The organism is Kiloniella spongiae (assembly GCF_001026905.1).
Lineage (GTDB): Bacteria > Pseudomonadota > Alphaproteobacteria > Kiloniellales > Kiloniellaceae > Kiloniella > Kiloniella spongiae.
Genome location: NZ_LAQL01000021.1, coordinates 1 through 49,645 on the forward strand (window position 1 = coordinate 1; position 49,645 = coordinate 49,645).

At 44.8% G+C, this 49,645-nt stretch carries 40 protein-coding genes; 17 read left to right on the forward strand and 23 right to left on the reverse strand.

The features are described from left to right. Positions 1 to 605, forward strand: a 605-nt coding sequence (locus WH96_RS21625; protein ID WP_156176872.1) for a calcium-binding protein, incomplete at its 5' end; no start/stop codon positions are given. Between the two features lie 5 nt (positions 606 to 610). On the opposite strand, the gene WH96_RS19720 is transcribed toward WH96_RS21625, so the two are convergent. Continuing rightward, positions 611 to 2,032 (reverse strand): amidase, encoded by a 1,422-nt coding sequence (locus tag WH96_RS19720; protein ID WP_047765966.1) that lies wholly within the window; start codon positions 2,030 to 2,032, stop codon positions 611 to 613. Positions 2,033 to 2,086: 54 nt separating this feature from the next. Next, positions 2,087 to 3,055 carry a hydrogen peroxide-inducible genes activator gene (locus WH96_RS19725; RefSeq protein WP_082130608.1) on the reverse strand — a complete coding sequence of 323 codons (969 nt, stop codon included), beginning with the start codon at positions 3,053 to 3,055 and terminating at the stop codon, positions 2,087 to 2,089. A gap of 202 nt (positions 3,056 to 3,257) precedes the next feature. Between WH96_RS19725 and WH96_RS19730 the strand changes: the two genes are divergently transcribed. Beyond that, positions 3,258 to 4,715, forward strand: a complete 1,458-nt coding sequence (locus WH96_RS19730) for a catalase (protein ID WP_047765967.1) — start codon at positions 3,258 to 3,260, stop codon at positions 4,713 to 4,715. 348 nt (positions 4,716 to 5,063) lie between these two features. Then, positions 5,064 to 6,665: a PAS domain-containing sensor histidine kinase gene (locus WH96_RS19735; RefSeq protein ID WP_053006161.1), complete on the forward strand. Its 1,602-nt coding sequence runs from the start codon at positions 5,064 to 5,066 to the stop codon at positions 6,663 to 6,665. Positions 6,666 to 6,743: 78 nt separating this feature from the next. Here the strand turns inward: WH96_RS19735 and WH96_RS19740 are convergent, their stop codons facing one another. The 3 genes from WH96_RS19740 to WH96_RS19750 all read right to left on the reverse strand — a co-directional run bounded on the left by WH96_RS19740 (position 6,744) and on the right by WH96_RS19750 (position 12,087). Further along, positions 6,744 to 7,337, reverse strand: a complete 594-nt coding sequence (locus tag WH96_RS19740; RefSeq protein ID WP_053006162.1) for a cytochrome P460 family protein — start codon at positions 7,335 to 7,337, stop codon at positions 6,744 to 6,746. Positions 7,338 to 7,576: 239 nt separating this feature from the next. Beyond that, positions 7,577 to 10,357, reverse strand: coding sequence for a formate dehydrogenase subunit alpha (gene fdhF, locus WH96_RS19745; protein ID WP_047765968.1), 2,781 nt, complete (start codon positions 10,355 to 10,357; stop codon positions 7,577 to 7,579). Continuing rightward, positions 10,357 to 12,087, reverse strand: a complete 1,731-nt coding sequence (locus WH96_RS19750) for an NADH-ubiquinone oxidoreductase-F iron-sulfur binding region domain-containing protein (protein ID WP_047765969.1) — start codon at positions 12,085 to 12,087, stop codon at positions 10,357 to 10,359. Before WH96_RS19750 ends, fdhF begins: the two co-directional genes overlap by 1 nt. 412 nt (positions 12,088 to 12,499) lie before the next feature. On the opposite strand from WH96_RS19750, the gene WH96_RS19755 reads away from it, so the two are divergent. Beyond that, positions 12,500 to 13,135: a histidine phosphotransferase family protein gene (locus WH96_RS19755; RefSeq protein ID WP_047765970.1), complete on the forward strand. Its 636-nt coding sequence runs from the start codon at positions 12,500 to 12,502 to the stop codon at positions 13,133 to 13,135. A 273-nt stretch (positions 13,136 to 13,408) separates the two neighbouring features. After that, positions 13,409 to 14,434, forward strand: a complete 1,026-nt coding sequence (locus WH96_RS19760) for a Fe(3+) ABC transporter substrate-binding protein (protein WP_047765971.1) — start codon at positions 13,409 to 13,411, stop codon at positions 14,432 to 14,434. A gap of 121 nt (positions 14,435 to 14,555) precedes the next feature. Here the strand turns inward: WH96_RS19760 and WH96_RS19765 are convergent, their stop codons facing one another. After that, positions 14,556 to 16,253, reverse strand: coding sequence for an ABC transporter permease (locus tag WH96_RS19765; protein ID WP_047765972.1), 1,698 nt, complete (start codon positions 16,251 to 16,253; stop codon positions 14,556 to 14,558). Positions 16,254 to 16,545: 292 nt separating this feature from the next. Here WH96_RS19765 and WH96_RS19770 point away from each other — a divergent pair, with 292 nt between their 5' ends. From WH96_RS19770 to WH96_RS19790, 5 genes are all read left to right on the forward strand, one after another. Continuing rightward, positions 16,546 to 19,296, forward strand: coding sequence for a hybrid sensor histidine kinase/response regulator (locus WH96_RS19770; RefSeq protein WP_047765973.1), 2,751 nt, complete (start codon positions 16,546 to 16,548; stop codon positions 19,294 to 19,296). A 26-nt stretch (positions 19,297 to 19,322) separates the two neighbouring features. Next, a complete protein-coding gene (locus WH96_RS19775) occupies positions 19,323 to 19,778 on the forward strand; it encodes a chemotaxis protein CheW (RefSeq protein WP_053006163.1) in 456 nt (151 codons plus the stop codon). Between the two features lie 65 nt (positions 19,779 to 19,843). Then, positions 19,844 to 20,209: a response regulator gene (locus WH96_RS19780; RefSeq protein ID WP_047765975.1), complete on the forward strand. Its 366-nt coding sequence runs from the start codon at positions 19,844 to 19,846 to the stop codon at positions 20,207 to 20,209. After that, entirely contained in the window at positions 20,209 to 21,393 is a 1,185-nt protein-coding gene (locus tag WH96_RS19785) for a protein-glutamate methylesterase/protein-glutamine glutaminase (RefSeq protein ID WP_082130610.1), read from the forward strand. Before WH96_RS19780 ends, WH96_RS19785 begins: the two co-directional genes overlap by 1 nt. Next, positions 21,390 to 22,232, forward strand: coding sequence for a CheR family methyltransferase (locus WH96_RS19790; protein ID WP_047765976.1), 843 nt, complete (start codon positions 21,390 to 21,392; stop codon positions 22,230 to 22,232). Before WH96_RS19785 ends, WH96_RS19790 begins: the two co-directional genes overlap by 4 nt. Before the next feature lie 100 nt (positions 22,233 to 22,332). On the opposite strand, the gene ctrA is transcribed toward WH96_RS19790, so the two are convergent. Further along, the gene (gene ctrA / locus WH96_RS19795) at positions 22,333 to 23,046 is read right to left on the reverse strand and encodes a response regulator transcription factor CtrA (protein WP_047765977.1); all 714 of its coding nucleotides are present in this window, start codon (positions 23,044 to 23,046) and stop codon (positions 22,333 to 22,335) included. Positions 23,047 to 23,378: 332 nt separating this feature from the next. Here ctrA and fliI point away from each other — a divergent pair, with 332 nt between their 5' ends. The 4 genes from fliI to WH96_RS19815 all read left to right on the forward strand — a co-directional run bounded on the left by fliI (position 23,379) and on the right by WH96_RS19815 (position 26,639). Further along, entirely contained in the window at positions 23,379 to 24,806 is a 1,428-nt protein-coding gene (gene fliI, locus WH96_RS19800; RefSeq protein WP_082130611.1) for a flagellar protein export ATPase FliI, read from the forward strand. Beyond that, on the forward strand, positions 24,803 to 25,234 hold the full coding sequence (locus WH96_RS19805; protein WP_047765978.1) for a hypothetical protein: 432 nt from the start codon (positions 24,803 to 24,805) through the stop codon (positions 25,232 to 25,234). Before fliI ends, WH96_RS19805 begins: the two co-directional genes overlap by 4 nt. Before the next feature lie 209 nt (positions 25,235 to 25,443). Further along, positions 25,444 to 25,929, forward strand: a complete 486-nt coding sequence (locus WH96_RS19810; protein WP_047765979.1) for a GNAT family N-acetyltransferase — start codon at positions 25,444 to 25,446, stop codon at positions 25,927 to 25,929. Beyond that, entirely contained in the window at positions 25,926 to 26,639 is a 714-nt protein-coding gene (locus WH96_RS19815) for a helix-turn-helix transcriptional regulator (RefSeq protein WP_047765980.1), read from the forward strand. Before WH96_RS19810 ends, WH96_RS19815 begins: the two co-directional genes overlap by 4 nt. Positions 26,640 to 26,663: 24 nt before the next feature. On the opposite strand, the gene WH96_RS19820 is transcribed toward WH96_RS19815, so the two are convergent. Then, on the reverse strand, positions 26,664 to 27,569 hold the full coding sequence (locus WH96_RS19820) for a LysR substrate-binding domain-containing protein (RefSeq protein WP_047765981.1): 906 nt from the start codon (positions 27,567 to 27,569) through the stop codon (positions 26,664 to 26,666). 180 nt (positions 27,570 to 27,749) lie between these two features. Between WH96_RS19820 and WH96_RS19825 the strand changes: the two genes are divergently transcribed. Continuing rightward, the gene (locus WH96_RS19825; RefSeq protein WP_047765982.1) at positions 27,750 to 29,312 is read left to right on the forward strand and encodes a trimethylamine methyltransferase family protein; all 1,563 of its coding nucleotides are present in this window, start codon (positions 27,750 to 27,752) and stop codon (positions 29,310 to 29,312) included. Between the two features lie 137 nt (positions 29,313 to 29,449). On the opposite strand, the gene WH96_RS19830 is transcribed toward WH96_RS19825, so the two are convergent. The 15 genes from WH96_RS19830 to WH96_RS19900 all read right to left on the reverse strand — a co-directional run bounded on the left by WH96_RS19830 (position 29,450) and on the right by WH96_RS19900 (position 46,404). Continuing rightward, a complete protein-coding gene (locus tag WH96_RS19830; RefSeq protein ID WP_047765983.1) occupies positions 29,450 to 30,913 on the reverse strand; it encodes a hypothetical protein in 1,464 nt (487 codons plus the stop codon). Continuing rightward, positions 30,906 to 31,703 carry a MinD/ParA family protein gene (locus tag WH96_RS19835; protein WP_047765984.1) on the reverse strand — a complete coding sequence of 266 codons (798 nt, stop codon included), beginning with the start codon at positions 31,701 to 31,703 and terminating at the stop codon, positions 30,906 to 30,908. Before WH96_RS19835 ends, WH96_RS19830 begins: the two co-directional genes overlap by 8 nt. Next, the gene (locus WH96_RS19840; protein WP_047765985.1) at positions 31,703 to 32,680 is read right to left on the reverse strand and encodes a flagellar biosynthesis protein FlhF; all 978 of its coding nucleotides are present in this window, start codon (positions 32,678 to 32,680) and stop codon (positions 31,703 to 31,705) included. Before WH96_RS19840 ends, WH96_RS19835 begins: the two co-directional genes overlap by 1 nt. A gap of 58 nt (positions 32,681 to 32,738) precedes the next feature. After that, positions 32,739 to 34,856, reverse strand: a complete 2,118-nt coding sequence (gene flhA, locus WH96_RS19845; protein ID WP_053006164.1) for a flagellar biosynthesis protein FlhA — start codon at positions 34,854 to 34,856, stop codon at positions 32,739 to 32,741. 30 nt (positions 34,857 to 34,886) lie between these two features. Then, on the reverse strand, positions 34,887 to 36,335 hold the full coding sequence (locus tag WH96_RS19850; protein ID WP_047765986.1) for a sigma-54-dependent transcriptional regulator: 1,449 nt from the start codon (positions 36,333 to 36,335) through the stop codon (positions 34,887 to 34,889). A 39-nt stretch (positions 36,336 to 36,374) separates the two neighbouring features. Then, the gene (locus tag WH96_RS19855) at positions 36,375 to 37,214 is read right to left on the reverse strand and encodes a motility protein A (protein ID WP_047765987.1); all 840 of its coding nucleotides are present in this window, start codon (positions 37,212 to 37,214) and stop codon (positions 36,375 to 36,377) included. A 24-nt stretch (positions 37,215 to 37,238) separates the two neighbouring features. Further along, positions 37,239 to 37,544: a flagellar motor switch protein FliN gene (fliN, locus tag WH96_RS19860; protein WP_047766004.1), complete on the reverse strand. Its 306-nt coding sequence runs from the start codon at positions 37,542 to 37,544 to the stop codon at positions 37,239 to 37,241. Between the two features lie 56 nt (positions 37,545 to 37,600). Next, the gene (locus tag WH96_RS19865) at positions 37,601 to 38,410 is read right to left on the reverse strand and encodes a FliH/SctL family protein (protein WP_156176873.1); all 810 of its coding nucleotides are present in this window, start codon (positions 38,408 to 38,410) and stop codon (positions 37,601 to 37,603) included. Between the two features lie 15 nt (positions 38,411 to 38,425). After that, on the reverse strand, positions 38,426 to 39,436 hold the full coding sequence (fliG, locus tag WH96_RS19870) for a flagellar motor switch protein FliG (RefSeq protein ID WP_047765989.1): 1,011 nt from the start codon (positions 39,434 to 39,436) through the stop codon (positions 38,426 to 38,428). Positions 39,437 to 39,480: 44 nt separating this feature from the next. Next, on the reverse strand, positions 39,481 to 41,235 hold the full coding sequence (gene fliF, locus WH96_RS19875) for a flagellar basal-body MS-ring/collar protein FliF (RefSeq protein WP_047765990.1): 1,755 nt from the start codon (positions 41,233 to 41,235) through the stop codon (positions 39,481 to 39,483). Between the two features lie 255 nt (positions 41,236 to 41,490). After that, complete coding sequence (sciP, locus tag WH96_RS19880) at positions 41,491 to 41,796, reverse strand: CtrA inhibitor SciP (protein ID WP_047765991.1); 306 nt, start codon at positions 41,794 to 41,796, stop codon at positions 41,491 to 41,493. A 204-nt stretch (positions 41,797 to 42,000) separates the two neighbouring features. Beyond that, positions 42,001 to 43,632 (reverse strand): flagellar hook protein FlgE, encoded by a 1,632-nt coding sequence (locus WH96_RS19885; protein WP_047765992.1) that lies wholly within the window; start codon positions 43,630 to 43,632, stop codon positions 42,001 to 42,003. A gap of 90 nt (positions 43,633 to 43,722) precedes the next feature. Further along, positions 43,723 to 44,433, reverse strand: coding sequence for a flagellar hook assembly protein FlgD (locus tag WH96_RS19890; protein WP_047765993.1), 711 nt, complete (start codon positions 44,431 to 44,433; stop codon positions 43,723 to 43,725). A gap of 20 nt (positions 44,434 to 44,453) precedes the next feature. After that, a complete protein-coding gene (locus tag WH96_RS19895) occupies positions 44,454 to 45,941 on the reverse strand; it encodes a flagellar hook-length control protein FliK (protein WP_047765994.1) in 1,488 nt (495 codons plus the stop codon). Positions 45,942 to 45,966: 25 nt separating this feature from the next. Then, positions 45,967 to 46,404: a flagellar protein FliS gene (locus tag WH96_RS19900; RefSeq protein ID WP_047765995.1), complete on the reverse strand. Its 438-nt coding sequence runs from the start codon at positions 46,402 to 46,404 to the stop codon at positions 45,967 to 45,969. Between the two features lie 767 nt (positions 46,405 to 47,171). On the opposite strand from WH96_RS19900, the gene WH96_RS19905 reads away from it, so the two are divergent. Further along, complete coding sequence (locus WH96_RS19905; RefSeq protein ID WP_047765996.1) at positions 47,172 to 48,038, forward strand: flagellin; 867 nt, start codon at positions 47,172 to 47,174, stop codon at positions 48,036 to 48,038. Positions 48,039 to 48,223: 185 nt separating this feature from the next. Next, the gene (locus tag WH96_RS19910; protein ID WP_156176874.1) at positions 48,224 to 49,327 is read left to right on the forward strand and encodes a DegT/DnrJ/EryC1/StrS family aminotransferase; all 1,104 of its coding nucleotides are present in this window, start codon (positions 48,224 to 48,226) and stop codon (positions 49,325 to 49,327) included. The last annotated feature ends 318 nt before the right edge of the window (positions 49,328 to 49,645 follow it).

The following is a 49,645-nucleotide window of genomic DNA, read 5'->3' on the forward strand; positions in this document are numbered from 1 at the left end:
ACCTGACGACAGGTGATTCCATCGAAGAGATCGATCTAGGGACAGGTATCAATGTTCTCTCTGGCACCTCTGGCAACAATACGATTGATCTTAGTAACACAACGCTGACCAACGTTGATCGTATCGACGGTGGTGCTGGGCACGACCGCATTACCGGTTCTGATGAAAACGATCTTATTATTGGTGGTTCCGGAAATGATGTTCTGGCAGGCGGAGATGGCGCAGATATATTAATCGGCGATAGTGGCAACGATGTTCTTCGTGGCGGTGCCGGCAATGATAAGTTTGTGTTCTCTATTTCTCAAGATAGTTCAGGGAACAGCGCTTCTGATGGTCGGGATACGATAATGGATTTCGAGGCCGGAGATACACTGGTTCTAGCTGATATTATTAGTGATTTGGGGAATCCAGCTAATCCATTGGCCGTTTTAGATAATCTTGGTGACATATCGGTTAATGATGGCGGTGCGGGCCGAAATGTTGATATTACTTTTGGTAACGGAGACAGCATCACCCTGAGAGGTTTGGGAACGGCTGGAAATACTCTGGATTCACTAAAAGATCTTGATGATCATGGTATTTCTATCGCATTTGATGTGGTGTAAACAGATTACTTCCTTGGGTTTATAGGCGTTTGTATTTTGGGGAGTATTTCTTCCAGTAAGTTTGCTGCTGAAAGCAAAGGTCCTTCACCTTGTGGTTTACCGACGAGTTGTAACCCGACAGGTAACCCGGTTTTTGTCAGGCCGCAAGGAATTGAAATTGCCGGTGACGCGGTTAGGGTGATCGTTGATACAATAGCCAGCCAGTCGATGTAGGTGTCCAGTTTTTGGCCAGCACACTCGCTCACATATCTTTGTTCTACGGGAAAAGGTGGGACAATGGTTGTAGGGCAAATCAGTAGATCAAATTCATTAAAAAAAGTTTGTATCGAGTAGTAAATTTCGCCTCTTTTACGTTCGGCCCACGCGATATCTTCTGCACTCAATGAGCGCCCGTATTCAATGTTCCAGATAATGTCTTCTTTTAGCTTGTCAGGGTGTTGATCTAAAAGAGGACCAAGACCAACAACAAAATCCAAACCGCGCAACCGCTTAAAGACCTCAGGGGCGTCAATAAGATTAGGTGTCACCTCTTCAACAATGACCTCTGCGGTTTCAAATTGTAGTGCCGCGTTTTTGCATATTTCTGCAATCTCTGGATCAACCGGACTAACGCCGAGGTCGGGACTATATGCGACTTTTATTGGTTTTGTTTTTTTGTTAGCGGTTGATAGGAAATTGGTTTCCGGACTTGGCTGAGCCAGTGGATTTATATTCTCAAAACCAACCATTGCATCCAATAATAAAGCGGTATCTGCTACATTTCGAGCCATTGGCCCCTGCATTGATAGAGTTTGGAACGGCGAAGTTCCTGGCCCATCTGATAATCGGTGCATCGAAGGACGTAAACCAACGACCCCGCAAAAACTTGCCGGATTACGAAGCGATCCACCCATATCAGAACCATGGGCGAGCCAAGCACATCCTGTGGCAAGGGCTGCGGCAGCTCCACCGGAAGACCCGGCTGCTGATTTAGATAAATCCCATGGGTTTCTTGTGATGCCGAGAACAGGATTGAACGTATGTGCTCCGGCGCCAAATTCCGGTGTATTCGATTTGGCATAAACAATGGCACCATTCGTTTCCATTGTTTCAACCAGAACATCAGACCAGTCCGGGATACGATCTGCAAAAATCGGGCTGCCAGACGTTGTTCGTACCCCCTTTACGGCGGTTAAATCTTTAACGGGTACAGGGATACCAGCCAATAGCCCGCGTTCTTCAATTGGTTTGGTCTCTAGATGTTTTGCAAAATCGCGTGCGCGCTCAAAGCAAAGTGTCGGTAGGGCGTTAACCGGACCGTCTACCGCTTGAATGCGATCTTCAAGAGCATCAAGCAGTTCCGTTGGTTTTATATCTTTTTGAACAAGGCGATCTCTGATTTCACAGGCGGTGGCATTGATGAGTTCATTTGTGCTGTTAGCAGACATTTTGGAGCTCGAAAATTAAAGACAAAGGAGAAAACCAGTTTGAGAAACTGTAGCTTATACTAATCCGTCTTCTCTGGTCGAGAGCATCTTAGATAGAAATGAATTGATTTGCTTTTGGGCTGTCTGAGCTAGTTGATCGGCGAGTAGTTTTAGATCCTTTTTTCTGACCGAGCTTTTTCGCCATGCCAAACCAAGCTTTCTGTGGCCAGAGTTTCCTTCCAGAGGCGTTAGAGTAACATTGGTCCCCGAGAGTAGTGATGATTGGCAGGAAAGTGCGGGTAAAAGTGTTACCCCCAATCCGTTTGCGACCATATGAACAAGCGTAAGAAGACTTGATGCCTGTAATGACTGCCCCGGTTTTAGTTTTGTCATATGGCAGACAGCCAAAGCATGATCGCGTAAACAGTGGCCTTCTTCGAGAAGGATGAGTTGACTTTGTAAGGCTTGGCTTTGTAGCAGATGATTACGTTGTGTTACATCCATGGTGGCAATTGGATGGTCAATTGGGTGTGCAAGAAGGAAGGGATCTTCGGCTAGTTCTACCCATTCCAGACCTGGTTCATTATAGGGGAAAGCCATCAAGGCAGCATCAATGGTACCTGCTCGTAATCGATCAATGAGGCGGGATGTTTCATCTTCAACCAGATAGAGCTTGAGATCTTTATATTCTTTTCTTAAGCGAGGAAGCGTTTGTGGCAAAAGGTAAGGTGCTATTGTTGGTATCGCACCCAGTTTAAGATCTCCGCTAAGTGTTTCTGTGCTGTGCCGCGCCATCGTTGCGATATCTTCGGCACCTCGTAAGAGTTCGATTGCACGGAGAACAATATCGTTACCAAGTTCCGTGAATAAAACTCGGCGTTTGGTGCGTTCAACAAGTTTGCAACCAAGTAGATTCTCTAGTTCTTGAATTCCGGCACTCAGCGTTGATTGTGTGACAAAACATGCATCTGCTGCCCGTCCAAAATGACCATGGCGTTCCAGCTCAACCAAATATTTTAACTGTTTTAAAGTAGGTATATGCATATTAATCGATTTTTCCAATTATTGTGATCATAATAACTTGTTGGATCGATTTAAATCAAGGGCGTATTGTTTATTCATCGGCCGGCGCAATTCAGACAACATAAGCAAAAATAATTTCAAACTTCACAACAGGCCGGATGAAGTCGATTTAATCAATTGCCAGCTTTATTTAAGGCTGGGTCAAGGAGAGAAGGTAAGCAGCATGAAGAATAAACTTACAACCGCATTCGGTGCTCCCGTTGTAGATAACCAGAATATCCAGACTGCAGGTCCACGTGGTCCTGCTCTATTACAAGATGTTTGGTTTTTGGAGAAAATGGCCCACTTTGACAGAGAGGTCATTCCAGAAAGACGTATGCATGCCAAGGGATCTGCTGCTTACGGTACATTCACAGTTACGCACGACATTACAAAATATACCAAGGCCAAGATTTTTTCCGGGATTGGCAAGAAAACTGACATGTTCCTTCGCTTTTCCACAGTTGCGGGTGAACGTGGTGCTGCTGATGCAGAGCGAGATATTCGCGGTGTTGCAATGAAGTTTTATACAGAAGAAGGAAATTGGGATCTTGTCGGAAATAACACTCCTGTATTTTTTCTTCGGGACCCTATGAAGTTCCCGGATCTCAACCATGCCGTAAAACGAGATCCAAAAACAAACATGCGCAGTGCTGATAATAACTGGGATTTCTGGACAAGCTTACCTGAAGCGCTTCATCAGGTGACAATTGTGATGAGTGACCGGGGCATCCCGGCGACTTATCGCCATATGGATGGTTTTGGTAGTCACACCTTTAGCTTTATCAGCGCGGATAACGAACGTTACTGGGTGAAATTCCACTTTAAAACCCAACAAGGCATTAAAAACCTTACAGATCAGGAAGCTTCTGAGTTGGTTGGTCAAGATCGCGAAAGCCATCAGAAAGACCTATTCGATTCAATTGAAAATGGCGATTTCCCGAAATGGACACTCTTTGTTCAGGTAATGCCTGAAAAAGAAGCCGGGTCTTATCATGTTAATCCATTTGATTTGACCAAGGTATGGCCAAAGGCAGATTATCCTCTGATCGAAGTTGGTGAATTTGAACTTAACCGCAATCCTGAAAATTATTTTGCTGAAGTTGAGCAATCTGCTTTTAACCCGGGGAATGTCGTTCCCGGTATCAGCTTCTCGCCAGACAAAATGCTTCAGGGACGCTTGTTCTCGTACGGTGATACTCAGCGTTATCGCCTAGGTGTTAATCACAGCCAGATCCCGGTTAACGCACCTCGTTGCCCGTTCCATTCTTATCATCGCGATGGTGCAATGCGTGTTGATGGTAATGGTGGTAGTCGGATTGGTTATGAACCTAATACGAAGGATGAATGGAACGAGCAGCCTGATTTTGCTGAACCACCTTTGTCAATCGAAGGGGCGGCAGATCACTGGAACCATAGAGAGGATGACGATTATTATTCTCAACCGCGTGCATTATTCCAATTAATGACGACTGAGCAGCAACAAACTCTGTTCGAAAACACAGCAAGGGCTGTTGGTGGTGCAAAATTGGAAATTCAGCATCGTCATATTCGGAATTGTTACAAGGCAGACCCTGCCTATGGTGCTGGTGTTGCCAAAGCATTAGGCTTGAATGTTGAAGAGATAGCTGCCGCAGAATAAGAAATTATTCAAAGGCAGTACGAAAGGGAAGGTCGCGCCGGGCCTTCCCTTTTTTGTATTTGAATAACTGGTTAGTTATGTCGAAGTGATTACAACGGTATTTAAGGTAACTGAATATAAAAAATAAAGTAACTTAGGCGTGTATATATTTTGCTTAAATTCATCTTATTGATGCTGATGTTTGGGTAAATATTCTTTTTTTGAAAATATTACAGAAATAATATGGTTAATGGTCAAAATTAAATTGATCTTTTATGTTCTATTTGCTTTCTGATGACAGAGACGGCGCTTTAGTATTGGTTTGAGAACATAGAAGCCCGGTAATTCAAGTTGAAATGGGCTGTGTGTATGACCAGCGAGCATTGTCGTAATGAGCATGCTCTTACTTCGGAAGCACGAAGTAATGTGAGCAATATATTACTCGAAAATAGCTTCGAGGCTGTTCTTGTCACCGATATGAAGGGGCAAATTCTATACACGAACCCAGCCGTTAACAGAAACTTCGGGTATAGTTTAGATGATCTTTATTCCCAGTCAATTTTTGACGTCTTTACAGTGAGTGAAGATGATCAGAACAAGCTTTTGAAAGTTTGTGATAAAGATACTTTGCCCGAGGTTGAGATTGTTCTTCCAGGACTTATTAAGTCGAGAGCCGGGGATGAAGTTGATGTTCAGCTGAGATCTTTTGTAACAGAAACGTCCACTCAGCGGCAGTTTACTTTTCTGGTGCGGGATATCAGTGCGCGGGTTTCGATAAGTCGGGAACTGGAATCTTCGCAACAGTTGATGGGAAGCATTGTTGCCGGGGTTGGCGATGCAATTATTGCAACCGATCAAACTGGCTACTTGACGCTCTTTAACAAAGGCGCAGAAGATACGTTTGGTTATCGTACCGATGATATTCTGGGCAAACATCTGGATACTTTAATACCTGAAGAACACCGTGGCGAACATCATACTTACATGAGGGATTTTGATGCCGGGGCTATTGATACGCGCGGCATGGGAACAAGAGGTGCTATTTCCGGTTTACGTGAAAATGGTGAAGTTTTTCCGGCAGAAGCAACGATCATGAAGATTGGCGAAGGAGAGCAACAAACCTTTGCCGCAGTTGTCCGGGATGTTTCCGAGCGTATTAAAGTTCAAAACCAGCTACGCGAAGCGAAAGAGATGGCTGAAATTGCAAGCCAGATGAAATCATCGTTTTTGGCGAATATGAGTCATGAACTCAGAACTCCGTTAAATGCAATTATAGGATTTTCGGAATTTATCACCGAAGAGCACCTAGGCCCAATTGCCCATCCAAAATATCGCGAATACATCGGGGATATACTGGATAGTGGAAGGCATCTTTTGACAATCGTGAATGATATTCTTGATTTGTCGCGTGTTGAAGCTGGTGAGATCCAGTTAAATGAGACAATGGTGTGTGTGCGCCAGTCAATTTTGTCTGCCTATCGTTTTGTAAAACGTCAGGCTAAAGTAAAAAATATTACCCTTGATGCAAACCTTAGCGAAGATTTGCCATATCTTTTTGCGGATGAACGTTTGGTGAAACAGGTTATTATCAATCTGGCAACCAATGCGGTGAAATTCACCCCAGATGGCGGAGCAATCAAGGCAGAGGTGCGCCGTGTTGATGGAAATAATGGTATTGCCATTGTTATATCTGACACCGGAATTGGCATCGCCAAAGATGATATAGACCGTGTTATCAAACCATTTGAACAGTGTGAAGCCAGCTATACAAAAACCATAGAAGGTACCGGGCTGGGGTTGTCCTTGGCCAGATCCCTTATGCATCTGCATGGTGGGGACCTATCTATTGAAAGTGAAGTTGGGCACGGAACGTCAGTGGTTCTAACTTTCCCTGTAGATCGGGTGGTTACAAAAGAAACGGCACTCACCGGATTACAGTCAAAGACTTCTGTTCGAAAGCTAACAGCTTAATATTTTCCGCAAACACACAAAAGAAAAAGGCTGAGTGCCCACCACTCAGCCTTGATAGTTGATGAGCTTTACAGACTACTAATTTATAACTCGGTAGTCTTCTTCAGGGAAAAACATGTAGTCTTGATCTTCACCGACTGCATTGTGGCAATCAGCACAGAACTTCACTTTCTTGGAGTTATGACCATTTGTTTCGCCAAAAATTTTTCCGCTTGGGGTCACAAGAGTATATTTCCAGTCACCGTTTTCAGGTGCAAACCCGGCATCCATTTTTTCCATCAAGAATAGAGGCCCTGGCTTTAATCCTTTTTTACCAACTTTGAAGCTGTCTTTAGCAACGATTGCACCTACTGGAAGTTTGCCCATTTCTTCATATTGACCATAAGCCTTGGCTAAATCATTCGCGTAGTTATGGACCAGTCTTCCTCCGTGGGTGCTCGATTTTCCCGGAGCTGTCGTATAGCGCGTCCAGTTGAAATACTCAGTTGCTACCGGGTGTTCGGACTTGGCGTAACCAGCTCTCATTTTTGGAGAAAGTGTTTCATAGTGTTCGTGAGCTTTTTCAGGGGTAATGTCTTCAGCGTTCACAGTTGCGGGTACCATAAATAGTGTTGGCACAAACAATGTTGAGAGGAGGAATCTTTTCACAGATGAGCTGAATGTAATCTTCATTTGGGTATCTCCAATTATCCTGACTGACATCGAATTACCGCCTTACCCGCGTTTCGATGAGTTTTTGTTCTCCTTTCTAGATAGCATTCGAGTGAAAAAAAGGGAGTAAAGCCTCTTCACGATCAAGTGAGATCAAGCGTTTAAGGGGAATGCACCCAGTAATAAAAAGGGCCGCATAGATGCGGCCCTTAAGATCGTGTTACTTAACAATGTATTGTGCTGTATTTTCTGTAACAGGACTATTCTGCAGCAACAGCAAGAGGTTCAATTTTTGCCGCGCTGTACTTGAATTCAGGAATTTTCCCGAATGGATCAAGCTGCGGGTTTGTCAACATGTTAGCCGCGGCTTCAGAGAAGCAGAATGGCATGAATATCATACCTTCGGGAACCTCGCGATCCTGACGAACTTTCAAGCTCACAGTGCCGCGTCTTGTCGAGACGGACACCCAGTCACCAGCATCCAGATCAAGTTTTTTCATGTCCAAACGGTTGATGAAAACAACAGCTTCCGGCTCTAGATTATCCAGAACTTCCGAACGACGAGTCATGGCACCTGTATGCCAATGCTCCAAAAGGCGTCCTGTTGTCAGAACAAGCGGAAATTCTTTGTCCGGCAGCTCTGCTGGATCGATGAGAGCTGTGGAAACAAGTTTGCCCCGTCCCGATGCTGTCGGGAAGCCTTGAGCAAAGAGAATCTCTGTGCCCGGACCATCTTCGCTTGCACAAGGATAGGTAACCACATTCTCACGGGACAATCTTTCCCAGGTGATGTTATTCAGTGATGGCATAACCTGTGCCATTTCATTGAAAACATCCCGGGGATGTGTGTAACTCCAGTCAAGACCCATACGCTTTGCAAGTTCCTGAATGAGCTCCCAGTCCTGTCGGGCATCACCTGGCGGGGATACAGCAGCACGTCCCATCTGAACCTGACGGTTTGTATTGGTAAAAGTTCCATCTTTCTCGGCATGGGCAGAGGATGGCAAGATGACATCAGCATGCCATGCTGTTTCTGTCATAAAGATATCCTGAACCACCAAATGATCCAGCATAGATAGAGCTTCACGTGCATGTTGCTGATCTGGATCGGACATTGCAGGGTTTTCACCCTGAATGAACATACCGGTAATGTTCCCATCATGGATCGCGTCCATGATCTCAACAACTGTCAGGCCTTTTTTCCTGTCGAGTTCCATGCCCCAGAAATCTTCCATACGACTACGAATTTCTTCGTTTTCGACGGATTGATAGTCTGGATAGAGCATTGGAATAAGGCCTGCGTCAGATGCTCCTTGTACGTTGTTTTGACCACGTAACGGGTGCAGACCTGTTCCCGGTCGACCAATCTGGCCTGTAATCAAGGACATCGCGATTAGGCAACGGACATTGTCTGTGCCGTGTGCGTGCTGGGATACACCCATTCCCCAAAGGATTAGGGATGCTTCGGATGTCGCATAGAGACGGGCAGTTTCACGCAGAGTTTGGGCATCAATACCGCAGATTTCGGCCATATCTTCAGGTGCGAAATCCTTGATGTTTTCTTTCAGCTCTTCAAAACCTTCGGTGTTGGCTTGAACATATTGAAGATCATAAAGCCTTTCTTCGATGATTGTATAAATCATCGCGTTTAGCATGGCGACATCACGACCTGGCTTGAACTGCAAATGATTATCTGCATAGCGCACAAGGTTCTGTCCGCGGGGATCCATAACAATCAGATGTTTGTTTGGATCTTTTGCCGCCTGTTTGATGTAGGTCGCTGCAACCGGATGGTTCCAGCCGGGACGGCAACCAATGATGATGATACATTCTGCATCAGCAACAGAGGTGAAAGGAGCTGACACAGCACCAGAACCCACGCCTTCCATCAGTGCTGCAACAGATGATGCGTGGCAAAGACGTGTACAGTGATCGACATTGTTGCTGCCAAAACCTGTCCGAACCAGTTTCTGGAACAGATAGGCTTCTTCGTTTGACCCTTTGGCTGAGCCAAAACCCGCGAGCGCTTTAGGGCCTTTTTCATCACGTATCTTGTTCAGACCTGATGCAGCACGCTCAAGCGCTTCTTCCCATGTTGCTTCGCGGAAGTAGGTAGAAAAATCATTATCGGGAACACCAATATCCCAACCACGTGGAGCGTCGTCTCTACGGACAAGCGGTTTGGTCAGGCGATTTGGATTGTGGATATAATCAAATCCAAATCGGCCCTTCACACAAAGGCGTTTTTCGTTCGCCGGGCCCTCTGCGCCGTCAATCTTGATAATTTTATCATCTTTGACATGTACTTCGGTTTGGCAACCAACACCACAGAAAGGACAAACAGAGTTTACGATTTCATCTGCGTAATCTTCTCTGACACCCGCGTCGTTCAGAAGAGAGCTTTCCATCAGGGCACCTGTCGGGCAGGCCTGAACACATTCACCACAAGCCACACAGGTACTGTCACCCATGTCAGCATTGAAGTCAAAAACGACGCTGGACTTTGACCCGCGGAAAGCCATACCGATAACATCGTTTACCTGTACTTCACGACAGGCACGAACACAAAGATTGCAGTTAATGCAAGCGTCCAGATTTACGGCGATTGCTGTGTGGCTTAAGTCGGCAACGACTCTTTCATGTGCAGGGAAGCGACTGGATGTAACGCCGATATCTGATGCCCAGTTCCAGAATTTTGAATTTGGCTCATGGGCTTCTTCACGTGCTGGCTGATCCGCGACGAGTAATTCAAACACCATTTCTCGTGCTTTTTTTGCTCGCTCAGTCGCTGTGTTGACAACCATGCCTTCTGCTGGTTGGCGTATACAGGATGCTGCAAGAGTACGTTCACCTTCGATTTCGACCATACAGGCGCGGCAATTTCCGTCAGCATTGTAGCCTGGTTCCGGTTGGTAGCAAAGGTGAGGAATTTCTGTGCCCAGACGATCAGCAACCTGCCAGATGGATTCACCTGGCTGTGCTGTGACTTCATTTCCGTTAAGTGTAAAACTGACTGGTGTTGTGTTTGCAGTAACAGACATTACAGTTCCTCCGGAAAATGTTTCATCACTGTGAGTAAAGGATTAGGTGCTGCCTGACCCAAGCCGCAAATAGAAGCATCCATCATAACAGTTGAAAGCTCTTTCAAAAGATCCTGATCCCATGTGTCTTGTTCCATAAGGTTAACAGCTTTTTCTGTTCCTGTACGACATGGTGTGCACTGTCCACAACTTTCATCTTCGAAGAAACGCATCAGGTTCATGGCAACGTCACGCATATTATCCTGATCGGAAAGTACGATCACTGCAGCAGAGCCGATAAAGCAGCCGTGTTCATGCAATGTATCAAAATCGAGAGGAACGTCGCCAAGGCTTGCGGGTAGAATTCCGCCAGAGGCGCCGCCGGGGAGATAGGCTTTAAATTCGTGCCCATCGGCCATGCCATCACAATATTCTGCGATAAGCTCTTTGATCGTAATGCCAGCCGGCGCAAATTTGACGCCCGGATTTTTTACACGTCCGGAGACAGAGAAAGATCGCAAGCCTTTACGGCCATTTCTGCCGTGACTTGTGAACCAGTCGGGACCTTTTTCTATGAGATCACGCACCCAGTAGACTGTTTCTACATTGTTTGTAAGTGTCGGTAGACCGAACAAGCCAACTTGTGATGGGAAAGGAGGTTTGTGACGTGGGTAACCTTTCTTCCCTTCGATGGATTCAATCATCGCTGATTCTTCTCCGCAGATGTAAGCACCTGCGCCACGGCGAAGATCAATCTTAACACCATTATTGAGACCTTCTGCGTAAACGCATTCGATTTCTTTTTTCAGCAGTTTGATAACAGCGGGATATTCATCACGTATATAGATGTAGCTAGCTTCTACTTCGCCGACCCACGCGCCAATCAACATACCTTCCAAGAAACGGTGTGGATCCGTTTCCAGATAGTGGCGATCCTTGAAGGTTCCGGGTTCGCCTTCATCACCATTAATGGCCATTAAACGAGGTTTTGGTTGCTGACGGATGATGCTCCATTTTAGGCCAGTTGGGAAACCAGCACCACCCAACCCTCTTAGGCCAGTGTTTTTGAGGAGTTCAACAATCTCATCACGATCATATTTGCCTTCGTAGCATTCACGCAGCACTTTATAGCCGCCATCCGCAACATAGGCTTCATAGTCTCTGTAATCGACAGCTGCGGGATGAATATCTTTGTTTTTTGTTGCTGCTGCGATGTTTTCAATTGTCGCATTAACAACGTGATTATGACCAACTTCTGCAATAGGTGCGCAATCGCAGCGTCCCATACAAGGGGCCGGGACAACTCGAACGTTTTTGGCAACCGAATCGGGAAGGTTTTTTAATAGATCTTTCGCGCCAGCCATTTCGCAGCTCAGGCTTTCGCAAACGCGGACAGTTATTTCTGCAGGTGCTTCTTCGCCATCGAGAACAATATCAAAGTGGGCGTAAAAGGATGCAACTTCGTAAACTTCCGCCATGGGAAGTTTCATTTCATCAGCCAAGGCCTGTAAATGACCAGCTGAGAGACTGCCGTATTTGTCCTGAATAAGATGCAGATGCTCAATCAAGAGATCTCTTTGACGTGACTTGTTACCCAGAAGAGTTACGATCTCTTCGTGAGCTTCTATTTCTAGTTGGCGACCCTTGGAAAAAACAGGTGGCTTTCGGCGACCGGATCCTGGGTGAATTTGGCGCTTAACTGGGGGACTGTCCTTCTTAGAGGGGGCATCCAAGACGCTGCTATCTGACATTATTCATGCTTCTCCACGACAATCTGCCCTCGTTTTGGGGCATGCTGTTCCGGTTTGTCCCGGTCAAATTCTGCTTTTTAGGCAACCACTCACTAGGTAACGATGTCTTGTAGCGTATGAACGTGCTACGATTCTGTCGTATTCCCGAAGCTTTCTGTTACATTTTATAGCTCTTTACCAAGGAAGGGTAGTAATCGGACATTCGCAAAGTCCTATGCTTTGATAGGGTTTGCTTATGAAGATGGCACCTGGAAAGGTGAAATAGGTTAATGCTGTAGCAATCACAGCTAACAGCTTTATTAATTCTGTTTATCTATGGTTAACTGCCTGCGGTTATTTTATATGCAACACACAAGATCTTTCGGGGTCGTTTTATACATAGCTGAATCGTTAAAAGAGATTTTTGTAAACAATGAATAGTACAATTGATTTCCGCGTTCTTGAGCTCCTTTCTTCGCGCCTTTGCCATGATCTTGTTGGACCTGTCGGGGCGGTTAATAATGGCCTCGAACTTATGGAAGATGATTCCTTTGGTATGGCCGATGATGCGTTGAAACTGGCATCAGCATCAGCATCTCAAGCTGCAGCAACCCTACAGTTTTACAGACTTGCTTATGGATTGGCGGGGAGCCGTATGGGCAGTGATTATGCGACCTTGAACCAGTTGGCGGTTAATTATCTTTCCCACACCAAAGTTGATTTTAAATGGCCTGATCTTACAGCCCCCGAAGGTTTGCCGGATAATGGTGGCAAGGTCCTTCTCAATTTGGTTGCATTGGGGGTGGAAATGCTGCCAAGGGGTGGGGTTATTACGGCACTGAGTGGGAATGCTGATACTGGAACTTTTGTCGCTGTGACAGTTACTGGTGAGCAGATATCGATTCGTGAAGAGGTTATGGAAGCTTTAACGGATGATGTTGATACCCAAGAATTAACTCCGCGTAATGTTCACGCATATTTTACTCGTTTTCTGGCGCGTCAAAGTGGCACGGACCTATTGATCAATAATTCTGTCGAAGGACATGTTCAGCTTATTGTATCGTTCTAAATAATGGTGCAAGGGTTTTATATCACACAGGAAATATGCTTCGGTACTTCAAATATTTAGTGATCCGACACTTCTGGAAAACAGCTTTCTTTCGAGGAAGCTGTTTTTTTATGAGTAAATTACGTTGGAGAATGCGAATTATTCTCATTATTTTTGTTGATCAGTTGCGAGTGATTTGCAATATTCCTACCGGTTTCACAGAGAGATTCCTCTCACTTAGTTCTCATATCGCCCATAGATAATCTGGTGCGATGAAAATAGGAGACAGTCGTAATGAAGGCTGCTTGGTTAGCAACAACTGCAATGCTCACTGCTGCTGCGATCGGTAGTACAGCAACTTATGCTGAAGATGTCGTCAACGTATATACATCTCGTCACTATCAGACAGATGATGCGCTTTATGATGATTTCACAAAAGAAACAGGAATCAAAATCAACCTGATCGAAGGTAAAGGTGCTGCGCTTATTGAACGTATTAAAAGTGAAGGTGCTAACAGCCCTGCGGACGTTCTTATTACTGTTGATGCCGGCAATTTGTGGCGTGCTGAACAAAAAGATATCTTCCAGTCTGTTTCTTCAGACAAATTGGATGCAAACATTCCTGAAAATCTGCGTCACCCTGATCAGAAATGGTATGGTCTCTCAACACGTGCCCGGATGATCTTTTTTGATAAAGCGAAAATCAAAGACGGGGAAATCACAAGTTACGAAGATCTTGCCGATCCAAAGTGGAAGGGTAAAGTTTGTATTCGGAAAAGCTCTAACATCTACAACCAGTCTTTGCTTGCGTCTATCGTAGAAGAAAAAGGTGAAGAAGCTGCTGAAAAATGGGCATCTGATGTTGTTGCCAACTTTGCACGCCAGCCTGTGAAGGGCGATACAAACCAACTGCGGGGTATTGGTTCTGGTGAGTGTGAGATTGCTGTTGCAAACTCTTATTACTTTGTACGTTTGATGACAAAGCCAAAAGATCAAGATAAAGGTCTTGCTGATAAACTTGGTTATGTGTTTCCGAACCAAGCTGATCGCGGCACGCATGTAAATATTTCCGGTGCTGGTGTTGTGAAGTCTGCTCCGAACAAAGAAGCAGCGGTGAAGTTTCTTGAGTATCTGACAAGTGAGCAGGCACAGAGCTATTTTGCTGATGGTAACAATGAGTTCCCTGTTGTTTCAGGTGTTGCGCCTAATTCTGCTGTTAAAGGTTTGGGTGATTTCAAGGTTGATACTGTAAACGTTTCTGTTTACGGCAAAAATCAGGTGACCGCTCAGAAGATTTTTGACCGCGTTGGTTGGAAATAAAATCTGGAGTTTTTTTATTTAAAAGCTCTGAGAAATTTAAAAGCCCTGTAGCTATGGAAAGCTACAGGGCTTTTTCTTTATTTCAATACTCTAGATAAATTTGACTAATTCTATAGTGAACTTACATTTCCTGAGCTGAAGATCCTGCTCGGCTTTTTGATATTGCCCGGGTTAAAAGTATCAACGGAAGAATACCAACAAGAACAATTGTTAAGGACGCGGTGGACGATTCTGATAAGCGTTCGTCAGACGCGAGATTGTAAGCCTGTGTTGCCAGAGTATCAAAGTTAAACGGGCGCATGACGAGTGTGGCGGGAAGCTCTTTCATAACATCAACAAAAACCACTAAGCCTGCGGTTAAAATACTTCCACTCATTATTGGGACATGAACGTGTTTCAGTGTTTTAAAAGGACCGTGCCCTAATGTACGCGATGCATCTTCCATGCTGGGGCGTATTTTCCCTAGCCCGGTCTCGACAGCATTAAGAGAAACAGCAAGGAAACGGACAAGGTAAGCGAAGACAAGAGCCGTGATTGAACCGGTTAATAAGAGGCCTGTGGAAATGTCAAAGGTATCACGCATCCAGGCGTCAATCGTATTATCAAGCACCGCAAGTGGGAAAAGTGTTCCTATGGCAACAACGGTTCCGGGGACCGCATAGCCCATAGAGGCAATACGTGATGCAGCCTTTGATAAAATATTAGGCTGCATTCGGTTGGTATAGGCCAGTAAAATAGCGATAGAAACTGCAACGACCGCAGTTACCAGGGCAATTGTGAAGCTATTGAATGCCAGTTTGATAAATTTAGTCCCGAACTGTTGATCCCCCAAAGTGATAGACATATCCAGTAGTAAGAGAGCAGGAAGGATAAATCCAAAAAATAAGGGCGTTATACAGGCCATGACGGCCCAAAAATTTCCAAAACCTTTTAGCTGGTACCCCGGAAGATTTTGATAACGATTAGTTGAATGGTGGTAACGGGCGTTACCTCTACTGACTTTCTCCAGAATGAAAACGGTTAGGATAAAAACCAGTAGGTAGGTGGCAAGCTGGCGTGCAGCAGGTAAATCACCCATATTTGTCCAGGCGTTCATGATGCCTGTCGTAAAGGTCTGAACACCAAAGAACGAAACGGTTCCAAAGTCTGCGAGCGTTTCCATTAAAGCCAGAGAGGTCCCTGCGATAATCGCTGGTCGTGCAAGAGGGAGAGCAACACGGAAGAAGCTACCCCACGGGCCACAGCCAAGTGTACGGCTGACTTCCAGTGCGCAAATAGATTGCTCAAGAAATGCTGCTCGCGAAAGCATATAGACATAAGGGTATAAAACGAGCGACAGCATAAGAATTGCGCCGGGCAAAGATCGTATTTCCGGAAACCAGTATTCACGGAACTGGACATCAAAAATGTCTCGGATCAAACCCTGAAGGGGACCGCTCACCTGTAAAAAATCGGTGTAAGTATAGGCCATTACGTAGGCCGGAACAGCTAGAGGGAGTATCAGCGCCCATTCAAATATTTTATGACCGGGAAAACGACACATGGTGACGAGCCATGCAGTGCCTGTACCAATGATGGAAACAAGAACAGCAACACCAATTGCCAAAAGAAAAGTATTTATAAGATAATCTGTGAGAACAGTCTCGACCAGATGGTCCCAAATATCACTTTCTGTTGTTAATGCAGACCCGACGACGTTTAAAATTGGCATGGTAAAGAGCGCTGCAATAAACAGGGCGAACCAGGTCATGAATCTGAATTTATTTTTAAAGCGAAGGGCTGAAGCTTTCGATTCAGCCGCTATCGGGCTTTGAGCCATAATCTCGAATCCGTCAAACTAATCATCGGCGTAATTTTTTTTACGACTCCCATCTGCTAGCATGGCAAGCGCTTGGCGACTAGGGTTTATAAAGGTTTTGTTATAAATAAATGAGACCTTTAGCCCGTAAAAATCAATAAAATGTGTGCTATTCCAATTAAAGTTAATAAAGGATGGGGGTCGGGTAAGAGGTTATTAATCTTCCTTTGCCAAGCTTGTCACAGAATTAATAGCGGATTGCACGTTTGGTGCGGCCGATTTGGTTGATTAGAGATGGAATGGAAGCGCGGTTATGGATGATCTTTTGAGTGAGTTTCTGACTGAGACAAACGAAGGTCTCACGACACTCGATATGGAACTTGTTAAGCTCGAACAGAACCCAAACGACGCAGAGTTGTTGAGTAGCATTTTTAGATTAATGCATACGATTAAGGGTACCTGTGGATTTTTAGGTCTGCCGAGACTTGAGTCTGTTGCTCATGCTGGTGAAAACATCATGAATAAGTTCAGGGATGGAGAGCTCTCGGTATCTGCGACGGGTGTGTCTCTTATCCTCGAGTGTTTGGATCAAATTCGTGAAATCCTCACAACGTTGGAAGCAACTGAGCAAGAACCTGAAGGTGATGATTCCGACTTGATTAGCCGTTTGAATGCGCATGCGGAAGGTGGGGATGCTGCTGAACCTGCTGCTGCGGCTCCAGAACCTGTGACTGTTGCAGTTGACGAAACTGTCGAAGATGATGAAGAAGATGAACTGGAAAAAGCTTTCCGCGAGGCTTTGGGACCAGAAGAATTAGCTGCACAAGCTGCTGCAGAGGCAGGTGCCCCACCACCAGAACACCCCCCTGTTGCTGAAGTTGTTGAGTTAAAAGCTGAACCTACTCCTGCACCAGCACCTGCACCAAAACCTGCACCAAAACCTGCAGCGAAGAAAGCTGCTACTCCACCAACCCCAACAGGAGACACAGGATCTTCTGTTGCAAATCAATCTATTCGCGTGAGTGTTGAGGTCCTTGAGAACCTTATGACGATGGTTTCCGAGCTTGTTTTGACACGAAATCAAACACTTCAAATTTTGCGCGCACATAAAGAAAGTGACTTTGCGACACCTTTACAACGGTTAAATCATGTTGTGTCAGATTTGCAAGAAGGGGTGATGAAAACCCGAATGCAGCCAATTGGGAATGCATGGGCGAAATTACCGCGTATCATTCGCGATCTTTCACACGAACTGGACAAGAAAATTGATCTGGTGATGAAAGGTGCAGAAACAGAACTTGATCGTCAGGTTCTGGAGCTGATCAAAGATCCTTTGACACACATGGTTCGTAACTCTGCGGACCATGGCCTTGAAATGCCGAACGACCGAGTTGCTGCTGGTAAGCCAGAAACAGGTCAAGTCATTCTAAATGCTTTCCACGAAGGTGGACATATCATCATTCAGATTTCTGATGATGGTAAGGGCCTCAATACAGACCGTATTAAAGAGAAATGCATCGAAAACGGTCTCGCCTCTGAAGGTGAACTGGATGGTATGAATGATCAACAGATCCAACAATTTATCTTCAAGCCCGGCTTTTCTACGGCGGCTGAGGTTACTGCGGTGTCTGGTCGTGGCGTTGGAATGGATGTTGTTCGTACCAATATCGAAAAAATTGGCGGTACGGTTGAGTTGAGTTCGACAGAGGGTAAAGGCACAATCTTTACCATTAAAATTCCACTGACGCTGGCAATCGTTTCTGCGTTGATTGTCGAATGCTGTAAAGAACGCTTTGCCATACCGCAGCTATCTGTTGTGGAGTTAGTACGTACGTCTGCTCATTCTGAACATACAATCGAACACATTAATGAAACTCCGGTTTTACGATTGAGAAACCGTCTTTTACCTCTGGTTACATTACGTGATTTATTGAAACTTTCTGATGGTGATGAGCCCGAAGGTGAAGAAACTGAATTGCGAGAAGACAACTTTATTGTTGTCTCGCAGGTTGGCACATACACCTTTGGTATTATTGTCGACCGTGTCTTTGATACTGAAGAAATCGTTGTTAAGCCGGTTGCGCCGATCTTGCGTGATATTCAGCTGTTCTCTGGAAATACCATTCTTGGTGATGGTGCTGTCGTTATGATTCTTGATCCAAATGGCATTGCCGCTGCAACAGGTGAAATTGCGGTTGCTGATAGCGATTTGGGTGCTCACGAAGATCGACATCAGGCTGGAAATGATGAAAAGGTTGCAATGCTTGTCTTCCGCTCTGGAGATGATGCTCCGAAAGCGGTTCCGCTTGCGCTTATTGCCCGATTGGAGGAAATCGATCTGGCAAAAGTTGAAACATCAGGTGGTCAGCATGTTGTTCAATATCGTGGCCAATTGATGCCACTCATTCCAATGAAAACTGGTATGGAGCTTGAGAAGGAAGGCCGTCAGCCTGTTCTTGTTTTCTCTGATAGAGAGCGGTCTATGGGGCTCGTTGTTGATGAGATTATCGACATTGTCGAAGATCGGATGAACGTTGAACTAAGTGCTGAGAAGGAAGGTTACATTGGGAGTGCGATCATTGCAGAAAAAGCGACGGATGTTGTCGATGCAGGCTACTTCCTGACGCAGGCCTATCCTGATTGGTTTGGATCAGAAGCAGGCAAAGAAAATTTCGAGAGTAATAAATCTAAAATTTTGCTTGTCGATGATAGTCCTTTCTTCCGTAATCTTTTGATGCCAATGCTTTCAGTGGCCGGATATGATGTTCAAGCGGTTGAATCAGCTAGCGAAGCGCTGACGTTATGTGAAAAAGGTGAAAAGTTTGACGTGATTGTTTCAGATATCGAAATGCCAGGGATGAATGGCTTTGAATTTGCCGAGGCGGTTCGAGAGGATCATCGTTGGTCGAAAACGCCAATGGTTGCGCTGTCAGCTTTTGCTTCTCCAGCAGATCTGATGCGTGGTCGGGCTGCGGGCTTTAAAGATTATGTTTCAAAAACAGATCGCGAAGCTTTGTTGACGACCCTTCAAGATACGATTGCAGAACTTAAAGGCGCTGCGTGAGATAAATCCATAGAAAGAGTGAAACTGTGAGTGATACTTATTTGGAAAACGAAGATTTTGTTACTTTCTATATCGCTGGCCAGCTTTTTGGTGTCCCGGTTTTAAGTGTACAGGATATTATTAATCCGCAGCGTATTACGCCGATTCCTCTGGCACCGCCTGAGATTGCTGGGTCGTTGAATTTGCGTGGACGTATCGTTACTGCCATTGATGTCAGAAAACGTTTGGGATTGCCTGCACGTAAAGAAAAAGAGTCCATGAGCATTGTTGTTGAAAATGGTCATGATCTCTATAGCCTGATGGTTGATAGCGTTGGAGAAGTACTTGGTGTTGATGAAAGCTCGTTTGAGCGTAATCCACCAACACTGGACCAGCGTTTCCGGGATTATTCCCAAGGGATTTATCGTTTGGATGGCAAGTTACTTGTGATTCTGGATGTAAACAGATTCCTTGATTATGGTCGAAATGCCGACGCTGCGTAGTAGGCTTTCTTAATTCAGTAGAGTTCAGTTATTTTGGGTATTCAAAAACAAGTTGGAGCGGAAATATGAAGACCTGTTTGGTTGTCGATGACTCCAAGGTCGTGCGGATGGTTGCGCGAAAAATTCTTGAAGGATTAAACTTTAACATCAAAGAAGCCGAGGACGGCCAAAAAGCTCTGGATGCATGTAATGCATCTATGCCTGATGCGGTTTTGCTTGACTGGAACATGCCGGTTAAAGATGGGTTGGAGTTTCTAAAGGATCTAAGGGCAATACAGAATGTTGAACAGCCGATTGTTGTTTTCTGTACAACAGAAAATGATATGCAGCATATACAACAGGCGATAGCTGCCGGGGCGAATGAATATATCATGAAGCCTTTTGATAGTGATATTATTGAGTCTAAATTTATACAGGTGGGCCTTATTTAATGCCCTTGTCGATGAATACATCCTCTACTGATAAAGGCAGTAAATCCGAAAATGCCTATCGGATTATGGTAGTTGATGATTCTGCAGTAATTCGGGGGCTCCTCACCAGAATTTTAGAAGGTGATCCACAAGTTTCTGTAGTTGAATCTGTATCTAATGGTGAAATCGCAGTTAAACGTTTGGAAAGTCAAAAGATCGATGTTGTTGTTTTGGACATCGAGATGCCTGTTATGGATGGTCTGACGGCTTTACCGAAGCTACTTCAGGTGAAACCTGATGTTCAAGTCATCATGGCATCGACACTGACACGAAAAAACGCTGAAATAAGCCTAAAGGCAATGCGTCTTGGTGCTGCCGATTATATTCCAAAACCAACCAGTTCTGGCGAACTGACAAAAGCGAGTGATTTTAAACACGAGCTTGTTGCAAAGGTCAAAGCGTTGGGACAGGTGGCACGAGCCAGCCAAAAGGCTCCATTACCATCTGCGGCAAAAACACAACAGGGCACAGCAATGCCAGTTGCCCAAAGAACCAAAGAGGCGGCTGCTGCCCCATCTAGTTTGTATCCCAGTAAGAAGGTCACGCTTCGTAAAGATGCAATAACGAAGCCGGATATTCTTGCAATTGGAAGTTCAACCGGGGGACCACAAGCCCTGTTTGATGTTCTTGGTAATTTAGGGACAATTACACAGCCTGTTGTTATTACACAGCACATGCCTGCAACCTTTACGGCTTTGCTTGCGGAACATATTTCAAGAGTTTCCAGCATGCCGAGTAAAGAAGGTGAAGAAGGAGAAATCCTGAAAGGTGGGCATATTTATCTTGCACCAGGTGGATATCACATGGTTTTCGAAAAGCAGGGCGTTAATACTGTTGTTCGATTAAACCAAGAACCACCGGAAAACTTCTGTCGGCCTGCGGTTGATCCCATGCTGAGAAGTTTATCTAAAATATACGGTTCTCGTCTTCTTGTATTAATCCTTACAGGGATGGGAAGTGATGGTTTACGAGGTTCAGAAGTGGTGACGGCGGCCGGTGGTTCCGTTATTGCTCAGGACGAACAAACAAGTGTGGTGTGGGGGATGCCTGGGGCGGTAGCTACTGCAGGACTCTGTTCCGCAGTTCTTCCAATCAAGGAGATGGCGTCTAATGTACGACAACTTGTTATGAGGTCGGCGGCATGAACGTGAGTGATTTTGATTTTATTTCGCAATTTTTAAAGAAACGTTCCGGTTTGGTCCTGAGCCAGGATAAAGCCTATCTCTTGGAAAGTCGTTTGAACCCGGTCGCCCGTAAATGGGACCTTAGTGGTTTTGATGAACTTGTCCAAAAGGTTCGTGCTACAAACGACGAACGTATCCTTAATGATATTACGGAAGCAATGACGACCAATGAATCGTTCTTCTTCCGTGATCAAAAACCCTTTGATCAGTTTAAGGACCTTGTTCTTCCACATATGTTGGAAAAACGAGCTGCCAGTAAGACCATACGCATTTGGTCTGCGGCCTGTTCTAGTGGGCAAGAGCCATATACATTGGCGATGCTGTTGAAAGAAGCAGGACCAGCGCTTGCTGGGTGGAAGATCGAAATTATTGCGACCGATCTTTCTAATGAGATCCTGAATAAGGCTAAGGAAGGTGTTTACACCCAGTTTGAAGTACAAAGAGGATTGCCGATCAATCTTCTTGTGAAGTATTTCCAGCAAAACGGGGATCGCTGGCAGATCGATAGTTCTATTCGTAATATGGTGACTTTCAAGTCTTTTAACCTTCTTGAAAGTCCGGCAATGCTTGGTAAGTTTGACATTGTGTTTTGTCGTAACGTGCTTATTTACTTTGATCAACCAACTAAGTCTGTTGTTTTGAAAAACATTGCCAAACAAATGCCCGATGATGGTTTCCTTTATCTGGGTGGCGCGGAAACAGTTCTGGGTATTTCTGATGAGTTCCAGCTTATTCCGGGCAAGCGAGGCATATATGGTCTGGTTCGCAACGGTGAGTTGGTGAACAAAGCGGCTGGTTAATCAGACAGCTTTGAAAAGATATAACGCATCAAAAAAGGCCTCTGGAATTTTATTCCAGAGGCCTTTTTATATATCGTGAGTGATGCTTTTGGGAAAATACTTAAGCCGAAGCGAGCTGTACTGTCTCTGCAGTATTCTCAACAGGATCGCGCAATACATATCCGCGGCCCCAAACCGTTTCGATGTAGTTTTCTCCACCTGTTGCATTAGACAGTTTTTTGCGCAGTTTGCAGACAAAAACGTCAATAATTTTTAACTCAGGCTCATCCATGCCACCGTAAAGGTGATTGAGGAACATCTCTTTTGTAAGAGTTGTACCCTTGCGAAGAGAAAGCAGCTCAAGAATACCGTATTCTTTACCTGTAAGATGAAGAAGCTTATTTTCAACTTCAACGGTACGTGTGTCCAGATTGACCTTTAGCTTGCCTGTATTAATGACGGAAGCAGCATGCCCTTTGGAGCGGCGAACAATTGCCTGTATCCGGGCAATGAGCTCTCGTTTATCAAATGGCTTAGTTAGATAATCATCTGCACCGAAACCAAGTCCTTTGATCTTGTCATCCAGACCGTTCAGGCCGGACAAGATAAGGATCGGTGTTTCCACTCTGGATGCACGAAGTCGACGAATAACTTCATAGCCATCCATGTCAGGTAACATCAGATCAAGAATGATTATGTCATAATCATAAATTTTTCCGATCTCAAGCCCGTCTTCGCCCATGTCTGTTGTGTCGCAGACATAGCCTTCTGACTTGAGCATCATTTCGATGCCTTGGGCTGTTGGGGCATCATCTTCTACTAACAAGACTCGCATGTTCAAATTCCGGTTGTTAATGTTCGTTAAACCAATATGAATGTTGTTAACCATTTTCGGTAACGAATATTAACAAAACCTTACCAAGGCTCTTTAAAAGTTAAAAAATACCAATAAATTTAGAATAAATTTTACACAATATCGTTATTTTTCCCTAAAAATTGATTTTTTAGAAAGAATCTCTGGTTAAGCTGGTGTTAAAAGAAATGTGTAAAAGTAATGTCGATTTATCGAATAAACCACTGGATATTCAGATATAGCCACTAAATATTCAGGTATAGAATGTCTGGTGACACCATTTTTAATGTTTTTTACAGGGTAAAGATTTCGGAATGCCTCTCAAAAGTTTAACCAGAGAGATATCAGATCTCTCGGACTATCAGGTCTATGGCAGAGTATCTGGTGTTCTGGGAATGTTGGTTGAATTGTCCGGGCTTGATCGGCTGTTGGTGATTGGTTCGCGTTGTATCTTAATTGCAAAAGATGAAAGACGCGTGCCATGTGAAGTTATTGGTTTTCGGCAAGGCCATGCCTTGCTACTACCATTTGGATCGCTCGATGGTATTGGTTTGGGGTGTAAGGCAATCCTTGCTTCAAGTGAGCCTTCTATCCATCCTTCGGAAGCATGGCTTGGACGCGTTGTGAATGCCTTGGGAGAACCAATTGATGGCAAAGGTCCTCTGTTAATGGGGCCTGACCCTTATAAGGTACGAAGCTCTCCGCCACCGGCTCACGGACGACAGCGTGTCGGTGGTAAAATCGATTTAGGTGTTCGGGCAATTAATACTTTCCTGTCCTGTTGTCAGGGACAGCGCATGGGGATCTTTGCCGGATCTGGTGTGGGAAAATCGGTTCTGTTGTCCATGTTGGCCCGCTATACCTCCTTGGATGTTAACGTTATTGGTCTGATTGGTGAACGCGGAAGAGAAGTTCAGGAATGGCTCGAAGATGATTTGGGGCCAGAAGGACTTGCACGATCCGTTGTGGTTGTTGCCACATCTGATGAACCGCCGCTGATGCGGCGACAGGCCGCTTACATGACCATGGCTTTGTCAGAATATTTTCGGGACAATGGTCGGGATGTACTCTGCCTTATGGACTCTGTTACCCGTTTTGCCATGTCCATGCGTGAAATTGGTCTATCCGCTGGTGAACCCCCGGCAAGTAAAGGTTATACACCGTCGGTTTTTGCTGAATTGCCACAACTTTTGGAACGTGCGGGACCTGGCGTCAAAGCGCAGGGGTCAATTACGGGGCTCTTCACCGTTCTGGTTGAAGGGGATGATCACAACGAACCGATTGCTGATGCTGTTCGTGGTATTCTTGACGGGCATATTATTCTTGATCGGGCGATTGCAGAGCGAAACAGATTCCCAGCCATCAATTTACTCCGGAGCGTGTCACGTACAATGCCCGGGTGCAATTCGGACGCCGAGAATGAACTGGTGACCCGGGGACGGCAATTACTTTCGACCTATGATAACATGGCAGAGCTTATTCGTATCGGTGCTTATACCGAAGGATCTGACCCCGTTATTGATGAAGCCATTGCGCATAATGGTGGACTCGAAGCTTTCTTGACACAGGGAAAGTACGAAGAAAGCAATTTGGCATTAGGCTACGAACAATTGGCAGCCGCAATCGGGCTTCCTTGGGGGCAAGGCGGTGATCCGGCGGTCGAGTTTAATCCCGATTCACAAACTGGTGAAGCACATAGCCTTGGACAACACAATCTAGAGGGAACGGGGACTGAATCATGAAAACCCCAATTGACAGTATTGTTCGGGTACATAGCTGGAAGTTGGACGAAGCCCAACAAAAACTCGCCGATCTTGAGAGCCTGGCAATTAAGTTGGAGCAGGATATCGAAAAGCTGGACAATGAAGTCTTGAAAGAACAGGATTTTGCATCCCAGCATCCAGATGTTGCTCAGACCTATCCCGCCTACGCCGAAGCAGCACGCGAACGCCGCAAGCGTCTGGAAACCTCTATTGAAGAAGTCATGACCCTGAAAGCTATCGCACAACAAGAATTGCATGAAATCTACCAGGATCTTAAAAAATACGAAGAAGCACAGGCAAACGATATTAAACGCCAACAGGATGTTCTGAAGAAAAAAGAGCAAGCTGCCTTTGATGAAATGGGCATGCAGCAATATAGACGACGCAAAGCGTCGGAAAATAATTGATTATTATTAGTAGTAATTTTTAATAATGTTATTTCTCGTAATAGATAAGCTACCTGCTTCTGTCTCTAGGAGAATTGCCCTCAAAATAAATGTTATTGGATAGAACAGTTATTATTTAGGTGTGCGCATACTGGACCGCAAAATAGGACAGGTATATGTTGGCTTTAACTTATGTTGCTTTTTCAACCTATAGCACATAAGGAAATAAGATGAGCAAACTTGATATAACTGTTGTTAGTTCTATAGATGAATGGGTTCAGTGTCAGCATATACGATCGAGCGCTTTTTTATCAACAGAGCCATATCGTGAAGAGTTTGATGGTAAGGATTTTGAGTTGGTAACACATATCCTTGCTATCCAAGATACTGTACCTGTAGCTTGTATGCGTCTTCGATATGCATGTGAAAATACAATACATGGTGGGCGTCTAGCTTTGATGCCAAATCTGGAGCCACGAAATCGACTGAGAACCTTAAATGCGATTGCAACCTATGCTGATAGCTATTGTGTTAAAATGGGTTTTTCAAGAATTTTGGGTGAGGTTGCAGATCGTCGATTAATCAAATTTTGGCTGAGAAGGGGCTTTCAACTTACGGGGGGAAAGCCAATTGAATTTGGTGACAGACAATTTTGGCCGATTGAGAAATATATAAATGGTGCTTCAATTTTGAATAGTGCCGATGAGGTAAAATGATAACTCGTGAAGAAGCCCGGAACTGCAACAGCCTATCTGATTTTGAACTATTAGCAAAACAAGATAACCTGTATTTCTATTGGCAAAAGCTTACAACTGAATATGTATTTGTTCATGATTGTATGCCTGATGGTTTTCTTGATGCTTATTACGGACATGATTTGGATTTGGTGTGTCCTGGAGCCTGGGCTTTTCGAAAGAGGATTTGGCCAAAATTTACTTATCTTCAGGCAAAAAATAATGATGAATTTTGTTTTTATGACCCTGATAATTTAAGTGAAAAGCATTGGAATTCTTTTGGTATAAAGGACTGCCTTGTTATTTTATCTGGATCGCCTGATTTGAATTCAGTTGCGTGCTTTGCCTATGGTCATGAAATTATAGACCCGACTAATGTTTGTTTGCCATATATTGAGATGACTATGAAACTTGATAGTTGGCTATACGACTCTCAAAGTCTAAAGCCCTATAAAAGAGAATTCTCAGGTCTTTCTCCTAAAGAGAAAGAAGCGATCAAAATTCAAATTAATAAGCCAGGTTTAACGATTGCAGAGCAAGCGAAATACTTGAACATCAGTGTCCCTACCTTGAGGGCAAGGAGAGAGAGGATTGCCAAGAAATATGGTGTTTCAAGCTTTTCTGGTGCAATTCTGCTTGCAGAGAGATCAAGGGAGTTCTGTTATCGGTCAAGTAAGATTAAGATCGTTTGAAACTTTGCCATCTAATACTAAACTTTACTTTTGAGGTTCCCTCTCAAGCTCTTCTAATAACCACTTATGGAATGTCTTCACTTTGTGGCTTTCCGCGAGTTCTGGTTGACATACCAGATACCAATCACCGCTATGGCAAGTTTTTTCGCCAAAGGGTTTGACGAGGGGAGTGTTAGTATCTCTAGGGGTTGCAAAGGGACTGTTTGTCATGGCAACACCTCTGCCTTTGTTTGCTGCTTCTAGGGCGAGGAGATAGTTATCAAAGGTGATTTCTTGGTCCGGAGCCCAGTCTGATATACCCTCTTCCTGGAACCACATTGCCCAATCATGGTTGTGATTAAATAGTTGTAGAATGTCGTGTTGAAGCAGATCTTCGGGCCTATGAATCGGATGTTCCCCTGTCATTAAATCTTTATGACACATGGGAGACAAGCGTGCTTCAGCCAAATGATAGTAGACTAAGTCCGGATCTTTTTTTGCCGCCCAGATAATGCCAACATCTGTACCCGTTCGGTTAAATGACCAATCGAGGTAAGATGTATTAAGTTGTGCCTGGATACCCTTGCTAGCTTTATAAAATTCGTGAATTCGGGGGAGTAACCAATACATAGCGACGGTTATGTAAACTTGGACCAGCAGAGTTTTGGGGCGTTCGAGCGATTGAACTAAACGCGCCCCATCTGCAATTCGATCAAAGCTGTCCACGAGAATTGGCAGATAGAGTTTACCAGCCTCTGTGAGGACGACATTTCGTCCGGCGCGGGCAAACAGGTTTACACCTAATTGATCTTCAAGGTTTTTGATATGATGACTAATTGCCGAATGCGTTATGTTAAGTTCTTCGGATGCGAGGCGAAAATTCAAATGTCTTGCCGCTGATTCAAAAGCACGAAGCGCGTTCAAATTTGGCAGATATCTTTTCTTCAGCAATATCAAAACCCTCAAGTATAACGTGGAAAGAATCTGGATAACTATCCAAATTTTCTAATATTATGGCATAAAGTCAATTTGATATGGTGAGTAAAAGTGACCATTTGGTGAAAAAGGATCATTTGTCCGATTTTAAACAGAGACTCACAATAGACACAAATATCTTTTCCGGAGATACCCATGAGTGAAGTTGCTGTTTCATCCCGCCGTCGGGGAGGTCGTCAAGCCCGCCAAGCCTTGCGTGCCGCACCACTAGCCGAAGACAAACGCGCTATCCAACCCGGTTTGGAAAGTGGAAATTATAAAGTTCTAAATGATCTGCAGATAAAGCGTATTCATACTGCGGTATTGGATGTGCTGGAAAATATTGGATTGGCTGATGCGATCCCGAGTTGTATCGACGTTGTTACTGCCGCGGGCGGTGTACTGAAAGATAATGGCCGCCTAACTTTTCCGCGTGCCCTTGTCGAAGACATGCTGGTGAAGGTTAACCGGAATGTTGTCCTGCATGGACAGGACCCAAAGCACGATATGGATTTATCAGGCAGTAAAATCTATTTTGGCACAGCAGGTGCTGCGGTTCATATGGTTGATGCTCAAACAGGTGATTACCGAGAATCAACCACCCAGGATCTTTATGACATCGGGCGTATGGTCGACAAACTAGATAATATTCACTTCTTCCAGCGTTCGGTCGTGTGTCGCGATTTAGCTGATCCCTTCGATATGGATTTTAATACTTGTTATGCGGCTATTTCGGGGACGACCAAGCATGTAGGCTCTAGTTGGGTTGAACCAAGTCATATCGAGAAGTCACTGGAAATGCTGCACATGATTGCTGGTGGTGAAGATAAGTGGCGTGAACGTCCCTTTGTAAGTATGTCCAATTGTTTTGTCGTGCCGCCTCTCAAGTTTGCTGAAGATGCATGTAAATGTTTGGAAGTTGCCGTGCGGGGCGGAATGCCTGTGCTCTTATTGTCTGCCGGACAGGCAGGGGCGACATCACCGGCTTCATTGGCGGGATCTGTTGTACAGGAAGTCGCCGAAGTTCTCGCAGGTCTTGTCTATGTGAATGCGATCCAACCGGGCGCACCAGCCGTTTTTGGAACATGGCCTTTTGTTTCTGATCTTCGGACGGGAGCTATGAGCGGTGGTAGTGGTGAGCAGGCCTTGTTGGTTGCTGCTTGTGCACAAATGGGTCGTTTCTATGATTTGCCGACGGGCGTTCCGAGTGGGATGTGTGATTCCAAAATTCCTGATTATCAGGCCGGCGCCGAAAAGGGCTATAATCATGCGGTGACAGGCAATTCAGGAACTAATCTTGTGTATGAATCTGCGGGTATGCACGCCAGTCTTTTGGGTATGTGTATGGAAAGTCTTGTGCTTGATAATGATACAATTGGATCTGTTCTACGAACGGTTCGGGGGATCGATGTTAATGAAGATACCCTGTCGATTGAAGCAATCCGTCAGGTTTGCGAAGAAGGCCCCGGCCATTATCTTGGCTCGGATCAAACTCTATCAGTCATGGAAACTGAGTATTTTTATCCCGAAACATCGGACCGAAGTAGCCCCAATGAATGGGAAGAGAAAGAGCGTCCAACATCACTATCCAAGGCGACCAGCATTGTGCGGGAAACAATGAATAATCATTTTCCCCGCCATATTAGCGATGAAATGGATCAACAAATCAGAGCTAAGTATGACATCAAGTTGCCTCGAGATCTAATGACTGCAAAATAAAGACTTATGACTCGAAGAATAAAAAGCTACGTGACGTACAGTAACTTTAAACAGTAAATTATTTAAACAATCAGGCATGAGGTGAGATTTTATCGCTTCATGCCTGATTTATCTTGAGTTATCTAGGCGTGTAACGTTCAAGCCATTGTGCTGTTGTGAGAGCCTGCAATTAATTTTTGCGAACTCTGGCTTAATTTCTCCCAATCATCCGAAACTTCAAACGTGAGTTTCCCGGCAAAACCAGTGGCTTCGTTTGCCCCGTAGAACAGGTCAGATATTTTCACTTCCATTGTTCTGGGAAGGTTGTTTCTACTTCTGATAACGAGATCAAAACGTCCTTTTTTGACTAGGCCATCAAACTGCATTTCACCGTCACGGCTCATTTCTACTTCCAGCTTGAAACGAGTTACTTCTTCCCGATCCAAGTTGCCGCGTCCTTTTTTGTCGTGTTCTCTGTCTCTGACAAAAAGGTTCGCTTGGTGTAACTGGCTATCGTGCAGAATAGGGAGCTGAGTCATACGCCATTCTCCCTGTCCTGTTTCTACGGGTCTTGTTATGAGAGTACTCTCGTTGCTTAATTGTTGTGCCAGTTCAGGACGTCCTGCGGCGCGTAGCAGTGAAAGTGTGTCCTCTCCAGCCCAACCTCTGGGGGTACCGGATTTCAGGGCATTCAAAAATAACAGAATGCCCGATGTTAACGCAGACCCTTTTTGGGGGAGATGGCTTGCCAAAGCATTCATTTGCCCGTGTTGCCCTAGAGTGGTTAATGCACTTTGAAGTACTTGACGTAAATCCTGTCCCGGTTGGGATGGTGTTGTCGGTAGACGGGACCCATCACCTGCCTTTATTCCCTCTGGGTCGTCTAAAGATAGAAGGGTGAGGGATATCTGTGTTCCTACTGGCAAGGAAGCTTTTATCGCAAGTTGAATTGTACCTATGGCTGTTTGGACGATAGGATTACCTTGTGTACTTCCTGTTACAGTTGCTTTTAACACCGTCGCCAGTTGTGACGTTAGCGGTTGGGATGATGCCGGAGCACTTGATTGAGATGCAAGAGAGGTTGAGTGTTGCATCGACGGTGTGATGCCGGATGTGACCTGTGGGGCTGCACTTTTAGGGGGCGGGCCTAATACTTCCATTTTTACGGGAAATTGCGCAGCAGCTTGTAAGTTTTGCAGTGTCTTGGGGAGAGGAACAGAAGCACTTGCCGCAGGTTTACTGATAAGAGTTGCCTGAATTTGATGAGTTAGGCTGAGCTTATCTGTTGGATTTTGCTGTATTGGCCCTGGTTGATTTTTTGTTTTATCACCTTTGGGAATGATGAGAACTTCAAAGGGAGGACGATGTGTTCTGAACTGAACAATAACTTCTGTTCCGGCAGGGAGTTTAACATTTGTATTAACAGACAACTCGCCCAATAAGGTTTGGACAAGTAATTGTCCTTGTGGTGTTTGTCCCTTGATTGTTCCACTGAGCTGTTCTTGTATTTTCTGGTTGGTCAGTGTTGGCGGATAGTTCGCAAGCGTACTGGCCTGGGCTGTCTGTGTTGTGCTCGATGGAGCGGTAGGTGTAGTGGCAAGTGGTAGTCGGACCTTATTCATGCCCTTTTAGCAAATTCCGGGCAATCTGTTCGACACGCTCTGCTGCGGTTGATGTTGGATACCGAACCAGCAGAGGAGTTTGATTGCGAATTGCTTCCTTTACCTTGTTGTCGCGAACAATAATACCTGCAAGCGGCGGTGTTATCTTCAAGAAGGATTCACAAGCCTTGCGAATGGTGTTGTAGGTCTTGTGCCCGTCGTGCTCTGTTTCCGCCATGTTGACGATGACACGTAAATCAGCATCCGGGCGTTGCATTTTTGTCAGCTTGATAAAGGCATAGGCATCTGTGAGCGAGGTGGGCTCATCAGTTGTTATAACCAGGCACACCTGAGCTTGTGATGCCAACTGGCGGACTGTTCGGTCGATTCCTGCCCCGAGATCTAGAATAATACGGTCATAGGATTCAGAAAGGTTTGCAAGATCGGTTGTCAGGCTGTTTAAACGAGGCGCTGGCAGGTTCGCAAGATTTCCTGAACCGGATCGACCAGCAACAACATCAAACCCGCCGTCGGGGTAACGTACTGCTGCTTCTTCCAGTGAATAGCGACCATTTAGAACACCACCCATATCTTTATTGGGGGCCAGGCCAAGTTGAATGTCAACGTTCGCGAGGCCAAGGTCACCATCAAATAATAGAGTTCTGCATCCCAAACTCGATAAGGCGTGGGATAGAGTAATGGATAGCCATGTCTTCCCGACACCACCCTTGCCTGATGCTATGGCAATCATGTTCTTGCAGAGTAATTTATTGTGCAAAGATTGAACATTATGGTTTTTAGCTTGGTTCATCAGCGTGTGCCTGTTGCAAGAGAGTGCTGTTGGGATTCTAGTCTGGTAGGAAGCAATAGCCGTGCCAGAGATACTGGATTTATGGGGGATAATCCGTCTGCAATATGCGGGGAAATACCTGCAGCCATAAATGTAAGCTCTGCGCTATGGGCTGCTGTCAGTAAGCCACCAAAGCGCCGGGTCATATCCAGTTTTGTCGGAATGATGTATTTGGTATTTAAAGATTTGAACGCAGCAGCTTTATCGGCTGTTTCATAGACATCACCACCAGCTGGAATGATAAGGGTCGATACGGCATTCGAGGACTGGGCAAAATCTGCCAGATAATTTAGTGCATCGTCGTCAAAAGGGTTAACGCCCATTGTATCAATTAACAACAGGTGATTAGACGGAACTTTATTGATACATTCTGTCAACTTTTCAGGTGTCTCGGCGATATCTAAGGCGATCTGTAAGCGGTGACAGAACGTGGCGATCTGTTCTACGCCACCAGTTTTTTCTGCATCAATCGTTATTACGGTTGTTGGGATCTCTGATAATCTGGCCTTGGCACAGAGTTTTGCAATGGTTGAGGTTTTTCCATCCCCAGGTGAGCCAACAAGCATCAGCGGTTTTGATAATGCCTGACTGGGGATCTGCCCAAAGTGGAAATTGTTATCCAAAGCACCGGCAAGGGAAATGTGCCATTCAGAGGCGGGAATTCCCATGGCATGGCCTACCAGCATTTCGGTCATTTCATTGGGTAGGCGGTGAAAATCAAGCACTTCAGTTATTTCATCGACGATATCTACATCATCCTGAGGATCGCTTATCGCGAAATCATTAACAGGTTCATCGTCCAAACCTGCTGTCACACGTACGCCTTGGCCGGGACCTAGTTCATCTGTAGATAGGATGATGGCATCTTCACCTAGATCGACCCTGACCTGATTCATGGCATCAGGTAGATTTTCAGCGATATAGTGCTTCAACCGCATGCTATTATCGCTCCTGTTAGATGAAAATTGTCATATGTTTTTGAGTAAATCATAGGAGCTAAATAACCCCCAAAGTTTTAATTTTTGCTTTAGGGTGCACTTCATTCTGCGACATAACGACGGTTGTTGGCCGGAAACGTTCAACGATAGAACGCACATAAGGGCGAATAACCGGGCTGCTTAACATGACAGGTGCTTCCCCCATCATGGCGTGACGTTCAAATGTTTGGCGAACCGCTGTGATAAATTCCTGAAGTTGAGTAGGGGGCATAGAAAGTTGTTTTTCTTCGCCTTCGCCCACTAATGCTTGGGAAAAAGCTTGCTCCCACTGTGGGGAGAGCGTGATCATTGGAATAAAGCCTTGTTCATTTTGATTGTCGTTAGAAATCTGTCTGGCAAGGCGTGAGCGTACATGTTCGGTAATGAAAGTCGCATTTCGTGTGTAGGCGCAGGCTTCTGAAATGCCTTCGAGAATAGTTGGTAAATCACGGATGGAAATACGTTCACCAAGAAGGTTTTGAAGTACACGTTGCAAGGCTCCAACCGAAATCTGGTTCGGGATAAGATCGCCGATAAGTTTCTGATGTTCTTCACCGAGTTCATCAAGCAATTTCTGCGTTTCCGCATAGGAAAGCAGTTCCGAAATATTATCTTTTACGACTTCAGTAATGTGGGTGGTGATAACGGTCGAGGCATCAACAACTGTATAACCGCGGAAGAGTGCTTCTTCCTTTTGGCTTTCATCAACCCACATGGCTGGCAAGCCGAAAGTTGGTTCTACTGTTTCCTCACCAACAAGCTGGATCTTGTCGCCGCGCGGATCCATGATCAGGAACATGTTGGGGCGTAGTTCTCCTTCGCCTGCGGCTATTTCTTTCACACGAATTACATAGCTATTGGCCCCGAGTTGGAGATTATCTTGGATGCGTACCGACGGTAAAACAAACCCAAGTTCCTGGGCAAGTTGTCGACGCAGTCCCTTTATTTGATCTGTAAGCCTTTCGCCACCTTGGCCGTTAATCATCGGCAGAAGCGCGTAACCGAGCTCAAGGCGGAGATTATCAATTTGAAGGGATGCGGAAATTGGCTCTTCTGAAACAGGAGCAGGTTCAGCTGCTTCTAATTCTTTCTGATCCGCGAGTTCTGTTTTTCGTGTATCTTTTCTGTCGCTAAAGAAAGCAAGTCCACCAGTTGCCGCAGCCAGAAGAAGGAAAGGAAAAGAAGGCGTACCAGGAACTACCGCTAGGGCAAGCATAAGTGCAGATGAAAGACCAAGAGCACGAGGATACCCACCAAGTTGAGCGAAGATAGCTTTATCTGCTGAGCCTGTAGTGGTGGTTTTGGAGACGAGAATACCAGCGGCGGTAGAGACAACAATCGCAGGAATTTGGGAAACCAGTCCGTCACCCACCGTCAACAAAGTATATGACGTGGCTGCATCACCAACAGCCATGTCCCGTTGTGCAACGCCAATGATAATGCCGCCCACGACATTGATGAAGGTAATAAGCAATCCGGCGATTGCATCCCCTCGAACAAACTTTGAGGCTCCATCCATGGCGCCAAAGAAGTTACTTTCATCTTCCAGGTTTTTTCGACGTTCCCTTGCTTCGTTCTCATCAATGAGACCACTTGATAGATCTGCATCAATCGCCATTTGTTTTCCGGGCATTGCATCCAGGCTAAACCGGGCTGAAACTTCTGCGATACGACCAGCACCTTTTGTAATGACAATAAAGTTCACGATTACCAAAATGCCGAATACAATAATTCCGATAACAAAATTGCCACCCATAACAAAGTTGCCAAATGATTCTATTACCTGTCCTGCTGCAGCTGTACCCTCATGTCCATTCGCAAGTATCAGTCTTGTTGAGGCAAGATTGAGTGAAAGCCGTAACATTGTTGCGATCAATAAAACAGTAGGGAAAGATCCAAATTCTAACGGTCCGTGAATGAATAACGCGGTCATTAGAATGAGGACAGAAAGTGTAATTGATAATGCTAAAGAAATATCAAGCAACCAACTTGGCATTGGCAAAATCAAAACAATCAGGATTGCGATAACGCCAAGGGCCAAAGCAATGTCACCGCGTTTCATCGCTTCTATGGCTGAAGCGATGACGGGGGGCAAGCCTAGTTTATTGCCATCTTGTTGTGGGCTACTGTCAGACATACTGTACTCTGATACTGTTTACGTGATTACTCAAACCGATGGGCTCAAGTGTTCACTCATATTGCCTGGACTAGTGATCGCAGTTCCATCTTCGCTATAAATTTTTAACTTATTGCGAAGGGTTCGAATGGAGATACCCAGAATATTGGCCGCGTGAGTTCTGTTTCCTAAACAATGTTCCAAAGTGTTCAGAATTAAGTCTTTCTCAACATCTGCAACGGTTCTCCCGACAAGTTTTTCATCGACAGGAGCTTCTGAACCTCCGACATTCGGTGACGTGGGGTGAGAAGATGGTTGTCCCCCTCCATAGGCTTGCGCTGCAGCCGTACTTGTTGGTGCTTGGGTAACAACGGTTTGTGCTGCTGCAGCTGGTGCAAAATTGGACCCGGTTAACATAATGGCTTCGGGGCCAACAAGGTTATCACGGGATAAGAGCACAGCTCTGTGCATTGTGTTTTCCAACTCCCGAACATTACCCCGCCAATGATGTTGCATGAGTTGGGTCATAGCTTCTGGCGTGATTTCTGGTTTTGCGACACCATTTGATTCTGCATACTTACCAAGAAAATGGTCCGCCAAAATTTGGATGTCCAGCGGGCGATCCCGCAGCGCTGGCATTTCTATTGTGACAACGTTGAGACGGAAATAAAGATCTTCCCGGAAGTTCCCTTTTTTAACTTCTTCTTCCAACTCTCTATTCGAAGTTGCCAACAATCTGATATCAACCTTGATTGGTTGATTACCACCGACACGATCAATTTCGCGCTCTTGTACGGCCCGTAACAGTTTTGCTTGTAGACGGGGATGCATTTCAGAAATTTCATCAAGCAGAAGAGTGCCACCATTCGCTTCTTCAAACTTTCCGATCCGTCGGGAGATCGCGCCGGTAAAAGCCCCTTTTTCGTGCCCGAAAAGTTCGGATTCCAAAAGGTTTTCTGGAATAGCTGCACAGTTAACTGAAATAAAATTTCTCTTTGCACGTTTTGATTTTGTGTGCAGGTAACGAGACATTACTTCTTTACCTGTACCACTTTCACCGGTGACCAAGACCGAAGCATCCGAAGGGGCAATCTGTTCAGCTAGTTTTAAGACTGCTGCTGTCGCAGGATCTTTATAAATCAGCGAAGTTGTTTCTTCTGTCACTGCGGCTAAGACAGCTGCAATCAATTCGGCATCAGGAGGGAGGGGGATATATTCTTTGGCACCGGATCTGATGGCATCACCAGCTTTTGATGGTTGGGTGCCGATACCACAGGCAATGACAGGAACCGAAAAACGCTCGGCATCTAGATGTTTACAAAGCTTATCGATGTCCAAACCGATATCAACTAACAACAAATCAGCGCCATTTCCTGTACGTAAAGAGGCCATTGCCTGATCAACGTCATCAACGGTTGCCACTTTGGCACCTTTTTCAAAGGCGATTTTGCCGGCAGTGATCATATGTCCTTCTAGCGAGCCAACAATTAGTAGGCGCATAACTTACTCTCCTGGTCGACGATTATGTATGAAACCGTCTTAATCAAAATAATTCACTCTCTGGTCCGGAGAGAGAATAGTGTTCAACATTATTTCCAAACGTCTTGGGTTCTCTTGCTTGCACACAGAACAAATCCCAATTGTATAGATCTGGTTTACGATTGCTTCTGTTTGCGAGATCCTCTCCAGCTTGGCTGCTAAGGGATGAAAAATCATGTTTGATAGAATAGCCCCATAAAAGGTCGTTAGAAGAGCCACAGCCATGCTGGGTCCAATTGTACTGGGGTCTTCTAAATTACTGAGCATTTGCACCAGACCGACAAGAGTCCCTATAAGCCCCATCGCCGGGGCAACTTCGCCCGCTCTTCTGAGGATATTGGCAGAACGTTGATGTCGATTTTGTGTTGCAATGAGTTGCTGCTCCAAGACAGCTTCAAGCTGTTCCGGGGCAATACCATCAACAAGCATTTCTGTTGCGCGGTGCAAAAAGCCGCTGTTTTGGATATCTTTCAGGTGCTTTTGTAGTGATAAGATACTGTTCCTACGTGCTTGATCTGCAAGAAAAAGAACCTGAAGTGCTGCATTCCCGGGCGTTTCTGCTTGATACAAGGCAGCGCGTAACATTGTTTTTTGTGATCTGCTTACCTCATCAAAGGTGAATGAGATTGTTGTCACTAGAAAAGTGCCGCCGATGACAATCAGGATTGCTGGCAAATTAAAGAATGACCCTGGGGATCCCCCTAGAATCATAGCTGTAATTATGATCAAAAACGCACCTACAACGCCACCAAGCGTTGCATAATCAACCGTTGCATTGGATTGCGGGCGACTGGGGACTTGTGTCCCTTCTGTTGCGCGCGTTTGAGATGTATTTGCCATGTTCAGCTCTTATCCCAAATGGTCTTAGTTGCGATCCATCTTGATGATCTCTGTCATTGTGACGCCGAGGCGGTTTTCAACAACAACGACCTCGCCACGTGCGACTAATCTATTGTTTACATAGATATCAATGGCTTCGCCAACTTTGCGGTCAAGTTCAATAACAGCACCTCGACCCAACTTAAGAAGTTGACTGACTTGCATGTTTGCTTTGCCGAGAATGGCAGAAACTTGAACTGGAATATCATAGACTGCTTCCAGTTCTTTTGCATTGGTCGGTGGACGTCCACCGGGTTCAGGCATTGCTGATTCATCCTCCATCTCGGGCATTTCTGGTACAGAAGGAAAGGCGTCATCAGCTGCGTTTGGTGTGTCGTCTTCGTCGTTCATTGTGTCATCTCATGTGTTGGTACATCTGCCAAACTATCTTTATCTGGTGTTGTACTGGTTTTCCCGGTAGTTCCGGGCAGTGAGAAATTTGTTATCGCTCGCTCGATTATCGTTTCAATTTCCTGCATAAGTTCTGTTGCAATTCTTTCGGCACCACCTTCTGCCCATTCGACCCGAACGTCTCCGGCTGACATACCTGGCTCTGACAGGAATACCAGGTTGCCGTTAAATCCACTTTGTTTTGCAACGTGCTCCAGTTTTTCCTGAACATCATCCAGTGTTATGTCGGAAACGCGAATAACTAATCGTGGTTCTTGCGGCAAGCGGTCAAGGCACTCGCGAAAGACAAGAACGATCTCGTCTAAAGCAGTGTTCTTCACAAGGCTCGGGAACAGTTTTTTTACTGCAATTAACGCGACTTCCATTGAAAGACTTTGTAAGTCTTGGATTTGAGATTGCTGGGTTGTCTGCAAAGCCTGTAGCTGGTGCCCCATCTGGCTGATTGTTTGAGCAAGTAGTGCTTCGGTTGTTTCCGTTGCATGATTTTGTGCATCTATTTGCCCTGCAGCAAAACCTTCAGCATATGCTCCTTGTTTTTCTGTCTCTAAATCCTCTAAAGAAATGGTACCTTCCGGTAAGGGAACTTCTTCGTGCTCAATAACTTCTTCTGGTGTTGGCTGCGCAGGCGTGGAATTGCCCATAAAATCAGAAAAATTGTCAGAGCTTACTTTGCTCTCTTTGCTTTTTCCAGATTCGCCTCTACCTTCAAATGAGGTGTCAAAAAGGAATTTTTGTGTAGAACTCACCACTACTTACTGCTCCTAATACACCAACTCGTCTTCGCCTTTTGAATCGGCCATGACGATTTCACCTTTTTCAGCAAGGTCTTTGGCGATGGTAACCATGTACATCTGAGATTCATCGACATCTTTAAGGCGAATTGGTCCCATTGCCTGCATATCTTCTTTCATAATTTTAGCGGCACGCTCGGACATGTTCGTGAAGAACAATTCTCTGAGTGTTTCTGATGACCCTTTCAGTGCAATTGCTAACTTGTCTTTCTCGGCAGCACTTAACAAAGTTTGAACGCCGCCTGGATCCAGATTGCCGAGATCTTCGAAGGTGAACATGAGAGCCTTTATTCGCTCTGCTGAATCCTTGTTGCGTTCTTCCAATGCATTCATGAAACGGCTTTCCACATTCCGATCAAGGAAGTTGAAGATATCAGCCATCATTTCGTGTGAATCGCGTCTGTTGGTCCGGGCTAGATTTGACATGAATTCATTCCGAAGTGTTCTTTCAACATCGTCCAGAACATCTTTTTGAACGGCTTCCATGCGGAGCATACGCATTACAACTTCCATTGCGAATGGTTCCGGAAGCAGGCCAAGAACCCGGGATGCATGCTCAGGTTTGACTTTGGAAAGAATGACAGCCACGGTTTGCGGATACTCGTTCTTCAGGTAATTTGCGAGTACATTTTCATTAACATTCGCAAGTTTTTCCCACATGGTACGACCTGCAGGACCACGGATCTCTTCCATAATTGTGTCGACCCGGTCTTTGTCCAGGACCTTCATCAACAAGCGTTCAGTACTGTCGTAACTACCGACAATAGTACCTGTCGTTGAGATTTGGTCTGCAAATTCTACGAGTAAACGTTCAATAAGTTGAGCGCTAACAGTACCAAGTGTTGCCATTATTTGTGAAAGTTCACGGATTTCATCATCTTCCATAATGGAAAACAATTGAGCTGTTTGCGATTCACCCAGTGCCATCACCAGAAGGGCTGCCTTCTCGGGGCCGGTCATTGTTCTGTAATCGTCACGCATACTTGTTGCTCTTACCTATGATAATATTCGGGCGTTTAAAGATGTTATTTACCTTCCTGATAAAGCCAGCCGCGTAAAATTTGGACAGCTTCTTCAGGGTGTTTTTCAACGATTTCACCGATTTTGTTCAAGGAAGAAGCGCGAACACGTCCCTCTACCTTGTTCATATCGATCATTTGTTCGATTTCATTGTTGACGCCGCCTGCTTCTACTGGAAGTCCTGCTTCGTCGGTTCCACCAGCTGTTGATGTGAGAAGCGGTGTTCCATCCGCACCAATTTGTGCAGGCATACCGGGGATCATCGCAGCACCTGGGGCACCAGCGGGTGCAGCTATTACCATAGGACGGCCATCTGGGCCTGGAATAGTTATGGTACCACCACCGCTATCGCCTGCCGGAGCGAAGTCACCATCAATAACCCGGGTAACAAGAGGACGTACAACAAGGAGAAGAATAAGGATTGCAACAATGCCTAGGATAAAGAGTTCAGCAAACCGCATCATGTCTTCTTTATCCATCCCCAAAACACCTTCTTCAGGAAGGAGTAATGGATCGAGTTCGGCAAAACGGAAGTTAGCTATCTCAACAGTATCACCACGATTTTCATCAAATCCTACGGCTGATCGGACGATAGCGCCCAGTTGAGCAAGGTCTTCCTCGCTTCTGCTGGTAAAGTTCCGAATGCCTTCTTCATTCACCTCTGTAATATCATTGATGATGACTGCAACAGATAAGCGTCTTACTGCACCTGTTTCTCGAACGCGAGTTTTAATGATTTTTGAATTCTCGAAATTTACCGTTTCTTCAAGGCGAGAGCTATTGCTCTGACTTCCTGATGCGCCGCCAAGTTGACCTAAGTTTGCATCCGGCAGGTTATTTCCTACTGTGATGCCTTCATTACCAGCGTTATCAGCTTCATTAGCACTTTCTTCTACGGTTTGAGTGGAGAGGACAACTTGCCCGTCGGGATCGTAGGTTTCCGAGTTTTCCGTTACCCTGTCAAAGTCCATTTCTGCAGAGATCTGAACCTGTGCATTTCCCCGGCCAACATAGCGTTCTAATAATTCCTCGACCGTACGCATCAAGCGTGTTTCGTATGCAACCCGGCGTTCGTCCGCAGTACTGGTCAATTGATCCAGATCACCTTCTTCTCCGCCACGCGCTAATAGATTTCCTTTATCATCGATAATAGAAACATTGAGAGGTTTCATGCCAGGAACAGCGGCTGAGATCAGGTGCTGTATAGAAAGAATTTGTTGGCGATCAAGCGTATTGTTGCCTTGGGTAGTGACAACGACTGAAGCTGAAGGAGATTGCTTGTCTCTGCTAAAGAGCTCTCGTTGTGGTAATACAAGGTGAACACGTGCCTGTTTAATACGGTTTATAGACTTAACCGTTCGGGACAGTTCACCTTCGAGAGCTCTTAGATGATTAATGTTTTGTACAAAGCTTGTTGTGCCCAAAGCTTCGGACTGGTCAAATATCTCATACCCGATCGAGCCACCGGATGGCAAACCTTTTTCAGCCATTGCAACACGCATTGCACCGACTTTGTTGCTGGGTACGTAAACAGCATCACCAGCAGGTGAGAGTTTATAGGGAACCTGAAGCTGTTCCAGTTCGCTGACAATCTGCCCGCCATCTTGAGTATCCAGATCAGCATACAATAGCGCCATTTCTGGAGTGGCAACACGACCAGTAAGGTAGATGAAAAATGCGATAATAGCTGCTGCAACACCGGCCATTATGCCAAGGCGTACAGGCCCAAGATTCTTTAATGTATCAACGAATGTATTCACTACCGCAGGATCCGAGTTATTGCTGTTTACTTACTGACAGTTAAATCTGTTAACACTAACCTACCGCTATTCGGTAAATAGGACGTTAACAAAGGAAAAAATTGCCTAGTAGTAGGAAAAAATTGCCCAGCGGATTGAATCAAATTTTATCTATATAAGTCAAGAGCTTATTGTTATAATAACAATAAGTTCAGTAAACAGTACACATTTTAATAATTAGTAATATAGAAAATATACGAAAAAAATATATCTTCTTTAATGTTTTGGCGTGCCTTTATGCTCTGTATCAATACGATATTTTTGTAGATGAGTGGTTCTTAGGCCGCGTAATCCATGATTATCAATTAAACGCTGCCACGAAAGGAATTCTTCCAGAGACAGTTTGTAGCGCTTACAGGCATCATCCAAGCTTATAACACCGTTTCTGACCCCGGCGACAACCTGTGCCTTCCTGCGTATAACCCACCTTTTCGTTTCGGGTGGGGGGAGATCATCAAGAGAAAGAGGATGTGTATTGATATCCGCATCACTCGTCCGTCGGCTAAGATTGCGAGACGGCATTGTTTTCTACTCCAGCTATTCAAATACGAAATGCTTTTATAGCTTGTGGATATTGAAAAACTATTAATATCAATTATTTAGATAATTTATCTTAAATTTTATGTATTATTTGAATTGTCTTTTTAAACAGCCTTTTAAGAGAAAAAAACAGCCACCCGATTTGGGCGGCTGAAAAAATAATTTTTTGTTTTCTTTTAATTTTGCCTATCGAGCAATTCTGATGAGCTCATCAAGCATTTCATCGGCCGTTGTGATGATCTTTGAACTCGCTGAATATGCTTGCTGAGTAACAATCATCTTTGTGAACTCTTCGGCAAGATCAACATTTGATGCTTCTAGTGAAGAAGAAGCGATAAGGCCAGCGCCGCCAATTTTAGGGCGGTTCAGCAAAAAGTTCCCTGACTCTGCTGTTGCGCTGTATGCATTACCTGTTCGCCCCTCAAGACCGTTGGGGTTTGGGAACATACCGAGAGGAATCTGTGCAATATCCAGCTGTTCTCCGTTATCAAAAAGGGCTGTAACCACGCCTTCTTCACTGACGGATACGCCTCGGAAGTTACCAAAAGTTACACCATCCTGTTCTGCAGAGTTAAGAATGAAGTTACCAGAGAACTGAATAATACCACCGGCTGCCCCAACTGTGCCCGGGTCAAGGGCAATGGTGCTGTTCGTCGCGCCAGTTGTTCCAATTGACCAGTCAATTGTAATAGGCGGCATGTTGATCAAGCTTGGCACACCTCCTGAAAACTGTATGGTCCTTGGTAGGTTAGCAACAATACCACTTGTTGCGCCGTTTAATGTTGGGTTAAGAACCGTCATTGACCAATCATTGGGGGCAGTTTTCGTGAAGGCAAGCTGTAGATCATGCGTATTGCCCAGGTCATCAATAACCTGGGTTGTCGCTACATATTGATCATTATATTGTGTTGCGCTTGAAGCTGAAGCTGCTGCTGTTTCTGTAATGCCATTCCCATAGCTAGCAATATCAATAGTACTTGTAGAGCCGTTATTCCAAGTATAAAGCGGATCCGGGGGAGGAAATCCTGATGTTGGGCGTCCCGTAGCTGGATCAAAAACAACATTTGTTGGCCCGCCGTTGTTAACTGAACCACCTCCTGGTGCAAGAGCTTCAAATGACCATTGATTAGCTGCTACAAGTTTTGTCCAGCGATAGGTTACGGGTTGTGCAACACCTGTTGGGTCATTTACAGAGGTTACAACATCATGTGTTGTGCCTGCCACTGCCGCACTGTTTAAGTTAGCTTCAATTAACACATCACTTGTCTGTTCCGTAGGAAGAACAGTCGATGGCAAGTTAAGTGATAGTTCCAGATTTGTTGTTGCTCTGGCGGTGCCGTTCAAGTTTGCAATGTTGACGGTTTGCAAACCTGTAAAAGTGCTACCACTTGTTGGTGTCGAGCTACCTGGCGTTATAGGCCAGCCTTGTAGGTAGTAACCACCAGCATTGACCAAATCTCCTGAGGCATTTGGCCTGAAAGAACCTGCCCTAGAGAAAAGGTACTGAGTGCCCGTCGTATTGCCCGCACGGTCCGCTACGACAAAGAAGCCTTTACCCGCAACAGCTAAGTCTGTTGCTGATGCTGTTCCTTGTAATTGCCCTTGTTTATCAATGTTTCTCAACGGCGCTGAACGAACACCACCAGGTGCATAAAGCGTTTCACTTGATGATTGAGCTACCAAAGTTGAAAATCGTGCAGTTACACCTTTGTAACCAGTCGTATTGACGTTCGCGATATTGTCCGAAATCATGCCCATAGCATTACTTTGAGCTGAGAGCCCGGACACGCCAGAATAAAGGGCACCATAAATACTCATGATCCAATCTCCCTAGTAATTAAAGTTGCTGTTAGGCAGAGCAAGCTCTTGGTCCGATAAAATAAATCTATGTAAGTACTCATTTTCATCTTAAGAACTTTCTGCTGTGGTGGACTGTTTTTGAATGACGGCTTGAACACTGTTAAGAGGTGCTTCAATTTCGCCGATGTTCAAAATCACGTTGCCGTTGCTCATTTGGACGCCAGTTACGGTGCCCTGAATACCCTGGGCGGTTTGAATTACTTTTTCTTTAGAATCTTTTGCGACAACACTAAAAGCATAGATACCTTTTTCCATATCATTGCCATTGTCATCTTTGCCGTCCCAATGAATTTCATGTTGACCAGCAGAAGTTTGACCTTGAAGAGTTCTAACTGTTTTGCCTTCAGAGTTAAGTATTTTTATCTCAGTCTTTGCGGCGTTTGCTGTCAGTCCATAAATGGCATCTGCACCTGAGTCACCTAAACTGAGAACGATACTGTCTGCTTTTACTTCTTTGCCAACGTAATCAAGGGCAGAAGTCAACTGCGTGTTGCTTTGCAGGGCGATCAAGCTGTCTAGTTTCTTGTTTGTGTTCAAACCAGCCTCAGTTTGTGTAAACTGTGTCAGTTGATTAACAAATTCAGTGTTATCGGTAGGCTCTAACGGGTCTTGGTTTTTTAGCTGTGTTGTTAACAGCTTCAAGAACATGTCAAAGGTATCGTTGATAGACTGTCCACCCGTTAATGACCCTGATCCGCTGGAATCTTTATAGGTTACTCCGTTAACGGGGGCTGGAGCTTGTGCTGCTTGTGTATCCATTTTGCTATCCTGCCGTCCGGTTAAACGTTAATATCCAGATCGCCATCATGTGACGATTGTCTTATTGTTTCAGTTGCTTCAGCCATGTCTTCTTCATTACTGGCAGAGTTGTCTGGACCAGCAAGTTCTGAGCCTCGATTTGACGTGGCGGCTTGGTCGTTCCCATCTTGCTTAAGATTAAAGCTCAGACTTTGCCCATCTGTTTTAAGTCCCGCATCTTGGAGGGCTTTTTCAAGCATCCGCGAGTCTCTCTGAAGCATATCCAAAGTATCAGGGCGTTCAGCTGTAATCATGGCTTTCATTGTGCTGCCATCGACAATTTCCAATTTTACATCCACACGACCGAGTTCTGATGGATGAAGTTTAATAGAAATGCTGTCTTTATTATCGCCAACGGCTTTTCTGATATGAATCGACAGTTGATCTGCCGGTGTTACATTCATTGATCTAAGGGTACTTTGCATAGGTGCTGTCGGTGTTGGCTTGGATGTACGACTGGTTGCAGCCAATGTGTCAGCAAAATTAATGCCAGCAGTTTGAGCTTGGACTTTTGAATTTGTTGTCTGTCCAAGATCTACTTTCATCATGTTGTTATTATTTTGGGACTGGCCGTTTGCATTATTTCCATTCTGACCCGAATTATTCGCAAGAACGGCCTGAGCGACTTGCCCAGGTGTCGCTGCTTTGCCATTAACGGATTGTGCTGCCGTAGGAGTAGCCAAACCTTTTGCTCTATCCTGTGCGCTTGCATTTGCTGACGCAGTGTTTATGTCTTGACTGCTTTGCGCATTTACTGACGCGGAGGCTGTAAGGTTATTCGTTGGCTTGGATGTTACGTCGGTCTCGGTCACTTTTATATTTGCAACACCAGCTTTGTTTGCACCTGGATTAACGTTCTCAGGTTTTACGGCCTGTTGGTTTGTTGCAATAGGTACAGCTTGATTGGCCTGTGAACTGGTTGCAGATTGTTTTAGTTGGGCTGCTGATTGGGCTGCTGTTTGTTGAGTTGTGGGCTCGGCAACGACAGCAGTTATATCAGAGTTGCTCTCTTCGGATGTATCGTGAGAAACAGTTTCTTTATGATTTGAAATATCATCGTTATTTTCGACTTCAGAAGCATCTGCGTGGTGATCTTTTCCCTCAGATAATGCATCAGAAGCATTGTGATCATTTGTTGAATCTTCAGATGCTTTTACATCGTCATCTGTAGATGATGTGGAAGATTTTGTGCGAGCTTCTTCATCTGCAGATGATCTGGTTTCGAAACTCTCTTTCGGAGTACTAAAGCTGATTTCACGCTCTGCAGGCCAGGGTGTTTTGTTGAAAATTTTCCCCAGCAAAGAATTATCACGTGTGAGCGACGGATTGACCGCCGCTGATTTCCCGGCAGAGCCAACAGAATTCAGGTATTCTGCGAAGACTTGACTCGCGTTTGAGGCGGCCTGCTTACCCTTTGTGGTTGACTGCTGTGAAGCGGTTCTTGTGATGTCGATATTATAATTGTTCATCGTTCTATCCCTGAATCTTTAATCTTTAGGCCAGGTGGAGACCAGAACGACGATGGTTCTGGGTGGATGATAAAGGCCAGGCAAAGCACTCTTCTTCCAGAGAGGGGTGAAGTGTTACCCAGATTTGTCGAAAGCTCATCATAAGCGCGATTGATTCTTTGGCTGATTCAAGATCATTCTTTACATTGGTACGGGTAATGTTGGCGATCAGACTTAGATGCGTTTGCATAAAAGAACTACGGACATTTTCTGAAATGTCTGCTTTCATTTCCTCTTCAATAGAGTCCAGCAAAGCAGATGCCTTCATCGTAGAATTGAAGCGTTTTTCAATTTCAAGAGTGGTCACAGCATCTTTAGCTTCGCCAAGTGCATTTATAGCTTGATTGATAAGCATTAAAACCTCACCAGGAGACGTATTGATGGTGTCAAATGATGTTGCTGTATTATCTGCTTGCCAGTGCATTTTGTGTCCAATCTATCTTGAATGACAAAAACTCAGGATGATTAATGCAAGGTGCGGGCCAGTTTTGATGGGCGTTCTTTGTTATTGATTTTTAAAGGTAAAATTTGTGATGGGTGATTAACCGGAAAAGAATGCCGAGTATAAATTATTGAAAATGGATAAAAGGTGCCGGGTTAAGAACAGATTGGTTCCGTCAAGGTATATGTGCAATTATTTATCATTTTGGTATCAGCAAGATGTGCATTAGTCCTCAATGATTACGGCGTTTTAAGGTCTTTATATATAGGTGTCTAATACTGGGTGTGTATCTGGGGTTAATTGTGGGGAGGGTGTTTTACAATATAGGTTGACGTAATTTATTGCGTTTGGATGACGTTTTGTGTTTAGCGCATTTGATGAAAAATGCATTTGCGGAGTGGTTTTTCTTTTTAGTATCCATTTCTATTTCAAGGAAGTTTTTGAGCACACATTTAGAGGATGGCCAGTGTTTATTCAGGTTTGGCTACAAGTAAGTACTTTTTTCCCTTTACGTCCTTTTGCTAGGAATCGTTTTCCATAAAAGAAGGCAGAAATCGACACCTCGCTAGGTAAGTTGGGTAAATATAGTTCTGCGTAAGTTGCCATATTCTTTCTTAAGCTATTGTTTTGTTGTGTAAAAATAAAATTGGCACAACCTTTGCATTTTTCATCTCGAATTCAACGCATGCCGTCTTGAGCGGTGGAATGGCAAGCAGCCTTCCGTTGAGCTAAATGTGAAAGGAAAGAACATGCCTACAGTTACAACAAATACAGCAGCGAACTCTGCGTTGCGCTTTTTGAACCTGAATTCTCAGCGATCAGGTAGCTCAATTTCCAAACTTGCCTCTGGTTCGCGGATTGTGAACGCATCTGATGATGCTGCGGGTCTTGCAATTGGAACGCGACTTCGTGCTGATAGTAATGTGTTACAACAAGCGTCGATCAACTCTGCTCAGGGTGCCTCTGTGATGCAGGTCGGGGATGGTGGTCTTGCTCGAGTATCAGATGTTTTGCAGCGACTGAAATCCTTGGCTGCGGCCTCTCTTTCTGGTGTGCCGACAGTTGTTGAACGTGGATTTATCAATGCGGAGTACTCTCAACTACTTTTGGAAATTGATGGTATTGCAAGTAGTACACGCTTTAACGGTGAATCGCTTTTAGATGGTACAGGTGCACAGTTCGGTGCTGGAACGGTTAATTTCTTTGTTGGGGTAACACCGGCTGATGTGATTCCTGTGAATATTTCCAGCTTAAGTGCTTCCGCTGCTAATTTTACATCCGGGGGATTGGCTACTGGCGGAACGACTCTTGGTACAACTTCTGTAACTACTCCTGCTGCTGCAACAATCGCGATGGCTTCTGTTGACACGGCAATTAATGAAGTGTCAGAAGCGCGAGCTAATATTGGTTCAATCGTTTCCCGATTTGAATTCAGACAGCAACAAGTTGCGACTTCAAAGGAAAATATTGATGCTGCCCTTTCGTCTGTGATGGATGTGGATCTCGCTGCTGAGCAGTCTCGCCTTGTGTCCTCGCAGGTACTTGTTCAAGCCTCGGTATCCGCGTTGTCTCAAGCGAATCAGTTGCCTCAGACATTGTTATCGCTACTGCAATAATCCGGCACTTATTAACTTTCACATAGCTCTTTGGGCGCCCAGGATGGGCGCCCAATTATGTGTAAGTGAATTTTTTAGATTTATTGAAGGTCTAAAGAGAAGGTATTCAGTTTTCTTAGATTTTTTCTATCTGATGTACTAAGTGTATTATGTTGGTTGAATTAATTTAACTCAGTGGAACTGTCTTGATACCGTTATTAACCCCAGATATGCCGTCTACCCAAGATTTATTGCCTTATCTGAAAATGATAGATAAGGATAAATGGTATACGAACTTTGGCCCAAGATTACGTGCCTTTGAAGATCGCTTGATTGATCATTTCAAGGTTCAAAATGAAAACATTACGACAGTTTCAAGTGCCACAACCGGTCTATCGATTGTTCTTAAGATTTTAACCTCCGAATTATTAGCATCTTCTATAAAAAAACGTAGTACATGTTTGCTCCCAGCCTGGACATTTGTTGCGTCTGCTCAGGCTATTGTCGAAGCCGGCATGGATGTTTTGTTTTGTGATGTTGATCCGGTAACGGGGGCTTTGACACCAGAAATTGTTTCTGAATATTTAAAAATTCCTTCAAATATTAAGCCAGATGTCATTATGCCGGTGGTTCCCTTTGGGGGGACTGTTAAGGTTACTGATTGGGATGCTTTATCGGTAAAAACAAAAATTCCTGTTGTTGTAGATGCCGCTGCGTCTTTTTATTCTTTAGAAGCAGGTAACAGTCCCGCCGTTGTTAGTCTTCACGCAACAAAAGCTTTTGGGGTTGGCGAGGGAGGTGTAATTATTTCTAAAAATAAGGAAGTCATTCGAGACGCGCGTCAGTTTAGCCAATTCGGTTTTTCTGTTGGTCGAGTTGCTTTGTCTTATGGCGGAAACTATAAATTGAGCGAATACCATGCGGCTGTCGGCTTGGCGCAATTTGACCGCATCGGGGAAATGAAACAACGGCATTTAAATATAAGAAGAGAATATTTTGACCACTTTCCTTCCTGCGAAAATATTGCCTGCTTACCAGGCGAGGATACAAAAATAAGTTCTACGCTTAATGTGATCTTTGACGGGAAAAAAGCGAATACAGTTGTGGAGGCGTTAAGAAAACAAGGAATCGGAGCTTCAGTCTGGTGGGAAGATCGCTTGCATCGAAATCAATTGTTTAATGCTTTGAGTGTAGGGAATTCTTTTCCTGTTACAGATATTTTTTATGACAGTGTTGTCGCTTTGCCATTCAGCACGAGCTTGTCGGAAAAAGATATATCGTTAGTTGTAAGTGGGATTCGGTCCGTCTGATTCTCATAACATTACACGATTTATCAAGATGATAAGCAGTATTTGTAGCATTGTTCGTCGATGATACTTGCATTTGTTAACTAAATTTTAATATTCTATATGCAAGTTTTGATAATAGCTGAGGATATGTTTGTAATATTTTCAGCGAAGCTATTCTGATCCAGGAAGGAATGGAATAGTAGGTTGCCAAGAAGGCGATCTTTAAAGTGGCTTTACTCAGGATGGGTTTAGCTAAATATACTTCAAGTAGAAGGAATTATATTATGCCCGTAGTTGGTACAAATACTGCAGCAAACTCTGCAATTCGTTTTCTCAACA

Coding starts and splice junctions, on each gene's coding strand:
- WH96_RS19760 (WP_047765971.1), top strand. CDS start 13,409: ATGAAGGCTGCTTGGTTAGCAACAACTGCAATGCTCACTGCTGCTGCG.
- fliI (WP_082130611.1), top strand. CDS start 23,379: ATGCCTCTCAAAAGTTTAACCAGAGAGATATCAGATCTCTCGGACTAT.
- WH96_RS19900 (WP_047765995.1), bottom strand. CDS start 46,404: ATGCACTGGCAAGCAGATAATACAGCAACATCATTTGACACCATCAAT.
- WH96_RS19780 (WP_047765975.1), top strand. CDS start 19,844: ATGAAGACCTGTTTGGTTGTCGATGACTCCAAGGTCGTGCGGATGGTT.
- fliN (WP_047766004.1), bottom strand. CDS start 37,544: ATGCCCGAGATGGAGGATGAATCAGCAATGCCTGAACCCGGTGGACGT.
- WH96_RS19890 (WP_047765993.1), bottom strand. CDS start 44,433: ATGGATACACAAGCAGCACAAGCTCCAGCCCCCGTTAACGGAGTAACC.
- flhA (WP_053006164.1), bottom strand. CDS start 34,856: ATGTCTGACAGTAGCCCACAACAAGATGGCAATAAACTAGGCTTGCCC.
- WH96_RS19840 (WP_047765985.1), bottom strand. CDS start 32,680: ATGCGGTTGAAGCACTATATCGCTGAAAATCTACCTGATGCCATGAAT.
- WH96_RS19810 (WP_047765979.1), top strand. CDS start 25,444: ATGAGCAAACTTGATATAACTGTTGTTAGTTCTATAGATGAATGGGTT.
- sciP (WP_047765991.1), bottom strand. CDS start 41,796: ATGCCGTCTCGCAATCTTAGCCGACGGACGAGTGATGCGGATATCAAT.
- WH96_RS19785 (WP_082130610.1), top strand. CDS start 20,209: ATGCCCTTGTCGATGAATACATCCTCTACTGATAAAGGCAGTAAATCC.
- WH96_RS19755 (WP_047765970.1), top strand. CDS start 12,500: ATGAATAGTACAATTGATTTCCGCGTTCTTGAGCTCCTTTCTTCGCGC.
- WH96_RS19735 (WP_053006161.1), top strand. CDS start 5,064: ATGACCAGCGAGCATTGTCGTAATGAGCATGCTCTTACTTCGGAAGCA.
- WH96_RS19720 (WP_047765966.1), bottom strand. CDS start 2,032: ATGTCTGCTAACAGCACAAATGAACTCATCAATGCCACCGCCTGTGAA.
- WH96_RS19825 (WP_047765982.1), top strand. CDS start 27,750: ATGAGTGAAGTTGCTGTTTCATCCCGCCGTCGGGGAGGTCGTCAAGCC.
- WH96_RS19895 (WP_047765994.1), bottom strand. CDS start 45,941: ATGAACAATTATAATATCGACATCACAAGAACCGCTTCACAGCAGTCA.
- WH96_RS19815 (WP_047765980.1), top strand. CDS start 25,926: ATGATAACTCGTGAAGAAGCCCGGAACTGCAACAGCCTATCTGATTTT.
- WH96_RS19730 (WP_047765967.1), top strand. CDS start 3,258: ATGAAGAATAAACTTACAACCGCATTCGGTGCTCCCGTTGTAGATAAC.
- WH96_RS19750 (WP_047765969.1), bottom strand. CDS start 12,087: ATGTCAGATAGCAGCGTCTTGGATGCCCCCTCTAAGAAGGACAGTCCC.
- WH96_RS19790 (WP_047765976.1), top strand. CDS start 21,390: ATGAACGTGAGTGATTTTGATTTTATTTCGCAATTTTTAAAGAAACGT.
- WH96_RS19765 (WP_047765972.1), bottom strand. CDS start 16,253: ATGGCTCAAAGCCCGATAGCGGCTGAATCGAAAGCTTCAGCCCTTCGC.
- WH96_RS19835 (WP_047765984.1), bottom strand. CDS start 31,703: ATGAACCAAGCTAAAAACCATAATGTTCAATCTTTGCACAATAAATTA.
- WH96_RS19805 (WP_047765978.1), top strand. CDS start 24,803: ATGAAAACCCCAATTGACAGTATTGTTCGGGTACATAGCTGGAAGTTG.
- fliG (WP_047765989.1), bottom strand. CDS start 39,436: ATGCGTGACGATTACAGAACAATGACCGGCCCCGAGAAGGCAGCCCTT.
- WH96_RS19740 (WP_053006162.1), bottom strand. CDS start 7,337: ATGAAGATTACATTCAGCTCATCTGTGAAAAGATTCCTCCTCTCAACA.
- ctrA (WP_047765977.1), bottom strand. CDS start 23,046: ATGCGAGTCTTGTTAGTAGAAGATGATGCCCCAACAGCCCAAGGCATC.
- WH96_RS19830 (WP_047765983.1), bottom strand. CDS start 30,913: ATGAATAAGGTCCGACTACCACTTGCCACTACACCTACCGCTCCATCG.
- WH96_RS19770 (WP_047765973.1), top strand. CDS start 16,546: ATGGATGATCTTTTGAGTGAGTTTCTGACTGAGACAAACGAAGGTCTC.
- fdhF (WP_047765968.1), bottom strand. CDS start 10,357: ATGTCTGTTACTGCAAACACAACACCAGTCAGTTTTACACTTAACGGA.
- WH96_RS19885 (WP_047765992.1), bottom strand. CDS start 43,632: ATGAGTATTTATGGTGCCCTTTATTCTGGCGTGTCCGGGCTCTCAGCT.
- WH96_RS19905 (WP_047765996.1), top strand. CDS start 47,172: ATGCCTACAGTTACAACAAATACAGCAGCGAACTCTGCGTTGCGCTTT.
- WH96_RS19725 (WP_082130608.1), bottom strand. CDS start 3,055: ATGCATATACCTACTTTAAAACAGTTAAAATATTTGGTTGAGCTGGAA.
- WH96_RS19855 (WP_047765987.1), bottom strand. CDS start 37,214: ATGGCAAATACATCTCAAACGCGCGCAACAGAAGGGACACAAGTCCCC.
- WH96_RS19850 (WP_047765986.1), bottom strand. CDS start 36,335: ATGCGCCTACTAATTGTTGGCTCGCTAGAAGGACATATGATCACTGCC.